The organism is Acinetobacter sp. TSRC1-2, from assembly GCF_049895885.1.
Classification (GTDB): domain Bacteria; phylum Pseudomonadota; class Gammaproteobacteria; order Pseudomonadales; family Moraxellaceae; genus Acinetobacter.
In genome coordinates this window covers 115,344-160,154 of record NZ_JAFCTF010000008.1, presented here as the reverse complement: position 1 = coordinate 160,154, position 44,811 = coordinate 115,344, and the positions used below count along the sequence as shown (strand labels likewise).

Here is a 44,811-nt window from a genome sequence, read left to right as displayed (position 1 = left end):
CCTCTTCAAGACTTCCAGATTCAAACCCTTTAGGCTAAACCCTTGTTTCTCAACAAGTTTTAATCAACATCACCGCCGATGGATACGCATTCTACAGGATTTCAGGATCGTTGCAACACTTCTAAAAAACATTTTTTATCGTATGTTTATTTTTCAAACCAATAAAAACACAAGTTATTGTTATTTAATATTAATTTATTTTAATTATTTTTTATTTTATTTATACTTTTATTCAAAATCCAGCCAAATAAATATTAAGATACTGTTTTATATACATATTAGTTTAAAATTTATTTTCAGCCTCAAGATGATCGTTTAATATTAATTCTATTCTTGTCTTTTTATTCGCCAAGGTGCTGTTCAAACATACAAAATACGTTGTAAAGCTCAATTTCTTACTATTCAAATTTTATAAAAGCCTTTCCTAAAGTATCTTTCCTTACTCCCAAATAGTAAAAAGCCATTGTTGTACAACAATGGCTTTTTTAACTTCATTTACGTTTATAAATGCGAAATGATTAGAACTTCATACTCACACGTGCCCAATAATTACGACCAATATTATTGAATTGCTCATCAGCTGCAAAACCAAAGCCTGCACTACCCGCTTTATTTAAGTGCTCGCTATAGGTTTTATCCAAAACGTTATCAATGCCTACAGAAAGATCCACTCCATCGCGAACATGGTAGGTGCCATTCAGTGACAAGGTTCCAAAACCACTGCTTTTAGCTAAATCATACCCCACAATATTGCCTTGATCTTTACTGATACGATTTTGACTATCCACCACACGCCATAATGCACCTAAAGTATATTGATCTTGCACATAACGCAGATTGACACGTCCTTCCAAAGGTGAGATTTGCGGTAAAGGTTTATCGTCTGTAGTGTTTTTACCCCAAGCATACATCGTGCTTATATCTGCTTGCAGATGATCGGTGAATTGATAGCCAATTCCTGCTTCTGCGCCAGCAATGGTCGCATCCACATTTTTAGCACCTGCCGTTTTGCCATGGCTCATCATGCCTGGCATTGCATGATCATGATAGCTCATTAAAATATAATCATTGATTAAACCTGCATAAGCAGAAACCCAAGAATTCAGGGCGCCATGCTCATGTTGATAACCTAAATCAAGCTGTAGGGTTTTCTCTGTATCTATTCCATTAAAGGCATTCAGCGTACCGGGATTGCCATGTGCAGTACTAAAAAGCTCCCAATAGTCTGGCATGCGCTCGACATAACCTACGCCGATATAGGTTTTGGCATCATGTTCCGGATGCTGATTTTCAAAACGAATAAATGCACTGGGTAGAGTTTTATCCAATTCGCGGTTATAGCCACTGATGAGAGATTCCGTACGTAGATCTTTTACATTGACTTGATCTAAACGAGCACCACCGACCCATTTATTTTGCTCACTCAACTGATAACTGAGTTCGCCAAAAGCGCCATAAGAGCGAAACTTCATATCTTTGCTACGCACTTGATCTTGATAGGGGGTCATTAAACTGCCGCTGCGCTTGGAATGTTCATTATTTTGACTATCCAAACCGCTAATAAATTGCAGCTTGTCCCATTCATGCGTCACAGCCAGACGCGCATTTAAGGTTTCTCGTGTGACGTTTGAAGCCATTGGCATACTCATCATCCCACTTGGTTTGAATTCACGTAAGCTAAAATTATCCATGACATGATTATTAAAGCTATAGTTCACTTGCGCTTCAATTTTCTTGATCACCTCAGTGACATTTTTCTTTTCTACACGAAGTCCTAAACTTTCACGGGCAAATTGAGAACCATCCATTTCACGACCTGCATAGACCGCTTCGCCATCTGCTTTCCCGCCAGTAAGTTCGACCCAAGTATTTTCATCCGGTGTCCAACCTAGTGCCACATCAGCATTCCAGCGTTCCCAATCCGAAGGGACGGTGTTGCCCTCCCCATCTTTATAACTATCTGAAACTGAGCGATTGGCATTCAGACGAATGTATTTTTGTTCATCTCCAACTGCCGCTTCAACATTATGATCAAGACGACCATATGAACCCATCAGCACACTGGCTTGGCCTCGGTAAGGCTTATCTTGACTCAGTTTTTCGGCTTCGCGCTCAAAGATGACGGTCGCAGCCGAACCGGTATTGGCATATTGAACCGTTTGCGGTCCTTTAATCACCGAAATACGGTCATAACTTTCAGGTGAAATATAAGAAGTCGGCGCATCCATACGGTTTGGGCAGGCACCCAGATTTTCTGTGCCATCGGCTAAAATCTTAATCCGCGAACCAAACATGCCACGGAAAGTCACATCGCCATTGGTGCCGCCATTTTTAATCGAGCTGAATCCCATAATACTCTGTAGATAATCAGCCCCATCACTGGCTGGAATTGGTTGAATCGGCTGTTTCGGATCGGCACGCACAATGAGCCCATTGGCATCATTTCCTGAATGAGCCGTGGCCACAATAGGTGCCAAAGTTTGAACGATGGTATTTTGTTGCTCGGCAAATACCGAAGCTGAATAACAAGCCACACAAATTGCAGCCGCAAGAGGCTGTAAGTAAAATTTAGGCTGAGCCATTTTTAAATCTCACTAATACATAAATACAACTGGGCTGGAGTCATCCAAGACCCAGACATTTCAAATGGTTGATTTATGCAAATAATGGTGGGGCACGCCCTTGCGGCAGCAGAAAGAGTCGTTGTAAAACAAACCAGACATGACTAAACGTCTTTTGGAATGCCAATAAACGAATTTGAATACGGTCTAAAACTTCTTTGACTTCTAATTCAGGGGGCAGAACCAAATTACCGTAGACGGTACAGTACTGACACTTATGACTGGCATCATGATCATGCCCTGCATGCTGCTCATGCCGTTGAGTGTCTTGATTTACTTGATGATGGGAATGTTCAGAAGTTGAAGTTTGATGAATAGGAGTAGAGCTGAGTAATAATGCACGCGTAATGGTTTCACAGACCGGAGCAATTTGATATTGCTTCGGCAGCAAGGGCTGTAAAAAAACAGCAATCTGTAAAAATACTGCTATACAGGATAACAGCAGACCACTACGTAAAAGCACAGGCAAACCCTAAAATTTGTCTAACTCAAGTATAACAAAGCCCAATTCCGATTGGGCTTTGTTATTTTTCATTTTATCTAAATATTTGTGCTTAACGTTTTACCGCAACCGTCTCTTTTTGGCGTTGACGAACAACTTTTTCGACTTTTTCACGTGCACGTTGACGCTTTAATGGCGATAAATAATCGACAAATAACTTGCCATTTAAGTGATCCATTTCATGTTGAATACAAACAGCGAGAAGTTCGTCTGCTTCTATCTCAAATGACTGACCTTCAAGGTTAATTGCCTCGATTTTTACACGTGACGGACGCTCAACTTTATCGTATATTTGAGGCACTGATAGACAGCCTTCTTCATAGGGCTGAGTTTCTTCAGTTAACGGGGTAACTTTGGGGTTAATAAATACCATGGGTTGGTCTTTATTTTCAGATAAATCCATGACAATTAGCTGAATATGATGATCGACCTGTGTTGCAGCCAAACCAATACCGGGCGCTTCATACATAGTTTCAAACATATTTGCTGCAAGCTGACGAATTTCATCAGTGACTTCTTCGACTGGTTTAGCAATGGTACGAAGACGGGGATCCGGGAAACTTAAAATAGGTAATAAGGCCATACGGTGTCCTCACTTATGCCATTGATCAAAAAACAAAATGAAGGAATGCTTCATCAAAAAAATGTGTGTAATATCGTTATTATAACGCAACTACATACATAATTTTAGGAATTATGATAATGAAAAAGGTTTTCAAGGGCGCACCAACTTTTAGTGCCTTGGGGTTTAAAAAACAATTATTGGTACTTGCCGTATGTGTAAGTGTTGGGGTTGGAGTCGTTAGTGTAGCTGAAGCGGCACCGGCTCGAAATATTAACCCACCTGCATTAAAAGCAGGTGCGCCACAAGTCTATGTGGTGAAAAAAGGTGATACTTTATGGGATATTTCCAAAAGATTTTTAAAAAATCCAGTGCGTTGGCCTGAAATCTGGGCAAGCAATAAACACGTGAAAAATCCACATTGGATTTTCCCGGGCGACCGTCTGCTCATGTGTACCTATAATGGCAAACCGATCATTGGTAAGGATGAGGGGGATGGCTGTGAAGGAATTATCCGTCGTTATACGGGTGGCACCGGCACAAAACTGCAACCTCAAGTTCGGGTTGAATCTTTAAATAATGCCATTCCCGTGATTCCACTGGAATACATTAAACAATGGTTGGAACGGAGCACCATTGTGGCACCTGAATCTATTACAGGCACCCCATATATTTTAGGTACTGCGGATCAACGTGTTCTTGCGGCTAAAGGTCAAACCGTTTATGCACGCGGAAATGGTCTGGAAGTCGGTCAACGCTATGCAGTTTACCGTGAAGGCGAACCGTATATGTTTAGCGATACCAAGGGTAAAAAATACAATGCTGGTCTTGAGTTAATTCAAGTTGCATCAGGTGTTGCTGTTCGTGGTGAAAATGACATTACCACCCTTGAACTGACAGATACTTATAATTCTGAAGTTCGTCGTGGTGATCGCGTTCTGCCTGAATATGATGCAATGCTTCCAACCTTGTTCTACCCGACCCATGCAGAAGATGTGGTTGCAGGGGGGCAAGTTGTTCGCGTGATGGGTTCCATCGGGACAGCGGCAAAACACAGCGTAGTGACCATTGACCGTGGTAGCTTGCAAGGTGTTCAAGTTGGACATGTGCTAACAGTGAACCAAAAAGGTGAAGTGGTTACCGATCCAAAAACTAAAGAACGTGTTCAATTACCTGGGCAACGTATCGCTAACATCATGGTATTCAAAAGCTTTGAAAACTTAAGTTATGCGTATGTGCTTGATAGCGAATTACCGATTAAAGTCGGTGCTGGCATTCAGCCACCGCTTATGGATGACTAATCCTTACATCTAGAAATGAGGCTGAGATTCGGCCTCATTTCTAGGGTCTGTTGACAATTCGTCTATGTTTGCAACTACGAGTATTTTTTAAAGGATACGAGGCGTGAACTACAAAATTTAGTCATTCTAAATGCGTAGTTCACAACGACGTAGCATCAAAAAATACTCTAGTCCCCAGCTGCGCCTTGCGCTACAAAACAAAGCAGTGCTTTGTTTCTGCTCAGGTTGTGGCTAAAATTATCACAGACTTCGTCATGAAATTTAAAAATGGAACCACCATTCTTTGCATTTCATTTCTTGTCTGCTTAATTTTAGCCTACAACGCAAACCATTTATGAACTGGCAACAGACCCTACTTTCAACAATAAAAAGAAGACATACTTAAAGGTCTCATTATGCTCAACTCATTAAGCTCCGTGCAGCTGGATTACATTCGGTTATGGTTTCTGGTGCAACACTCGCTGACCAGCTTTTATAAAATTAATGCACACTATACCCATCTGGCTGAGGCAACACTGCCTGATCAAATTGAAACGTGGCAAAAGCTTGGCATTCACAAAAACCATATCCAGCGCCTGCGAGATTTTCACCTTGCCGAAGCACAGTTGCAATTTCAGCATTGTGTTGCCCTGATTCAAAAAAGTAGCGATTTTATCCTCACGCTCGACCATCCGGACTATCCCACTCAACTGCTACCTTATGCAGATAAACCGCCTCTTCTGTTTGGTCAAGGTGATGCTCAAGCATTGTTGCAACCACAAGTTGCCATGGTCGGTAGTCGCAAACCCAGCAGTCATGGGCGCCAAGTGACTTATGATTTTGCTTTTTATCTCAGTGAAAAGGGCTTTTATATTGGGAGTGGTCTGGCTGAAGGAATTGATGAAGCCGCACATCAAGGGGCTTTACGTCATAGTCGAACTATTGCCGTAATGGGCACCGGCTTAGACCAAACCTATCCGACCCAGCATCAGCAGCTGCGACAAAAAATTATTGCTCATTCGGGTACGGTGGTGACTGAATTTTTACCGGGAACACCGCCTTTACAACATCATTTCCCACGGCGCAATCGAATTGTCAGCGCTTTAAGCTTGGGCGTGATTGTTGCTGAAGCCACCCTGAAGAGTGGTTCACTGATTACGGCCAAACTTGCTGCTGAACAAGACAAATTAGTATTTGCCATTCCAGGACATATTTATAGTGAGCATCATCAAGGCTGTCATCAACTGATTCGTGAAGGTGCTATTTTGGTCGAGCATCCTGAACAGGTGATTGAAGACTTGGCCCTTCCCACCCAATGGCATACTCAACAGCACAGCGAACAAACAAAAAATCCAAATGGTATGGAAATACAAACCGAATTACCCTCACACTTAACGCCACTGTATAACCAGCTGGATTGGGTGGGGCAAAACATAGATGACATTGTCGCTAAGCAGCAGTCGGATATCGGCACACTGACCAGCCAACTGATGGAATTAGAGTTATTGGGCTTGTGTATGCAACAGGCGGGTTTGTATCTACGTTGTCGTCCAAGCAAATAAGGTTCACAATAAGCCTTTGAATATATTTGAAGGAATAAAATCCAATGATTACCACCTCTGTTGCCGAAGCTGCTGAATGTTTAAAACAAGGACATGTTTTAGCATATCCTACAGAGGCAGTTTGGGGCTTAGGCTGTGATCCTTTTAACCAACAGGCTTTTTTGGAAATTTTACGTTTAAAACAGCGTCCGATGGAAAAAGGGGTGATTCTACTGGCGGCTCAGATCGCACAAGTTGAGCATCTATTAGAACTCCTCACCGCAGAAATGCGTCAAAAAGTGCTTGATTCATGGAGTCATCGTTCTCCCGGTGAACGAGCAACCACCTGGTTATTGCCTGCTGGCAACCATATTCCCAACTGGATTAAAGGTAATCATTCTAAAGTGGCCGTCCGTGTAACCACCCACCCTTTATGCGTAGCGCTATGCAATGCATTTGATGGTTTTATTGTATCGACCAGTGCCAACCCTGCAGGTGGCCAACCTGCCCGCTTACTGCAAGAAGCCAACCAATATTTCTCAACGCAAATCGATTACTTGAATGGTGATTTAGGGCTTAGCCAAGAACCGAGCCGCATCATTGATGCCGAAACAGGTGAAGTGATCCGCGATTAGGCGGGTCCTTTCATGATTTGACAATAAATGCTAATTTTTAGGCAAAAAAAAGCTCAGCCATATAGGGACGGCTGAGCATAAAAAGGATGTGCATAAATCACATCCAGAGGGTCTGTAAATCTGGTTGCAAAAGTCTAAATACTGTTAAGAATAACTTAAACATTCACGATATAAATATTATCCAATAAATTGTTTTTTTATACAAATAGCTTATTTATCTTATAAAACAGTTAAAAACTATGGAACATTCATCATATTTTCTTAATAATTTAAATTATCTCACTATTTTTTAATTATGTTTTTTTCAAATCATTGTTTTCTGTACGCTGAGAAACCATGATTCATAGCCAAATTCAATGAAGAATAAATAAAAAAATAAATTCGTTTGTCTATTTTTTAAACCATATTTTAACTTAAGCATTCGATTTTTCTGCTGCCTTGACTGGAATTGCTTTCTTTTGCGCCAATAAAATTCCCAGCAAAATGATTACTCCCCCAATACTGTGATAAACCGTCCATGCTTCTGCTAACCACACATAGGCAATAATTGCAGTGCAGACCGGCATTAAATTCATAAAAATACTGGTTCGGTTCGGCCCAATCATTTGTACTGCCAGCATCCAGACGAATGGTGCAATCAAGGATGGAAAAATCCCGGCATACAGCACACTGCCTAGATTGTGTTGATCAATTGCATCCAGTCCTAAATATAAAACAAAGGGTAAATGGTAAAGCAAGGCAAAAGCGATCTGCACATACAGACTAATCATCAATGGAATTTGTAATTGCCACTTTTTAAGAAACACCCCATAAAAAGCATAGAAAAATACCGCAAGCACCATCATGGCATCACCAAGATGTCCACCTGACTGAACCAGATTAAACAGATTTCCCTGTGCCATCACATAGAGCAAGCCCATAAAAGATAAAATACTGCCCACCACTGCAAAACGGTTGGGAATATCCTTAAGCATGAGCATGGAAACAAAGATGGTAAACACCGGAATAAAGGCATTGATAATGCCCATATTGGTTGCAGTGGTATAATGTGCCGCGGTATAGCCCAGGCCTTGATACAACACCATGCCAAAAGCACTTAATACTGCAAGCTGTTTCCAGTGTTGCATAACCAATTGACGTTCACGCCAGACTTTAACCAACATAAAAGGCGTTAAAACCGTAAAGGCCACTAGCCAGCGATAAAAACTGATACTGACAGGAGAAATATAATCCGCTACATAACGTGTCACCGTAATATTCATAGACCAGATTAAAACCGCCAGTAATGGTAAAGCCAGTGCCCACCAGACTGTTTTGTTTTGCTGTGTCATGCCTTTTCCCGTGCCTGAATATTCAGTATTCATTTTTACCGAAGTCTGAAATAATTAGAATATCGAATTTCAGACATCAGTATTGAGCTACAGACACTGATTGATCGAGTTGTGGCTACTCAAATCAGCTTCAGGATCTTTCCATCATCAACCGACAAATAAAAAATGAATACAAGGATCTTCATATGCTGAAGCATATTGAACACTATATAGAAGTGAATGATTTCTTTTATCAAAAAGATGAAATTGTGGCGCCCCACAGTTCTTTATGGGGTGATTTTAATTTTAGTCTGAACGGTATTTTAGAATATGAAATAGAAGGACAAAGGTATCTGTCGCCACCCAATTATGGTCTGTGGCTGCCACCACAAACCGCGCATGCCTCGATCGCACTGGATGAACAAATCACCCACTATGTCTGTATTCGAGTGCATCCTTACCTATGTGAGCATTTTGCTGCTTGCACCAAAACTTTAAGCATTCGCCCTTTTCTTCGGCATCTGGTGCATGAAATCCTGGAACAAAAACAGCAAGACATAAGCACGCTGCATTATCAGCATTTATTACAGGTGTTATTCGATCAACTGAAAACTGCACCTGCCTATGAGCATTATTTACCGCAAACCAATCATGTTGTGCTTCAGCCCCTATTACAGCAATTGGCCAGTCCAGCGCTATTTCACAAAAGCTTGCAGCAACTCCTCAGGGATTCATCCATCAGCGAACGACATTTACTGCGTTTAAGCCAGCAGGAATTGCAGTTGAGTTTATCTGAATGGCGCAATCGGGCCAAAATTTTATATGCGATCACGCAGATTCGCCAAGGCAAAACAGTGAAAAAACTGGCCTATGAATTGGGATATCAGCACAGTTCCAGCTTTATTGAGTTCTTTAAGCGTTATACGGAACAGACTCCTGCACAGCTGCGCGATATCTAACCCTTCATATTATTAAATAAATAACTCTTTTTGCAATTTGCAGCAGCTTACCAACAAAAACACCATAGTCAGCAATCAGTCAAATATGCGACTTTGATAGTTGGACTCCATCTAGTATGTGCCGTATTTTTTAAATTTGAATGAATAGAATCAGGTTTAGTGATGTAAACCTGTGAGGATGCATTATGAAAAAACGATTATTGGCTTCACTGTGTTTTGCCGCTTTGGCAGTAACAGCATGTGATAAAAAAACAAATGAAGCACCTGCATCGTCATCGACTAGCTCAGCGGTATCTACTCCTGCTAGCACTCAACCCGCAACCGCTGCCTTAAGCTCAAACAATGCTGCAGATATTAAAAACGATTTAAACCAGATTCAAACCCTCTCCAACAGCCGAACCAAAGAAGCTTCAGATTTGCAAAACAAAGCCAATGAAGCTGCACAAAAAGGCGACAAGGCTTCTTTAAATACAATTGTCGCAGAAATGAAAACCTATATCGGACGCTTTAACCAAGACCTTGATGCTTTAAACCTGAAAAGTTCAGAAGTGGATGCAGTACGCAAAAAAATTAAAGAATCCAATAATGTGGGTATAGAACTTTCTGAGGCAAGTATTGCCACTACTCCTGATACCAAAAAAATAACCGAGCTCCAAAACCGTGCCACTGCATTGCAAAAAGAATTGGTCTCAGAAACACAAGCTTTGCAAAATAAAGCCAAAACAGCACCCTAATTTGAGCTTAATATTTAGAAAACAGGTCTATTGGCCTGTTTTTATTTCTTTTATCTCGAATAAAATTGATGTACAAATCGAAATAAATGCTTGTCGATAGCCTGAATAACCGTTAAAACAAAACAGTGATTATCTCAAGTATTTAAGGACAATAAAATGAGCCATTCCGTTTATGACATTCCTGTCAAAACTATTCAAGGCAACGAAACCACACTGAACCAATATCAAGGTAAAGTTCTGCTCATTGTAAACACTGCCTCTAAATGTGGTTTAACGCCACAATATGAAGGTTTGGAAAAACTGTATAAGGAAAAGAAAGATCAAGGACTTGAGATTTTAGGTTTTCCGGCCAATAACTTCCTGGCACAAGAACCCGGTTCTGACGATGAAATTCAACAATTCTGTTCACTCAATTACCAAGTCAATTTTCCACTGTTTTCTAAAATTTCGGTTGCTGGTGAAGACAAGCACCCACTTTATCAAACTTTGACTCAAGCGATTCCAGAACGGTTGGGTGAAGGGCCTTGGTGGAAAGATCTGGTCGATTATGGTTTAACACCGAATCCAAAACCGGAAGTGCTGTGGAACTTTGAAAAATTCCTGGTGAATAAACAGGGTGAAGTGGTGGCGCGTTTCGCACCGGATATTACCGCAGATGATGCACGTATTGTCGATGCAGTGAATGCCGAACTTGCCAAGTAATTTGTAACAGTAATGTAAGCATTTATACTTGCTATAGGTGCTTATATTTTTTATTTAAAAACAAAAAATTAAGCACATAAAACGCCCTCTTTAAATTCTCCACAATTTTTTCATCATTTTAATTATTTAACAACACTGCATTCAATATCTATCAATGACTTAGGAATAGGATGACCTCATCAACCAACCGCCATATAGAAAAGTTGAAATATGAATACTCTCGTCAAAGCAATAGTTTTATCACTCTCTACTGCTTTAGTTGCTGCACCTGCAATAGCTGCTCTACAAGATCATCACGGTCAATCTCATCAAGTTCAAAATCACCATAAAACACCTGTTCAGCAACATCACCATGCTGTCCATAAAAAAGCGGTAAATCCCTCACATGACTGGAGAGTGGGTCAAAAAGTCCCAAGTCAATACTATGGTCAAAGCTATAAAGTCGATCACAAAAAATTTAAAAAATTGAGCAAACCCGGTAAAAACCAGCAATGGATTAAAGTGAATGGTGACTATGTTTTAACCAACGCTATGAGTCATAACATCATTAAAATTATTGGCGGTTAATTCCAGCAATCTCGGTGGAAAAAGAGTGCTTCGCTACTCTTTTTTATGCCTGAAAATAAATTTGTTATCGCTTTGCAACAATCAGTTTTTTCTCCACATTTCGCCCTTATATTAACAAGCACTGAAGTAAAGATATGAATTGATTATGAAAAAAATCATCCAAAATGTGGTTTCTCCTTTTGTGATGTTTAGTGCGGGTCTGTTATTGATTGGTTGTGAACAAGCAAATTCACCTGAGACCAATGAAACCCAAACTGCACAATCAAGCGAAGTATCTGAACAGATCTCTAAAGAGTCAAATACCGAACCAGCAGAAACGTCCAAGGCTGAGCTGAAAACGGGCAACATGTTTTATATCGTGCGTGACGTTGCGGATATGCAGCTTAAAGCGGGTGATTATGTTGAACAGCTGAAGCAAACTCAAAGTGAGTTGCAAACCGCAATCAATGACAAAGATCAGCAGCAGTTACAAGCGACTGCCAAAAATTTGCAACAACAACTGACTGGATTTAATCAGGCATTGACTGGCTTGAACCTGAAAAGTCAGGAAGTTGATTCGATTCGTCAAAATATTATGCAAGCCAATCAGCAAGTTCTGGCTACCCCATTGTTAAATGGTGATGTCGATTTGAGTCAGGTCGATTTTAAGAAAATTGAAAAGCAAATGGGCAGCATTCAAATGGAAATGATCAAACTGGCTGGAATGATGATTCCACAAGGTCAGGATGAACCAGAACAGAATGAACAAGACCCAAATGAACAAAACCAGGAAAGTTAATGCTTAAATCAATTTAGACCAATTCAGCTCAACTGAATTGGTTGGTTCAAATTGATCATTAATATTGCCTAGGGTTTCTACACCGATATCTGCTTTCAGCTTGCCACGAACAATTATCTCTGGTGCTTCTTTTAGGGTTAGACTCATTCCAGAAATTTCATCATCTTTATGCATTCTAACTACAACTAAAATAGATAATTTAAGTCCTGTCATTCACGGTAAATTTCGCCATATCACTCATTATATGATTTAATCTTGTCTCTCTTTCTAGTTCGCAGATTTTTCATGCAACTGATTATTTTTACTGGCGTTCAGGCTTCGGGTAAATCTTCTTTTTATTTACTGAATTTGCATCACAGCCATTTGCGAATTAATTTGGATATGCTAAAAACTCGGCATCGTGAAAATTTAATTTTTGAAGCGTGTTTAGCCAGTAAAGCCAAATGTGTCATTGATAATACCAACCCGACAAAAGCAGATCGCGCACGTTATATTGAGCGTGCTAAAGCTGCTGGCTTTGAAGTGATTTCCTATTTCTTTGAAACGGATTTAAACAGTACTTTGGAACGAAATAGACAGCGTATCGGCAAAGCCAATATCCCTGAAGTGGGTGTTCGAGCGACGTATAAGAAGTTAGAGCTGCCAAGTTTAGACGAAGGTTTTGATGAGATTTATAAGTTGAAAATTATAGGAAATGGAGAGTTTTCGGTTCAGTTAAATGAGACTTAAAACCAAATTATTTTTGACTGTCACGCCAAGCTTTAAAGGTCGCCTGCATCGCTTGCTGTGCTTCAGGTTTGGCTAAACGGCTTTCCATTATGGAAAAATCACCTTTATAGGCTGCAGCAACCATGAATTTTGCCAGTTCTTGAATAGTTATTCGACCCTGCTGTTTATAAGCTTGAGTTTCATTTGATGTTAAAACCAAGTCCCAGCAAGATACGACTGAACTCATATCTACAGCAATGCTGAGATAATAATGTTCAGAGTCTCGGTAGAGTTCCCAAAAGTGGGGTTCATGTTCGATGAGGTTCATTGAAGATAAATCTTGTTAATTGAATGAATTTAGCCTAGTACAGGATATGCATAAAATATATGCAACTTTAGGTGATCTATATAAAACTCAATATTCCTGAAGCTGGTATTCAAGTAACCTCCAAGAAATTAGAATTACCAAATTTAGATGAAGGTTTTTCTAAAAAGTTTGAAGTGAAGATCGTGGGAAATGGGGAGTTTTCGATTTTTCCCTCTCTCATTTTGAATGAATAAATCACTTTAATAGAATCTTATTAGACATCAGGTCAGAAATACTTTCATCATATTGCTTTACAATTATTGGTAGCTGCTCTTTTAAACTTTTAGCATCCTCAAAATGTTCAGAATGATAAACTTATCCCTCTCTTTCATGATACTCCTCTAAAATTGGATCTAATACTTTATCTAGTTCGACTTTAAATTCTTTAATTGTATGTTCATAAGTTTTATCTTTAAAAATAATCGCATAATAATCAAATCTACTCGCTATTTCCTTCAAATGAATTTTGACATTAGAAACTCCTTTAATTAGTCCACCATCCTCACAATCATCAATTTGCCTCTGATTTCTATAAATATCTTCAAGCCAAGAATCATGAATATTCTGAAGCACATAAATAGCATCTTTTAACTCTATATATTTATCAAAAGTTTTCTGGAAATAAGCACTTTTTAAGTTTTCTCTATGCTAAATTTTCCAATTATCAAGTAATAGATATGCAACTATTGCTGCATACAAAGTTGCACCAACACTTAAACAAGAAGCTAAGGTAGCCCCTTTATCATTTGATATCGGCAAAATAAATACAATTGTTATCAAGTGAGGTATAAGAAAAAGTAAGTAAGAACATAGAAAGCATTTTTCTATACAAATTTAGTTCTGAAAATTTCTTTAACGCTAACTCCTTTTTATTATTAATTGTATATATCATAAAAAAACCACCCTTTCGGGTGGTTTTTCAATCTCCAACTGCGTCTTATTGAGCGCGGTTTTTGATTTTGCGGATGGTTTCCAACTGAGCAGCAGTTTCTGCAAGAGCAGCCAAAGCAGCAGCAGAGTCCAAATCGCTCTTTTGATTTGCTAGCAAAGTTTCAGCATTTTTACGTGCTTCAAGAATTGCCGCTTCATCTAAGTTTTCAGCACGAACTGCAGTATCTGCAAGAACCGTGATGACATGCGGTTGAACTTCTAGAACACCACCAGATACATAGATCAACTCTTCTGTACCGTTTTCCAACAGAACGCGGATCGCGCCCGGTTGAAGCAAAGTTACCAACGGAGCATGACCAGGCATAATACCCAACTCACCGCCAGCACCTTTCGCAATTAGCATAGTTACAGTGCCAGAGTACAAAGACTCTTTTACACTTACAACATCACATTGCATAGTCGCCATGAGAATCTCCTAAATTAGAGCAGCTAATTAAAGTTTCTCGGCTTTAGCAATAACTTCGTCAATACCACCAACCATATAGAACGCTTGTTCTGGAATGTGATCGTATTCACCAGCTAGAAGACCTTTAAAGCCACGAATCGTTTCTTTAAGAGATACTAATTTACCAGGCGCGCCAGTAAATACTTCAGCTACGTGGAACGGTTGAGAGAAGAAACGTTGGATTTTACGCGCACGGTAAACAACCAATTTATCTTCTTCAGCAAGCTCGTCCATACCCAAGATCGCGATGATGTCTTTAAGCTCTTTATAACGTTGCAATACGTTCTGTACAGAACGTGCAATTTCATAATGCTCTTGACCAACAACTAACGGATCTAATTGGCGTGAAGTTGAGTCTAGTGGATCGATCGCTGGGTAAATACCAGATGATGCGATATCACGGCTCAATACAACAGTTGCGTCTAAGTGAGCAAACGTTGTAGCAGGCGATGGATCTGTTAAGTCATCGGCAGGTACGTATACCGCTTGGATTGACGTAATAGAACCAGACTTAGTAGATGTAATACGTTCTTGAAGAACACCCATCTCTTCTGCAAGAGTTGGTTGGTAACCTACTGCAGATGGCATACGACCTAGAAGTGCAGACACTTCGGTACCAGCCAATGTGTAACGGTAAATGTTGTCAACGAACAACAATACGTCACGGCCTTTACCGTTTTCGTCTTTCTCGTCACGGAAGTATTCAGCCATAGTCAAACCAGTCAACGCTACACGTAAACGGTTACCCGGTGGCTCATTCATCTGACCGTAGACCATTGCTACTTTGTCTAGAACGTTAGAATCTTTCATTTCGTGATAGAAGTCATTACCTTCACGAGTACGCTCACCAACACCAGCAAACACAGATAAACCTGAGTGAGCTTTCGCGATGTTGTTGATCAATTCCATCATGTTTACGGTTTTACCAACACCGGCACCACCGAACAGACCAACTTTACCACCTTTAGCGAACGGGCAAAGCAAGTCGATGACTTTAATACCAGTTTCTAAAAGGTCAGTAGAAGCCGCTTGTTCAGCATAAGAAGGTGCTTGACGGTGAATTGGCAAACGCGCTTCAGTAGCAACAGGACCAGCTTCATCGATCGGGCGACCCAAAACGTCCATGATACGGCCTAAACAAGCAGTACCTACAGGAACAGAAATCGGTGCACCAGTGTTAGTTACGTTCAGGCCACGTTTAAGACCTTCAGTAGAACCCATGGCAATAGTACGAACTACGCCATCACCAAGTTGTTGCTGAACTTCCAAAGTAGTTTCAGTACCATCAACATGGAGAGCGTCATAGATCTTAGGAACGCTGTTGCGCTCAAACTCGACGTCGATAACCGCGCCGATGATCTGAATGATACGACCGCTATTCATTGCTGTCTCCTCAATTCAAAATAATGTTAAACGGCAGCGGCACCACCAACGATCTCAGAAATTTCCTGAGTAATCGCGGCTTGACGCAGCTTGTTATAAATAAGTTGTAGGCTCTTAATGATGTCACCCGCATTGTCGGTAGCAGCTTTCATTGCCACCATACGTGCAGATTGCTCACATGCGATGTTTTCAATCACACCCTGATACACCACAGACTCGATATAGCGAACCAATAAACCATTTAATAGCTGTTCAGCTTCTGGTTCATAGAGGTAATCCCAACCGTATGAACGGTTCAGATTCTCGCCTTCTTCAGCAGCTGCTAAAGGAACGAGTTGCTCAATCTTTTGATTTTGAGTCATGGCATTGACAAAGCCGTTTGATACTAGATAAATACGATCTAACTCGCCTTTATCAAATGCATCTAACATCACCTGTACAGAACCAGATAACTGTTCAAGACTTGGAGCATCACCCACTTGGGTCGTTGCACCAAGAACTTTACCGCCGTAGTTTTTAAAAAACGAAACCGCTTTTTGACCAATTAAAGCAAATTGAACTTCAATTGACTGCTCTTGTTGTTGCTGTACGTGCTTAACAACTTTCTTGAACAAGTTAATGTTCAAGCCACCTGCCAAACCACGATCCGAAGAAACAATGATATAGCCAACGCGCTTAACAGGACGTTCAACCATATAACGGTGTTTGTATTCAGGATTCGCTTGTACCAAATGAGCAATTACACGGTGCATATTTTCGGCATACGGACGGCCTTGAGCCATGCGCTCTTGCGCACGACGCATTTTAGAAGCAGCTACCATCTGCATCGCACGCGTAATTTTCTGCGTCGACTTGATACTAGCTACTTTGGCGCGAATTTCTTTTAAATTTGCCATACGCTTAACCTAGTATTCGAAGGCTCTTTCAAGCCTCCGAAGGTTGATTCCGTGAACCAAACCCACTAGCTTTTAGCAATTGCTAAAATTAGTAAGTTTGAGTCGCTTTAAAGCTTTCAACACCTGCTTTGATTGCAGCTTCGATGTCTTTGTTGTAATCACCAGTTTCATCGATTTTTTGCATTAACGCAGCATGTTCTGAACGGAAGTAAGAAATTAACGCAGCATCAAAGTCTACGATTTTCTTCACTTCAACGTCAGCCATATAGCCTTCGTTAGATGCATAAATTGAAACAGCTTGGTCAGCAATTGAGTATGGAGCATATTGTTTTTGCTTCATTAACTCAGTTACACGTTGACCATGTTCAAGTTGCTTACGAGTTGCTTCATCAAGGTCAGAAGCGAACTGAGCAAATGCTGCCAATTCACGGTATTGAGCCAAAGCGGTACGGATACCACCAGACAATTTTTTGATGATCTTCGTTTGAGCCGAACCACCAACACGAGATACAGAGATACCCGCGTTCACAGCAGGACGAATACCTGCGTTGAATAATGATGTTTCTAAGAAGATCTGACCATCTGTAATCGAAATTACGTTGGTCGGTACGAATGCAGATACGTCACCCGCTTGAGTTTCAATAATCGGCAATGCAGTTAATGAACCAGTTTGGCCTTTAACTTCACCGTTAGTGAATTTCTCAACGTAGTCAACAGATACACGAGAAGCACGTTCAAGTAGACGTGAGTGTAGATAGAACACGTCACCTGGATACGCTTCACGACCTGGTGGACGGCGTAAAAGCAATGAAATTTGACGGTAAGCAACAGCTTGCTTAGACAAGTCATCATAAATGATAAGCGCGTCTTCACCGCGGTCACGGTAGTATTCGCCCATTGTACAGCCAGAGTACGGAGCCAAATACAGCATTGCTGCTGGATCAGATGCACCTGCTGCTACAACAGTCGTATACGCCATAGCGCCAGTTTCTTCTAGCTTGCGTACTACGTTAGCGATAGTCGATTGTTTTTGACCAATAGCTACGTATACACATTTAATGCCAGAGTTTTTCTGCGCGATGATTGCATCGATCGCCATTGCTGTTTTACCAGTTTGACGGTCACCAATGATCAACTCACGTTGACCACGGCCTACAGGGATCATTGTATCTACTGATTTATAACCAGTTTGTACAGGTTGATCCACTGATTGACGCCAAATTACACCTGGTGCTACTTTTTCAACAGCATCAGTTAATTTTGCATCGATAGGGCCTTTACCATCAATCGGGTTACCCAAAGCATCTACTACACGGCCTAAAAGTTCTGGACCAACCGGAACTTCTAATACACGACCTGTGCAACGCGCTTTTTGACCTTCTTGAAGGCTTAAGTAGTTACCTAAAACAACGACGCCCACTGAATCCTGTTCTAGGTTCAGTGCCATACCAAATAAGCCGCCGTCGAATTCGATCATTTCACCGTACATTGCATCAGCAAGGCCGTGAATACGCACAATACCGTCGGAAACCATAACAATGGTCCCTTCGTTCTTAGCGGTTGCGCTGGTGTCCAGATCGCCGATACGCTGTTTAATGAGCGCACTGATCTCGGATGGATTCAGTTGTTGCATTGCGCTATACCTCAATCTTTTTTAAGTTCAGTCTTCTTCTATGCAGTAATTTTTTACAAAAATTACGCAAGAAGACGAGTCCGCATTTTTTCAAGCTTGTTAAGTGCAGAGTCATCTATCACTTGGTCGCCTGCACGAATAACCACACCAGCAATAAGTGCTGGATTAACTTCTACAGTTACATTTACCGCAGCGTTAAATTTTTTCTCTAACGCTTGAGCCAGTAATTGTTCCTGTACAGAGGTCACCGGGAATGCTGATTCAATCACAACATCCACAGTATTGTTATTCTGTGATTTGAGCAGTTCGTATTCTGCTTCAATTTCAGGTAACAACGCTAAACGATCGTTGTCTGCAAGAAGAGTCAAAAAGTTTGACACTTCTTGAGTTTGATTCTCACCTAAAACTTTTGCAAAAACACTGACCTGCTCAGCAGGAGTAAGCTCAGGGCGATTCAAATAAGCGGAAAATGCTTCGTCTTGCACCGCAGCACTGAGCACTTGTAACACATTCGACCAATTGTCAGTTGCACCTTGCTCAGAAGCGAAAGCAAATGCTGCTTTTGCGTACGGGCGTGCCAACGTCAAGAGTTCAGCCATAATCGCCTCGCTTAAAGTTTAGCAGCCAGCTGAGTAAGCATGGCATTGTGAGCTTCCGCATCAACTTGCTGGTTCAGAATTTTTTCTGCGCCAGTAACTGCCAAGGCAGCAACTTGTTGACGTAATTCTTCGCGTGCAGCATTGATTTCAGTATCAACAGTTTCTTTCGCCTGTTGACGGATACGCTCACCTTCAGCAGATGCTTGGGTACGCGCTTCTTCGATCAATTGTGCACCACGACGGTTCGCTTGTTCGATCAATTGAGCCGCTTGTGCTTTTGCCGCATCTAATTCAGCTTTCACTTGAGCTTGCGCATCGGCAAGGTCAGCTTTTGCTTTTTCAGCAGCATTTAGCCCATCAGCGATACGACGCTGACGCTCACTAATCGCATTGATTAGTGGTGGCCATACAAACTTCATGCAGAATGCGACAAACATCGCAAATGCAATCGCTTGGCCAATCAATGTGAGGTTGATATTCATAGCTATTCCTCAATAGTTTAATTTAGGAATTAAGCTGATTAACCTACAAATGGATTAGCGAAGATGAAGAACAAGCCAATACCAACACCGATCATAGGCACAGCATCAAGAAGACCTGCGATTAAGAACATACGAGTTTGAAGTTGTGGAGCCAATTCTGGTTGACGTGCAACAGCTTCAAGGAAACGGCCGCCTAAAAGACCAAAACCAATCGCAGTACCTAAAGCACCAAAAGCGATCAAGATAGCAGATGCAATTGCAACTAGACCTAAAGTGAGTTCCATGAAAAATTCCTCAGAGGTTAGGTTTTACCCAATTAAATTAAAAATTGTACCTAACCATCTTATGATAGTTAGGCAATTACCATTAATGCTTTTCGCTTGCCATGCTCAAATATACGATAGTCAGCATCATGAAAATAAATGCTTGTAGCGTAATAATTAAGATATGGAAAATAGCCCATGGCACAGACAATGCCCATTGGATCCAGAACGGTAGTAACGCGATAAGGATGAAGATTAACTCACCCGCATACATGTTACCGAACAGTCGCAGAGCCAATGAAATTGGACGTGCAAGGAAAGTTACCAATTCCAAAAGCAAGTTAAATGGAATTAAAAGCGCTTTAGCGATTGGATTCTTTGGATTGAACGGATTCAGCGCCAACTCACCAACAAAACCACTCACACCTTTTTCACGAATACTATAGAAAATGATGAGAGCGAATACAGATAAAGACATCCCTAATGTGATGTTTGGATCTGTTGTTGGTACGATTTTGAAATACACACTATGCGGATCCATTCCAAATACATTGCTACCAATAAGCGTAGCTAAATGAGGAATGAAATCTACAGGCACCAAATCCATTAAGTTCATGAGGAAAATCCACACGAAAATGGTCAGTGCAAGCGGTGCAATCAAACGTGACTTTCCGTGGAAAGTATCACGAACACTTGAGTCAACAAACTCAATGATCATTTCAATTGCTGACTGGAACTTGGTAGGAACACCAGAGTTTGCAGCTTTCGCTACACACCAGAACAACAAACAGAAAATCACACCCAGCGTGATTGACCAACCCATTGAATCCAAGTGAATAGCAGTGAACCCCATCTGTTGAGCTTCTTCAGCAGTCTCAGCCAACTTCCACGAGCCATCCGGCATCTTGCCATAGGTCATATTGGTCAAGTGATGCTTGATATACTCGGTCGAAGTAAGGGCATGTTCTTCAGCAGCCATAAATCACACCTGGTCAATGTCAAATACTAATGGAGTGAACGAACGTCGCGTGCTGCTTGACGTCTCGTCCATCTCCTAAAAACTTTTCAATTTTTTGTTGTGCTTAAACCCGTTTTTGTAGACGTGACGCCAAAAAAGGAGCGACCCACGACATGGCTTGAACGAGAATAAAACCACAAAACAACGCTCCCGCTGACAACGGTTTTACATTGCTTAAAATTAAAATGAAACCAACAATCACGATTGCAAACTTACCCATCAGACCTCTATACATGTTCGAAAGAACTTGTTTTGAAGCACGGGCACCTGCCGCTCGAAACGATTGCCAAGAAAAATAACAACTTGCAAGCCAACACACCAACGCACCAAGTGCTGCGCTGTAAGCTGCAGTTGAGTCTTTCAGGACCCACGCTATCAAGGCTGAAACAGGGATCATGCATGCTTGTAAGATGACCAAAGCTTTCGCTAATCGTCGATCAATCATGTGATTAGTTCGGCTCATTATTTATTCACTCACAGCAATCATGCTTGACAAGTTTAGCTGATGATCGTTTTTAATCGCAGGCATTATAGAGTTACACCCCTGAACATGCAATCTTTTCCCGACCTAAGTCTGGTTTTTTTCAATGATTAAGTTGCTTTGTTACTAATCAATCACTGTTTATTTTTTGTATTACTTTCGTGCATTTAGCACACAGTTATGGGTTTGCTCGGCAAGTTTTTTCCAAGCTACGACAAAATCCCCTGCCCGAGTCATACTTTCATCTACTGCTTGGAAGGTAATCGGATTCAATTTTTGGTATTGGTTTTTACTGGCATGCCCTTCTGCCAACAAGCACATCTTATGACTTGGACGGCTATCATTTAAGTATTTAATTTGCGCCAGGGTTGGTGCGACATGTGGATCATCGGTCAATGCGCCTGCAAATTTCAAATTTAAGGCACGCTCTAAATATTGATAAGCATCGTGATATGCCCAGTAAGCCTTTGCAGATGAGTTGGTATTATATTGTTGTGCAGTCAATAACATCTCTTGTGCAAAGCGCTTGGCATTCGCCCAATAGAGGTCTTTATGTTCAGGTAATTGTTGTGAACGCAATGCAGCTATAAAGAAGCCAATCCGCACCGCATTATTTGGATCAAGCCAAACATGGGTATCCACAGTATTGTTTAAAGCGACCCCACGGGTATTACGCTGCGGCAACGTTTGCACGATACCTGACTCTAAAACAGAAATGGCTTTGGGATTATCCGACAACAGCTTATCAAGCGGTGCTTCATGTGCCTTGCCCAACCAGATCACCAGTGATGCATCTAGAATGGCTTTGCGATGTGCAGGCGTAAGCGTGACATCGTGTCCGGTTTGATCTGCTAATAATAGTACAGGCTTTTCAACCCCTTGCGTGATTTCTTCAGCAATAAGATAAATTGGATGCGTAGAGACCACTAAACTCTGTGACCAGCTTAAGGTACTGAATAAAGCAAGCGCACACAATGCAAAGAAACGGGACATGAAAGAAAATCACCAAATATTCAACAGGTGTTATAATATAACAAATTGACAAAAATACCTATGTCTAATCGAAACCGGTATCGCTTCATGTTAAGCTTTAATGTCCATTTGTTTTTATAAATTTCGCACTTGAGGTTGGCTATGAGCTCATGTTCTCACGAACATCACAATGCATTGCATGGCGTACATGACCATCATAATGTCGAAACACGACTTGCTGAAGCGGAAAGCCTCTGTGCAACCACAGGCGCACGTTTAACCCCGTTACGTAAAGAGGTATTAGGACTGATTTTAAATGCCACAGGTCCCATGGGCGCATATGATTTATTGGCTAAAATCAAGAGTGATTCAGACCGCCCTGCTGCCCCACCGACGGTTTATCGTACTTTAGACTTTTTATTAGAAAAAGGCTTAATTCACCGTTTAACGTCTATTAATGCCTACATTCCTTGTTGTCATCCGCGTGAAGGACATCAAGCTGCATTTTTAATTTGTACCGATTGCAAAAATGTGACAGAAGCTTCTGCACAAGGTTTATTAACACAATTAGATGCGCTTTCAGCATCTGATCAATTTACTGCACATCACAGTATTATTGAAATTTCTGGGATATGTCAGCAGTGTCGCAACAAACAGTAACAGCCCTTCCACTGATTGCATTAGACAAAATCAGTGTACGCATCGATGAGCGTGATATTTTAAAGAATGTCGATTTCGTCTTGCATGAGCGAGAAATTGTCACGCTAATTGGTCCGAATGGTGCGGGGAAATCTACCCTGATTAAAGTCCTTTTAGGGATTGTTAAAGCCAATGCAGGCAAAATTCATAGCAATAAAAAATTAAAATTTTCTTATGTGCCACAAAAGTTTAATCCGTCGCATAGCCTGCCTTTGCGTGTAAGAGACTTATTGGCTTTAGAAAAATGTGATGCCGATAGAAAAGCAGAAATTATTTACGATACCGGTATCACTAAATTACAAGATGCTAAAGTTCAGCAACTCTCAGGTGGTGAACGGCAACGTGTCTTGTTGGCACGTGCTTTACTGCGCCAACCCGATGTTCTGGTTCTTGATGAACCGATGCAAGGCTTAGATATTCAATCTGAAGCTGAACTATATGAATACGTAAGAAGCTTGCCGATCAAATATGGTTGCGCCGTATTAATGGTATCGCACGACTTGCAATGGGTCATGCAAGGAACCCATCGCGTGGTATGTTTAAATAAACATATCTGTTGCAGCGGCTTACCTGAAAACGTGCAGAAACATCCAGAGTATCAAGCCATTTTTGGCACCAACCGAGCGTTCTATCAGCATCACCATGATCATTGCGCGCATGGCGACAGTGCAACTCCGTGCCAGCATGATCCCCGTCCCCATATCCACCCAGAACCGGAAGCTTAAGCCATGATGGAATGGTTGCAACTATTGTTACCTGCATGGACTATGGGAACATTACTGGTGTTTCTAACTGCTCCGCTGGGTTGTTTAATGTTATGGCGACGGATGTCGTTTTTTGCGGATACCATGGCACATGGCACTTTACTGGGTGTGGCCATTGCCGGTGCCTTAAGCCTGCCGCTATGGTTAGGCGTGACCTTTTTGGCATTTTTATTGGTTGGTGTTTTATGGGTGCTGCATGACCCTCGCCTACCCAATGATGCTTTGCTGGCGCTCTGTTCAGCCACCTTGCTCTGCTCAGGTTTAATGTTTATTCAGCATATTCCAAGTTTGAGACCGGAACTGCTCAGCTATTTGTTTGGCGATCTGCTGCAAATTTCATGGTCAGATCTACCCATGTTTGCTTTTGTCATTATTGCGGCTTTAGCTGTGCTGTATAAAAACTGGCAAGCACAAATTCAAATTGCGATTGACCCCGATATGGCAGTCAGTGAAGGCGTGAATGCTAAATGGCAGCGTCTCGTTTTTATGTTGTTATTGGCATTATTTACAGTTTTAGCACTTAAAGCGGTCGGTTCATTATTAATGGGTGCTTTACTGGTGATTCCTGCATTAACCGCACGTTTACTGGCTAACTCACCTAAACAGATGGTGGTCTGGGCTTTTGTGATTGCTCAAATTGGGATCAGTGTCGGATTATGGTCAAGTGCAGGCTTAGATACATCGACAGGTTTAACGATTGTACTGACCATGGCAATTTTATTTGCGGTAATTTTTGCAGTGCAGAAAGTGAAAAAGATGGCTTAGTCTTTCCTTTATATATCCATTATTTTTTAAGATGCCTTTTATTTCCCAACAACCTGTCCCTACCCCTCTCCTTCCAGAAGAGGAAAAACAATCTTTACTGATTACTGATCAAACTCAGTAATCCAGCTGCACAGCTGAATAATATCGCAAAAGTTCGGTTCATATATTTCTGCTGTTTTGGAGATTTCAATAATCTTAAAACTTTGGCAGCCAGACCGGTATAGCCCGCCATCACGATCAAATCAATTGTGACCATGGTTGCTGCCATAATCAGATATTGAATCCATTGTGGTTTGGACAAATCCAAAAACTGCGGCAACACCGCAAGTAGAAATACAATGGCTTTGGGATTACTCATATTGATCAAAAAACCATGCAAGACCAATTTGGCAATTGATTTATCCGGTGGTTCCTGTTGAATTTCAATCGACTGAGTCGGTGCTTGCCATTGCAGATAAGCCAAATACAATAAATAGCTTACCCCGAACCATTTCACCACTAGAAAAGCCCAAGGCGTCGTTGCAAAAAGAACTCCTACTCCAGCAGCCACAATCCCGATTTGTAGTAATAATGCGAGCTGTAAACCTAAAGCATTCCAGTAGCCGCGTCGAAAACCATAATTTAAACCACTCGACATTGAGGCAATTGCACCTGCGCCAGGTGAAATGCTAATCACCCAACAAGCCAACATATACGCTAGCCAAACTTGGTAAGACATAAAATATAAGCAGATAAAAATTTGTGACTATTATATGACTTTTCATCTTTTAAATGCTTTAGAAATCAACCAACAAAAAATAAGTTTTAGACTATTCACCTCTGCAGTGATAAGGCACAATAAAGCCAGCCACGTATTTTGTAAAAATTGTTAGGAGCCATGTATGACTGCCCAATCTGTAATTTTACCATTACCTTCAGATCATGCCCGGTTTATTGTTTTGCGTTTAAAAGACTTAACAATTGATGAGTTAAAAGAAAAACTTGAAGATTTATTTACTACACGGGATCGTTTAATCACCCAGCATCCTAACGCGCAAATTAAAACGGGTGTCGCTTTTGGTCCTGAACTTTGGGCAAAACTATATAGCCAGACACCTGCAGGTTTTAAACAACTAGAGCCGATTCAAGGCTCCTTTGAAATGCCTGTTGCCGCTGCTGATATATTGATTCATGTTGCATCTCAACGCACTGACATTTGTTTTGCTTTAAGTCAGTCTTTCTTTGAAGGGATTCAAGATAAAGTTGAAGTACTGGATGAACGGGTATGTTTCCGTTATTTCGATGGACGTGACATTACCGGTTTTATTGATGGAACTGAAAATCCACAATTTCCCGATGACCGTGCCGAAGTCGCTTTACTGGGTGAAGATGCGGGAATTTTTGCCGATGGTTCATTTGTATTCGCCCAACGTTATGCACATAATCTGGAAAAATGGAAACAGTTAAAAGTTGATGCCCAAGAAAATGTAATGGGTCGAACCAAGTTGGAATCGATTGAAATGGATGATGAGGTTAAACCGAAGAATGCCCATATTGCCCGTGTAGTAATTGAGGATGAGAAAGGTGAAGAAATGGAAATTTTACGTCATTCTCTTCCATATGGAGAAGGTCGAGGTGACCAAGGTTTGTTCTTTATTGCCTATACCAAGAACTTAGAAATTATCGACCATATGTTAAAACATATGTTTGGTACAGCTGGTGACGGTATTCATGACCGTTTACTTCACTTCGTAACTCCAGTTGATGGTGCATATTACTTTGCACCGAGTGAGGAGTTGTTGGAAGAAGTTTTGGAAGGGTAAAAAAGAAAAGCCGGTGTAAGCCGGCTTTTTTATGAAATCTACAATATCTAAAAAAATTTAGAAAATTCCAATTTTTATTGATATAAGCTTTTTAACGATCCTTTATTTTAATGTAATTTTAGACTTATTATTATCCTTATAATAAATAACTTCATAATTATTATTAATTATTATATTCTTTGAGGCATTTAGAGTAATATTTTTTACTACTCCCAGACTATTTACTAAAGCTATATTAATAAAAATTTTCCCAGATTCTGAGGAAAATGGAGAAATTACTATCAATAATCCATCATTTGACTCAGGCAAGACAACAGAGGGCCCAAAACTATTATCTAAAAAATTATAAACTTTAGATAATTCTGAAATATCAATTAAATTAACTTTGCTACAACTATTTCTACCACCTTCTACTATACATTTTAAATGATCATCTGAATTATAAGGGAAAGATGTAATCAAAAATCCATCATCATTTTTTTTAAAATTATTTCTCTTATTAGAACCTCCAGAAATATCTTTTATTCTTATAATATATTCTCCCCTTAGACATTGTTCTTTAGCTAAGGCAGCTCCCTCACCCAGAGAATATCTGGTTTTACTTTCACAGGCATTTTTAATTTTATTCTTCCAGCCTATATAATCATTTTTTTTACTATTATTTAAAAAATCAAGCGTATTTAAAATTTTTTTATTGTCTTCTAAAACACATTGAAGACTTTTATCCACATTAACAAAATTACAATCCGACGATTTTTTTTCAGCACAGGCAATACTTGAAAAGCTTAAAATAAAAATCATTAAAAATATATTAAAATACTTACTTATCATTCTAAATTCCCTTAGTGTTTTCAGGCAAAATAATTTTAAATGGTTTTGGTATATATTTTCTTAATTCTTCGACTGTACCATGTGCATGAATTGCTTTACCATTACCAAAAATCAATCCCTCTTTTTCAGCCTGATCATGAAACTTGTTTACCTATTTTTTTCTATTATATTCATCAGAATAATATTTATTAGCATAATTTAAGTGTCCACCTATTATCGATTTCTTCCCCTTCGCTCTCTCTGTTAGATACTTATTTACAAAATTTTTAATTCCTGAACTAACTACAGACATTGGTATTTTTTCTACTGAACCATAAGGGTTTATGTTTTGTGGACCTGTAATCTTCGAAAATTGTCTATGGGCATTCACTACACTTCTTATTGATGTTCCCTACACACCAGACTTCACTCGATTTAAAATCGTATCTACCATCCCAGCTGCTTGTTCATAAAAATACTTTTCAGTCTTAAACTTAATTACTTCTGTTTCAGTAACCTTCATAATATCAATAATATTATGCTCTAAAAGAACAAGCTTATCAATTAATTCTTCTGAAGGTGATTTTTCTAAAAATTTTATTTGTTTATGATTTTCTTGTGCATAACAATCAATTAAGTAAATGGGTGCTTCTCTCCCCCCTTCTGCTTCTTTATATTCGGCTGTACATTTATTTTTTCGTTTTTTTAACCATACTCTTTGACTTATTAATAATTCTTTTGTCTTAATCCTATTCATTAATTTAATTTTGTCTTTATATTTTATATTTAAAAATTCATCTGACTCTAAATAATCCCTTGAGACACAATAAATTAAGTCCTCTTGCATAGGACTTCCTTCTTTACATTTCAGTTTTAGAGCATCTTTGTATAAAAAATCTTCAGGAATAACTGCGTGAGTATTTAAAGAAACCAATAAAATTAAGCAAAATAAAAATTTATTTATATTAATCATATTTTAACAACCTAATATTTATATAATAAATAAAATCATAAACAACCAAGTATAAATGCAAAAAATCATTATAATTTATACGATCATTAACTCTAAATAAAGAAAGAATAGATTTTCTCTAAATTTATTTATAATTTTTTTCGAGCCACTTTTTAATTGAAGCAATATCTTTATATTTATAATAAACTCGTCCTTCAGACTCTCCCTCAAAACCCTCTGAATTTTCACCCAATATATTTGTTATATTCTTTAATGAAATATGATTATTTGGGTTAATCTGATACAAATTTACTGTGTAAACATATCCCTCCATTTGAGGAGTACAACAATGATATGCAGCATTAAGTGTTATCAGCACAGGCGCTTTTTTTATCTTTGATTTATAAATACTGACAGCTAAAAGTTTAGGATTATCTTTAGCTGCAAAATCAGCATATTCATTCAAAAATATTGTCTTTTGTGCATTTCCTATATAGGTTTTCAGATACACTCCCTTATCCGAATAACACATATAATTATATAAATTATAATCATTTTTTTTAAAAATACTTAAGTTCGTTGTTTGATTTTTATTACATTGTTCTTTTGCAAATAAATTTTGAGAACACATTGGATATAAAATAATTAAAACAATAATAAATAAATATTTATTCATTTTATAAAACCATCTAGTTAAATGAAAATAGTATTTGCCTTAACAAAATGTGTTCGGCGTGCTGAATACGAATCTGTACCTTCATTAATTACTTTAGTAATATTATCTACTTGTGCCCCAGTAGCCCCCTTATCAGCTATATCATACAATTTATATTTTAACCAAAATCGTATAGCCGATCTTACAGCATATTTTGGTTGCTCAATTAATTCGGGGTTCTTTACAAAATCCACTTTTTCATCTGCCCATATGGTTGAATACATGTTGGGTAGATCTTGATAATTAGACTTTCCTGTTAATTGTTTTAATCCTCTTCCTAAATATTTCCAACCATCCCCAGGAGATGTATTACCTAATTTGTATTTTGCTCCTCGATAATTATCATCATACATATGATTTGCAATTACCTCTCCATTTGCTGGCCCCTTCCCTTTTTTATATCCATCAATATCAGCCTGTTTAGGATGTGGTTTATAATATCCAATTTGTTTCAGTCCTGCAGGCCCCATGTATTCAACTTTTTCTCTCAATGAAAATGGAGGCCCAACTTCTTGTCTACTTGAGCCATAAAATGGGCTTGTCTTAAACGAGTATCTAATTTATAACCCTCCAAATCTCTGTTAAGCTCATTTAGAATTGGTTGTATTTTTTTCAATTGTGGCATTCGGCCACATTTTGTGCATGTGATCCATCAGACCTCTTTCATAAATCATTTTTTGCTCAGTTCCACGTTGTAAATTCCGGCAATTAAATTAAATTTCAAACCGAGTCTTTTGCCTCTATTTCGGTAACGTTCCGCAAGTATTTTGAAGGTTTTCAGGCTGCCACATACATGTTCAATCCCTATTCTTCTTTTATTGATTTCCTGATTATAGCGTTTTAGTGCAGGATCCAATTTACAACATCTCTTGGCTTTTAAAGGCAATAGGCTATTGGAATACAAATTATAAATCTCTTGATAGCCTTTATCTGCAACAACAAAGGCTCCAAAAAGAATCAGCTTTATGTTTCTTTTAAATAACTCAAAATCATGCACTGCACCGCGACAGGTACATAAACTCAGTATTTGCTGAGTCTTATAGTGAATCATGGCCTATACTTTGAAAGTATGGGTCTTTTTCTTGCCACTCTAGCTTTTCTCCTGTTTTTTAGGCCTTTGGATTGGAATTTCTGTGGCATCTACGATCACCACATTCCAGTCTATGCCTTCACCTTCGGGTAAACTCTTCGGTAAATTAAACAGCTTGAGCCGATTCAAGGTTCATTTCAAATGCCTGTTGCCGCTGCTGATATATTGATTCATGTTGCATCTCAACGCACTGACATTTGTTTTGCATTAAGCCAATCTTTCTTTGAAGGTATTCAAGATAAAGTTGAAGTACTGGATGAACGGGTATGTTTCCGTTATTTCGATGGACGTGACATTACCGGTTTTATTGATGGAACTGAAAATCCACAATTTCCCGATGACCGTGCCGAAGTCGCTTTACTCGGTGAGAATGCGGGAATTTTTGCCGATGGTTCATTTGTATTCGCCCAACGTTATGCACATAATCTGGAAAAATGGAAACAGTTAAAAGTTGATGCCCAAGAAAATGTAATGGGTCGAACCAAGTTAGAATCGATTGAAATGGATGATGAGGTTAAACCGAAGAATGCTCATATTGCCCGTGTAGTGATTGAGGATGAGAAAGGCGAAGAAATGGAAATTTTACGTCACTCTCTTCCATATGGAGAAGGTCGAGGTGACCAAGGTTTGTTTTTTATTGCTTATACCAAGAACTTAGAAATTATCGACCATATGTTAAAACAAATGTTTAGTACAGCTGACGACGGTATTCATGACCGCCTGCTTCACTTCGTAACGCCAATGGATGGGGCGTATTACTTTGCGCCGAGTGAGGAGTTATTGGAAGAAGTTTTGGAAGGGTGAGAAAAAAAGGAGCAGCTAAAAATTTAGCTGCTCCTTTTGAATTAACTCATTAATATTAGTTAAAACATAAAAATATTTTTTAAATAAACTATAAATTATTTTAACTCAAAGTTTTATCCACATTGCGCTAATGTATTTTTATTCATTTTTTTCAAGTATTTTTCAAAGTCATCATGCAACTCATTTTTAGTTTCAGGGTCATCTAGCAGCTCATCATATTTAACTTTTTTAGACTTTTTTGTTGCTTTTTTATCTAGAAATATAGAGAAAAAAGTTCTTGTATATCCTGAATTCACTTGATTTCTTTTAAAATAAATAACATCTTCATAACCACCAAAATTAGATTCACTATTCAAAACAGCCACAATTACGCATTCATTCTTTTTTATTTTATATATGTTGGCATTTTTATCTGAAATTCTTCCATCTTCATATTCAAATGGTATGGTTATAGCTTGTAAATTTTTAAATTTATTATTTATTTCTTCTCCTGTATACGTGTATGTCATTAACTGATTGCTCATACATCCTACAAGAGAAAAGTATACTAAAATATATTTTATAAAATTTTTCATATTTTTACCTAAAAGGTCAATTTTCTATAATTTTCAATACCAAGCTTTATTAATTGAGGTTTTAACTCTCGCCAAGTTTTATTATTTGGATGTAATTCAAAATGTGGCCAATCCTTTTTCTTCCAAACTCCACCCCATACTAGCCCTATTTTTTGCCCTATAGAGCCTATTTTTTTACTATCTTCCATAGATTGCTTACCATCTGATAGATATGTTATTTCACCATTCCTAACTGAAACAATATCTATAGCTAATCCATATTGATGGTAACTTTGTAAAGCTTTAGCATTAGTATTTGCACTAGGCAGAGCATTCTGCTCTGTTGGGCTTCTATAACCATCAGTAATTACCCAAGTTATTTTTAATTCTTTATATGCAGTATTAATCAAATTAATAACATAGGGTTGATACACTGAATGTAGTTCAGCAATTCTAGCCAAAGTTCTTTTGTAGTGCTTTTCTCCACCACATGCTTGAGGTAGTAATCCGCCTACTTTCACCTGTACAGATGATTCCACTCTAGCAACTGGCTTATTTTCTTTATTTTGGGATGCTCCTTGCTTTACTTTTGGTGGGCTAACAGGTTTCTGTTTAGGCTTTTTTTCTGTTTTAGGTTGAGTTACAGCAACTTTTCGATCATAAACATTTAATTTTTGGTTTTGACTAAGGTTGTCACTAGCTAAGCTATTTAATTTCTTGATTTCATCTACAGAATTATCTGTTAATTTTGCAATTAAAGGTAAAGTATCTTTTTGCTGCACAACAATAATTTTGGTTTTTTCTTGATAGGTTGATTTCGCTTCTTGTGACTTTGGTTTGCTTTCAGGTGAGGGAGTTGGTGTTTCTACTTTTTTAACAGGGATTTTTAGAATTTGACCGGGCTGAATACCAGTATCACTTTCTAAATTATTAATTCTAATCAATTCTGCAGTTGTTGTATGATTATCATCAGCAATGCGAGATAAATAATCACCCTCAGCAACAATATATGTTGATCTTAAATAGCTTCCTGTAGCTACATCTTTGGCAGAAAGGTTAACTCCTTTTAATAAAATTTTAGGGCTACGAATAATAAACTTGGTTTTCTCCCCCACCAATTCTAGTTTTACTTTAGATTTATATTCGCCTGATGTACTACTTCTAACCCTTATCTCAATCGCTGTACCTATTGGGCGCTTAATCCAAATGGATTCACCACTTGGAGGAGTAACATATTCTGATATGAGAGTAGACCCTACCCATAATTGATGTGCTAACCCTTGAATGGGCTGATCTAAAGCATCTAAAAATCTAATATTTGCTAAACAATCCATGATTAACCCTCTTCTTCATCATTGTTATGATAAGAGTTGCAGGTATGTTCAATTCCTTGATCTTCACTTTCATCATCCATAGAAACTGTCCATTCACCATCTGTTCCAATGAGAATATCGTAATCTTCATTATTGTAAGTATTCATACGTTGGGTTCGACCATGTTGATCTAGCGTTCCTGAAACATAGGTATTATTTTGATTATTAATTAATTTGTATTTTACATCTGAAAAATTAGCTTCATAAAATAGATCATAAAAATCCCATTTATTAGTAAAAATTTTAATATCTTGAACTATAGGCAAAGTTGGTATTTCTGTTTTAACTCTAGCTCCTCCCACAAAACTATGCTGCCCTGCCTTACTTTCAAACTTGCCACCCGTTGTAGTAAAAACCCCTTCACTATTAATTTTTAATTGCGAACCGCCAGCAGTCAGTACAATCTCTTTAGGGCTAGTCATTTCAATCTTGTCTTCGGTCGAAATCAGTTTAATCACCTTGCGAGCAATAGCTTCAATAGCATCATCTTGTGCTTGAAACTCGACTTTACCTTTCGCAGCATATGCACTAAATCCCTTTTGAGCTGCAAACAAACTGATCTTGTCTTGAGCATGGGTAATAAATGATTTTTGCGTTGAGAAATTAATACCAGCTCCAGCACTTTGGCTGATCTGCCCATCTGCCGAAAGATGTAAATCTTCATTTGTTGCAAGAGCAATCGCATCAGGCGCAGCCAATAGCATTAAAGACTGTTTAAAGCTATCCACTTTTTCTTTTTCCCCACTTTCAATGTGCTCAAGAAAAGCCTTCAAATTTTCCAAAACATCTAACGGATCTGTCAGCTGATTTTTTGCGACTTGACTCAATGCTTCAGAATTATTCAGACTCGATTGCAGTTGAGTTCTTGCTTCATTTATACTGAGATGATGACTACTGGCTTGATCTTGAGGATGTGTCGAAATTAGTAGACCTTTACCCGCCCGTACAGCTCCCCATTGATCGGTCCTTAATTCAAATCCTTCACCACGACCATCACTGGTCTCGGCAGCTTTAGGGTGGCTCAAGTTACCCAAATTCAGCTGACTTGTGCCATGGCTGCTGTGCAATTGGGTACTGATCTGTCCTGTCGTATCATCAAAACGGAGTTGGTTGAAGCCGGCACCACCAACCTCTTGAGAGCGAATACCGCTGAGTTTTTTCGTATCAGGTAACTGTCCTTTAATATCAAACATGGTCTGATGACGTTCAGCCTCATGAATTCGCCCCACCACAAAAGGTCGATCCACATCACCTTCAAAGAAATCAATCACTACAATTTCACCAATTCGAGGATGAAATCGTGCGCCATAACCTTGGCCTGCCCAAGGGGTTAACACATCTACCCAAGCGGAGTCGGTGTCATTGTCATTGCTTCCGGCTCCGCCATCATGATCATGATCGTCCGCACGGGTAAACATGAAGCGGACTTTGATGCGTCCCCAAGCATCCACAAAAATGGTTTCACCTTCAGGTCCAACCACTTTGGCGCGTTGCGGATAGGCCGCAGGTCGATGCATTAAAGGACTATATTCAGGTACCACGGGGACATTACGACGTACCACATACAGCTCATTGGCTTGTCGTTCATCACCTTGATGTTGCCAACGGCTTAAACTTAATAAGGCATCTAGCTGACGAAGAATATCTTTAGGCAAATTATTCTGGTTATAAAAAGCTTTGCCCAAAATTAGAAATTCTTTATCTGAACCTGAATGCAGATCAATTTCAGGATGATCGATTAATTCAAACCAATACCCTACCTGTGCATCACGTACACTGCTATGGGCAGTGAAGTATTTTGACTGTAAGTCTTGGTACTGTGACAGCTGCTGATTGAGTTTGTCTAACTGCTGACTGCCTGAAGTCGTAGTCTGATCCGCATCGGTTAAATCTGCTGTCCATGCCGGGCTAATGGTCCAGGCTTGCTCCAAGCTTAAGGTTTCATTGTCTTGCACGTCACTATGTTGGTGATTACTGAGCAAACTATGGGCTTGATCTTGAGACAGACTACTGGCTTGCCAACGCTGTACCTGAATTGCGGTGGACTGCAAATAGCGTTCGGTGATAAAACTGGTGATGCTATCTAGGCACTCCGTGGCATGACTGCGATGAAATCGGATCGACCTTCTGTTTAACGCACTATATTGATGATTCTCATCAATTAAACGTAGCTTCTGCGGCTGAATTGCGGAGGAGGAAACTTTAACGTGGTGTTCAGATTCATCAATCAGCCAGTTAATACCTTCACTACGCCATAGTCGTGTGAGAAACTCATAATCGGTTTCATTGGATTGCATTGCAAAAGGACGGATATCATAATCTCGGGTTAAGCCTTGAGTATTGAGACTTAAGCTGGCTGCAAATAAGCTACTTTTACTTTGCCATTCTTTAAACAGTATTTCGCTGATATCTCGTACGCTTTTATTCATGAAAACACGACTATTTCGGCGCTTCTGCCAAAGTGCCGTCGCATCTTCAATCATAATTTTATAAACCGTTAATGCCCCATCACTCTGACCTTGGCTAGCACCTGTAACCACACCTGTGATTCGAGAGAGTTCACCTAGATCAGTGACTTGATCGACAGCAACTCGCCCGCCTATAAATTGCTTCAGGGGAATATAAGCATTAGTCGACAAGCAAATCAGTTCAGCCTTGAACCCATGATTAATGCGATGTTGTCCTTCAATTCTTTGAATAAAGACCTGAGGGTTGAGTAACTCATTGGAAAAATATAAATGCAGGGCACGCTTTTGCAAACTTAAGCCCATACCTTCAATCACAGCATGGATAGTGTTTAACATAATAATTTATTGTTTTAAGGATATTATTTTAATTAGTGGCTGCATTCTAGGAAATGTTGTTTTTTTAGTCTAGTGAATTTTTTGTTAATGCGATAAAAAACCATAAATTCAATCCAGCCTATTTAAATCTGTCAAAAAATACAGAGATTAAATTAGACTTTTATTTTTCGGTTCCTGTCTTACTGCTACACTGAAAAGCATAATAATACTCAAGAGTTCGGGTCATGATTGAAATCCATTCCAAACTACCTGCACAAGGGCTGACTATTTTCAGTGTAATGACCGCAATGGCACATCGTCTGAATGCCTTAAATCTCTCTCAAGGTTTTCCCGATTTTGCAGCCCCGCCCGCATTATTGAAAGCTTTAAGCCAAGCTACCTTAGATGGTTTTAATCAATATGCACCAAGTGATGGACTGATTTCACTACGCGAACAATTGGCACATCAATTTTTAAAACGCGATCAATTGGTGATAGATCCCGTCACTGAAATCACCATTACCCCCGGCGCAACCATTGGAATTTTTTGCACGATTCAGGCGCTCATTCATACGGGTGATGAAGTCATCATTTTCGATCCCTGCTATGACAGTTATGGACCCAGCGTGAAACTGGTCGGCGCTAAAGCAGTCCATATCCCTCTGACTGCACCACAGTTTTCCGTGGACTGGAATCAAGTCAAAGATGCCATCAATGACCAGACCCGCATGATCATTGTGAATACTCCTCACAATCCAACCGGAGCGATTTGGTCACATCAAGACTGGTTAAATTTAATTGAACTGATTCGTGACAAGAACATTGTAGTGCTGTCTGATGAAGTCTATGAACATCTGGTCTATGATGGTCAAAAGCATTATTCCGCACTGTCTTTTCCTGAATTACGTGACCGCAGTATTGTGGTCGGTTCTTTTGGTAAAACCTTCCATGTCACTGGTTGGAAAACAGGTTACTGCATTGCCTCACCTGAACTAATGAAACTATTTAGACAGGTGTATCAGTTTGTCAGTTTCTGCGGTGTCACGCCCATACAGATGGCACTGGCGACTTTTATGCAGCAACATCCTGAACATATTGATCAGCTTGCCGACTTCTATCAGGAAAAACGCGATCTTTTTAATTCAGGCATCCGCAACTCACGTTTTCATTTTACCCCGTCGCAAGGAACCTATTTCCAAAACTTAAATTACAGTGCCATTCGCCCCGACTTAAACGATGTCGAGATGTGTAAATTTCTCGCAGAACATCATGGCATCGTTGCAATTCCAGTTTCGGTTTTTTATCAGCAAGCCCCCGAAAATTTACGTTTAATCCGTTTTTGTTTTGCCAAAAAAGATGAAACCCTAGAACAGGCATCCGCCATTTTATCTGCTGTTTAAGTTCATGATTTGTTCATCATTTCGAGCCTTAGTTACTTAACCACTAAGGCTTTTTCAAGCGAACTCAGGTAGGGTGAACTTAAGTCTCAAAATGATAAAAATACCTTTACAGGACGTTCCATGCCTCATCATCAACCCTTGCTCAATCAACAAAAATTATGGAAAACCTTTTTAATTTTCCTGTTGCCGTTGATTGCGACCAATATTTTGCAAAACCTTTCGGGCACGATTAATACCGTTTTTGTTGGGCAAATGATGGGGGTGAATGCGATTGCCGCCGTGGCTGTATTTTTTCCGATTTTGTTCTGTCTGTTGGCTTTTGTGATTGGACTTTCAGCGGGTGCAACGGTATTGGTTGGGCAAGCCTGGGGCGCGCAAAATGTTGAAAAAGTCCGCTGTGTGGTTGGTTCGACCCTATTTATGACTTTAATTGGAGGCAGTATTATTGCCCTGTTGGGGGTGCTTTTTGCTGAACATATTTTGCTTGCCTTAGGGACAGATCCGGATGTTATGCATCTGTCATTGCCTTATGTACAGTGGATGCTTGCCGGTAGTCCCTTGCTGTTTATCTATATTATTTATACATCAATTTTACGCGGTGTCGGTGACAGCACCACACCGCTAATTGCTTCTGGCATGACCATTCTGATTGGCGTATTCATTACCCCGGTACTGATTGCCGGCTATTTCGGCTTTCCGAAAATGGGCATTGTTGCACCTGCCATTGCCACCATTGTCGGTTATCTGGCGGTACTGGTCTTTTTGGCCGTGTACTTAAATAAAAAAGATCATCCACTTAAACCTGACCGTCATCTGCTCGGCCATATTCGTCACCAACCTGAGCTCAGTAAAATTATTCTGCGTTTAGGCATTCCTACAGGTGTTCAAATGGTCACGACATCGGTTGCCGGTTTGGTGATTGTAGGCTTGGTCAATCGTTATGGTTCACATGCAACCGCCGCCTATGGTGCAGTCAATCAAGTGTTGAATTACATTCAGTTCCCTGCACTGTCTATTTCTATTGCTGCTTCCATTTTTGCCGCTCAAGCCATTGGTGCAGGCAAATCGGAACTCCTGAACAAAGTGACGCGTACTGCACTCGGCATGAATATCCTGATTACCGGTGGATTGGTGGCTTTAGCTTATCTATTTTCAAAATATTTGATGGCGTTGTTTATCACTGACCCGACGGTTGTTGTCCTTGGGCAGCAACTTTTATTTATTGTGTTGTGGTCAATTATCTTCTTTGGGGCAAGTGCCATTTTTGCTTCAATCATGCGTGCCAGCGGTACCGTGACTGTTCCCATGATTATTAATATTGCTGCCATTATTGGTATTGAAGTACCGTGTGCCTATTTGTTCAGTCAATGGTGGGGCTTACAGGGCATTTGGTATGCTTATGCCTTGGCTTTTGTCTGCTTGTGTATTCTACAAGGCCTGTATTATCAGTTTGTGTGGAAGAAAAAAACGGTTCAAGCCCTAATTTAAAAATCAATTTAGGCCAGTTATTGCCTTTTCCAACCACCTTACAGCACGCTGACGGGTGGAGTCATCCGCAGTCTCGTCCCCACAATAATTTAAGCATTAATTATGTTATTGAATTGGCGAAAACTGCAGTAAAAAATTGATTTGATGCCTGTTTTCTTGCCGATGGTTTATCGGTGAATAGCAGCCATGATGCTTCTAAAAACAAGCAAAGGATGGGTTATAGCGACAAAGTGGTGGGGTTCAAACCGGTAATATTATTCGTGGCCATTTCAGCAGTCACCAAACACATTGGTTTTATTGCCACGCCCTCAACCCCCTATTAAGAATCCTAGCGTTTGGTACCTAAATATGCCTCTTTAGACCATATCAGTAAAGGTCATGTGACACGAAATGTGGTGACTACCCTTTCGGCGGATACGGCACGCAGCTTTGGGTTTACTGCGCATCTGGACGCAAAAGTCCGTTGCGAACGTGCGGATGATTTTATTGAAGTGACACAAAAATTTGGAGATTGCGAGGAAGTGGATGCTTTCTTCTACACTATGCGGCTGGTTTGCTCTTTAGTCTTTTTCTTCATTTCCTGAAACAAACTTCGGATAATTCACATGATCAATAATCCAGATCATCCAACAGGGATTTTTTAAATCTATTTCTGTTAGCGATAGCATCTATAACCACAAATGGGCATACAAATCAGGAACTGAACTGAACTGAAATCATGTTGACCATGCTTAAGCGTTGCGGTATTGCTTTTAAATTATGTAAATTGCATCTAGGCAGTGGGCTATTTTTCATATTTTCGTCCTTGCTGTTTCGCAACACACATGTTCAATCTATAAGATTTTTTTGATCTAACTTATTTTTTCTATTATTAAAAAATTTGATTTTAACGTAATTTAAGTACTGATATTTAAACGCTTACTTATTTAGATTCAGTTAGTTTCTCCATTTTTATTTCTTATTTCTAGATATAAGTTCTTTTTGATTTCAATCCTGTTTTAGCCAGTTTTTGGGGGCATTTAGGCATAAAGAAACCCGCTATTTGCGGGTTTTAATATCTATGTTTTAAGCCGACTTCTTGTTCCTATTGCCTAATTTTGTGGCCAATGCAATAACACGCTGATAACCGGTCGGCAAAATACGCTGCATCAAATCAACAGCTTTAGCATCATTACCAATCAATAAACGGCGCTTGTCTTTTTGCACAGCCTCAATAATTTGACGGGCTGCTTCTTCAGGAGGGCAGCGCAATAATTTATTAAAAGATTTTGCCGATCTTTCAGGATGCATGCCTAAGCTTCGAATACTGTCATTCATTTTTGCCGCATTGGCAATATTAGTACGAATACCGCCGGGGTGAACACATAGCGCACTCACGCCACAGTTTTCCATATCCAGTTCCTGACGCAAGGATTCAGTAAAACCACGTACCGCAAACTTGGTGGCGTTATACGCAGACTGGGTCGGTTGAGCCGTTAGACCAAACAGACTGGAAATATTGATGACATGCCCTTCACCCGATTTCTTGATTAAAGGCAAAAACTCTTTGGTACCGTAGACTACGCCCCAAAAGTTAATATTTACAATCCATTCCAGTTCTTCATAACTTGCCCCTTCAACGGTCGAACCCAGTGCAACCCCGGCATTGTTAAAAATCATGTTGACTGAACCATGATCCTGCACGGTATCTTCAGCCCATTCTTTCATGGCATCACGGTCAGCCACGTCCAGCTTTTTGGTGGTTACACGCACATGACTTTGTTTTACCAATTCAGCAGTTTGCGCCAACCCTTGCTCATTCACATCACTTAAGGACAAATGACAACCTTGCTTCGCCAAAAGTACAGCCAATTGCTGACCAATACCTGACCCTGCACCGGTAATCGCAGCGACTTTATTTTTAAAAATTTTCATTACACATCCTTATCCAATTTTTCTGCGCCATCTACCTAAACATTTCGATTCTTTTTCTGTTGGGATGATGTGCAGTTCATCCCTCCAATATAATTTTGACAATCATCATTGTCAATATAATATATAATCAATAGCAAGATCAGACACCATCTGTCCATTTCTAGCATAGGTCTACGATTAAATTATTGTTAACATAGGGACAAAACCTGGATTTAATTCGGCACACGACATTTATGACTGAACAACACGAAAATCTTGAAGAAAAACAAAACAAACCCTCAACAACCAAAGAACGCCAATTTAAAGGCCTGTCTTTAACTGAGCGTAAACAGGTACGTCGTGAAAAGCTGATTGAAGCGGGTATTGAGGCTTATGGCACGCATGGTTTTTTTGCGGTGACAGTAAAAGATATTTGCAATGAAGCCAAACTAACTGAACGCTATTTCTATGAATCTTTTAAGAAAAGTGATGAACTTTTTCAAACCATCTTCTTAAAATTGATTGATCAATTGCAGCAAAATGTCATGCAAGCCATCATGCAGGCATCGACCGATCCACGAAAAATGATTGAATCTGGCTTAACCGCTTTACTCACCACCTTAAAAGATAATCCGCGTATGGCACGGATTATTTATATTGATGCCATGCTGGTTCAAGAGCTGCATAATCAAGCCACCATTCATGAAACCATGTTGCGTTTTGACCGCATGATTCATGCTTTTGTCATGTTGATGATGCCGCACATTAATCGGTCTGAACGTGAAATTTCTTTAGTCGCAACCGGGCTTAATGGATATGTCACACAAATTGCGATTCGCTGGGTAGTCAGTGGCTTTAAACAATCGATGGAAGATGTTTTATCGTCTTGCAGTCTTGTTTTTCTATCTTTGCTCGATACTTTTTCAGAAAAAGAAAAAATAGTGAAAAAACAAAGTTGATCTTAAAATCCAGGTTAAAATTGATACAATCCATTGAATTTGTTAAATTTAGATGACTGATTTATTTTAAATTGTTCATTTTTTCGCATAAAATTGTCACATTTCTTTGCGAAAATTGGCAGATATCTCTTTTTTGCAATGATACTGTCATAATTAGTCTTTGTAATAAGCCTGTCATAAATACAAAACGGTTCACCGTTAACATCAAATAGGATATTGCGTTGTGAAAGATGACTATATATTAATTGTCGATGACGAACTTCCCATTCGAGAGATGATTCATACATCTTTAGATATGGCAGGCTTTCAATGCTTACAGGCAGAAGATGCCAAACAAGCCCACCAAATGATCGTGGATCAACGCCCTGCGCTTATTTTATTAGATTGGATGTTACCGGGTGGTATCAGCGGCGTTGACCTCTGCCGTCGCTTAAAACGCGATGAAAGCTTAAATGAAATTCCAGTGATTATGTTGACTGCGCGCGGTGAAGAAGACCATAAAGTACAAGGTCTGGATGCGGGTGCAGACGACTATATGACCAAACCTTTCTCGACTCGGGAACTGGTTTCACGCATTAAAGCAGTGTTACGTCGTGCCAATGCATTAAGTGGCGAAAAAACCATTGATGCCAATGGCCTGATCCTTGATCCGGTCAGCCAGCGTGTCAGTTATGGAGATAGTATTCTAGAGATGGGACCTACGGAATACCGTCTATTGGCCTTCTTCATGACCCATCCAGAACGTGCCTATACCCGTGCTCAATTGCTTGACCAGGTTTGGGGTGGTAACGTATATATTGAAGACCGTACTATTGATGTGCATATTCGCCGTTTACGTAAAGTGCTGGAACCTTTTGGGGTAGACCGCTATATACAAACCGTTCGTGGCACAGGTTATCGTTTTTCTACCCGCACAGATGTCGCTTTAGGTTAGTCGTTTTTTAGGTAAATCACGTTTTATGTATGAACCCTACCCTGTCCCAGAACTTGCACGAGACCATAAACGATTCCGCTACAGCAGTTTATGGACTTTTGCCAAGCAAGACTTACGTTTACTCGCTTTTTTACTGCTGATAGCAGGTTTAATGGGTATCGGGATTGGGTATTTCTGGATTTTTATTTTTATCGCTTTCGCGATGTTTTTTGCTTTGCAGCTCCGTTCACTGTATTTGGTGAATGAATGGATTTCTAACCGCCCTTACGATGTCCCACCCAATTTAGGGGGGATTTGGGGTGCATTGCTGTTTAATGTTTATCGCGCACAGCGTCACGAACGTATTGTCCAGGCAGAAATGGTCGGCTTAATTGATCGCGCTCAATCTTCACTGGTTGCATTAGCCGAAGCTGTGGTTTTAATTGATGAATTACACCAGATTGAATGGTGGAATCCGGCAGCGGAAAAGTTGCTCGGTATACAACCTTTAGATCGTGGTCGTAATATTCTAACCTTGCTGCGTCAGCCAAATTTTATTGAATATTTCAACCATATTGACGAGGCACCCGATGGCTTGAAAATGAAATCTTCCGCTTTTGAAGATCATTATGTCCAAGTCAAAATGACCCGTTTTGGGGGCGAAAGTCGTCTATTGGTGGCTTATGATGTTACCCGCATGCATAACCTGGAACAAATGCGTAAAGACTTTGTCGACAATATTTCACATGAATTACGTACTCCCCTGACCGTACTCAGTGGCTATATTGAAACCTTTACCGACCAAGAAGATTTAAATCCGCGCTGGAAACGTGCCTTTGACCAGATGCAGGCACAAACCAAGCGCATGAATGCCTTGGTCAATGACTTGCTGTTGCTCTCACGTTTAGAAAGTAGCAAGCAAATTGCCAAAAACCAGATTATTGAAATGCCAAGTCTGATGAACCAACTGTTTGATGATGCTCAAGCCTACAACGTTGACTATCATCACACGCTGAATCTGGATATCGACAGTCATTGCGATCTGATTGGTTCAGATACCGAACTTGCCAGTGCCTTCAGCAACCTGATTACCAATGCCATTAAATACACGCCTAAAGGCGGAACTGTTACCATAGGCTGGCATGATGATGGTGAACACGGCATCTTTACGGTTGAAGATACCGGGATCGGGATTGACCCCAAACATCTGCCCCGTTTGACCGAACGTTTCTATCGTGTCGATAGTGCTCGTAGCCGTCAAACCGGCGGAACCGGTTTAGGACTGGCTATTGTCAAACATGTGCTCATGCAACATGGCGCATATTTAGAAATTGAATCGAAAGAAAATCAAGGCTCCACCTTTAAAGTAATATTCCCTAAAGAACGCATCTATCACATGAACTAAATGTACAACATCTGGTTCAATTTAAGCTAGATTCTGTTCTTTAAACTTTGCTCGCTGATAAGCCGGACGTTCCGCCAAACGTTTTACATAAGCCGCGATATAAGGATATGACCCTGATGTTCTTGACTGCAGGGCTTCAAGTGGAAAACCCATCTGAATATCGGCAAAAGAAAATTCGCCTGCCACATATTCATGCTTAGCCAAATAATCTTCCAAATAGTTAATATGATCTTTTAAACGCGGCTGAATAAATCCGGCTTTCACTCCTCCAGTGATTTTTTTTGCAATCGGTTTCACCAGCCACGGTACATGTTTTGGTACATTGCTCATCACCAGCTGCATCACCAATAAAGGCATGAGTGAACCTTCCGCATAATGCATCCAATAGCGATATTGCTGCTGATTTTTTTTATTTTGCAGTTTAAATTGCTGCTGCTGATCATAGGTTTCTTGCAGATATTGCAAAATCACCGCAGATTCGGCAATAGTTTGATCAGCATCGGTTAATACGGGTGCTTTGGCTAAAGGATGAACCAGTTTTAATTCAGGCGGCGCAGCAAAAGTGGGTAAGCGCTTATAAAACTTGACCTGATAATTCAGGGCCAGTTCTTCTAAAGCCCATAAAATTCGAAAAGAACGTGATTGATCTAAGTGGTGCAATGTAATCATTATTTTGCTCTCTATTTTTTCTGCTTTGACTATACGCATAGCCTTAAAAAAATGACATCTTGCTTTACACAAAATGTCATTTCGATCTGTTCATCAACTTAGACAAGTACCGTATGAATCTCTAGGCTACGTAACAATGTTTTGGTCACGGGTGTTTTACTGCTAATGTCTAAAAATTTTTGCTTTAGCTCATCCGATAAGGGCTGGGCAAAAGACAAACGGCGTTCAATCCACTCTTTGCCTTCTTTATTGACATTAAAATCGGCTTCAACAGAAAATTCACCCAGCTCTATGCCTTTATGACTGGCATACATTCGCAGCGTGATCATGGTACAAGAAACCAGGCCTGAACAAATAAAATCATACGGTGCTGGCCCTTTATCTTGCCCACCAAAAGATTCAGGTTTATCGGTCATCAATGAGTGCATACCCGTTGTGATCTCACCTGACCAAGGTTCAGCCAAGCGATGTACTTCTGCATTTGCAATAATGGCCATAAGGATAATGATTCCTAAATTTTATCTTTATTTTAAATTTTATCTTTATTTGGAGGCACGCATTTTATCTGGAAATGCAGGTGCTTC

Annotated in this window: 50 protein-coding genes and 1 pseudogene (1 of these 51 cut by a window edge); 20 read left to right on the top strand and 31 right to left on the bottom strand. The window is 39.8% G+C overall.

Annotated elements, in window-relative coordinates; translation table 11 throughout:
* Positions 1–518: 518 nt before the first annotated feature.
* The 3 genes from ACP69Y_RS10390 to def form a co-directional block, all read right to left on the bottom strand.
* The gene (locus ACP69Y_RS10390) at positions 519–2,582 is read right to left on the bottom strand and encodes a TonB-dependent copper receptor (protein ID WP_425918320.1); all 2,064 of its coding nucleotides are present in this window, start codon (positions 2,580–2,582) and stop codon (positions 519–521) included.
* A 73-nt stretch (positions 2,583–2,655) separates the two neighbouring features.
* Positions 2,656–3,084, bottom strand: coding sequence for a DUF2946 family protein (locus ACP69Y_RS10385; protein WP_425918319.1), 429 nt, complete (start codon positions 3,082–3,084; stop codon positions 2,656–2,658).
* 91 nt (positions 3,085–3,175) lie between these two features.
* Positions 3,176–3,706 carry a peptide deformylase gene (gene def / locus ACP69Y_RS10380; RefSeq protein ID WP_425918318.1) on the bottom strand — a complete coding sequence of 177 codons (531 nt, stop codon included), beginning with the start codon at positions 3,704–3,706 and terminating at the stop codon, positions 3,176–3,178.
* 119 nt (positions 3,707–3,825) lie between these two features.
* On the opposite strand from def, the gene ACP69Y_RS10375 reads away from it, so the two are divergent.
* The 3 genes from ACP69Y_RS10375 (at position 3,826) to ACP69Y_RS10365 (ending at position 7,141) form a co-directional block, all read left to right on the top strand.
* On the top strand, positions 3,826–4,986 hold the full coding sequence (locus ACP69Y_RS10375; protein WP_425918317.1) for a LysM peptidoglycan-binding domain-containing protein: 1,161 nt from the start codon (positions 3,826–3,828) through the stop codon (positions 4,984–4,986).
* A gap of 395 nt (positions 4,987–5,381) precedes the next feature.
* Positions 5,382–6,527 carry a DNA-processing protein DprA gene (dprA, locus tag ACP69Y_RS10370; RefSeq protein WP_425918316.1) on the top strand — a complete coding sequence of 382 codons (1,146 nt, stop codon included), beginning with the start codon at positions 5,382–5,384 and terminating at the stop codon, positions 6,525–6,527.
* Between the two features lie 44 nt (positions 6,528–6,571).
* A complete protein-coding gene (locus tag ACP69Y_RS10365; protein WP_425918315.1) occupies positions 6,572–7,141 on the top strand; it encodes an L-threonylcarbamoyladenylate synthase in 570 nt (189 codons plus the stop codon).
* A 413-nt stretch (positions 7,142–7,554) separates the two neighbouring features.
* Here ACP69Y_RS10365 and ACP69Y_RS10360 read toward each other — a convergent pair whose 3' ends face one another.
* Positions 7,555–8,472 carry a DMT family transporter gene (locus ACP69Y_RS10360; RefSeq protein ID WP_425918314.1) on the bottom strand — a complete coding sequence of 306 codons (918 nt, stop codon included), beginning with the start codon at positions 8,470–8,472 and terminating at the stop codon, positions 7,555–7,557.
* Between the two features lie 158 nt (positions 8,473–8,630).
* On the opposite strand from ACP69Y_RS10360, the gene ACP69Y_RS10355 reads away from it, so the two are divergent.
* The 5 genes from ACP69Y_RS10355 to ACP69Y_RS10335 all read left to right on the top strand — a co-directional run bounded on the left by ACP69Y_RS10355 (position 8,631) and on the right by ACP69Y_RS10335 (position 12,191).
* Positions 8,631–9,410, top strand: coding sequence for an AraC family transcriptional regulator (locus ACP69Y_RS10355; protein WP_425918326.1), 780 nt, complete (start codon positions 8,631–8,633; stop codon positions 9,408–9,410).
* A gap of 185 nt (positions 9,411–9,595) precedes the next feature.
* Positions 9,596–10,144, top strand: coding sequence for a hypothetical protein (locus ACP69Y_RS10350; RefSeq protein WP_425918313.1), 549 nt, complete (start codon positions 9,596–9,598; stop codon positions 10,142–10,144).
* Positions 10,145–10,300: 156 nt separating this feature from the next.
* Positions 10,301–10,846, top strand: coding sequence for a glutathione peroxidase (locus ACP69Y_RS10345; protein ID WP_425918312.1), 546 nt, complete (start codon positions 10,301–10,303; stop codon positions 10,844–10,846).
* Positions 10,847–11,056: 210 nt separating this feature from the next.
* Complete coding sequence (locus ACP69Y_RS10340; RefSeq protein ID WP_425918311.1) at positions 11,057–11,413, top strand: RcnB family protein; 357 nt, start codon at positions 11,057–11,059, stop codon at positions 11,411–11,413.
* Positions 11,414–11,558: 145 nt separating this feature from the next.
* Positions 11,559–12,191: a hypothetical protein gene (locus ACP69Y_RS10335; RefSeq protein ID WP_425918310.1), complete on the top strand. Its 633-nt coding sequence runs from the start codon at positions 11,559–11,561 to the stop codon at positions 12,189–12,191.
* A gap of 3 nt (positions 12,192–12,194) precedes the next feature.
* Here the strand turns inward: ACP69Y_RS10335 and ACP69Y_RS10330 are convergent, their stop codons facing one another.
* Complete coding sequence (locus ACP69Y_RS10330) at positions 12,195–12,365, bottom strand: hypothetical protein (protein WP_425918309.1); 171 nt, start codon at positions 12,363–12,365, stop codon at positions 12,195–12,197.
* A gap of 111 nt (positions 12,366–12,476) precedes the next feature.
* Between ACP69Y_RS10330 and ACP69Y_RS10325 the strand changes: the two genes are divergently transcribed.
* Positions 12,477–12,920 (top strand): AAA family ATPase, encoded by a 444-nt coding sequence (locus ACP69Y_RS10325; protein ID WP_425918308.1) that lies wholly within the window; start codon positions 12,477–12,479, stop codon positions 12,918–12,920.
* A 7-nt stretch (positions 12,921–12,927) separates the two neighbouring features.
* Here the strand turns inward: ACP69Y_RS10325 and ACP69Y_RS10320 are convergent, their stop codons facing one another.
* The 12 genes from ACP69Y_RS10320 to ACP69Y_RS10265 form a co-directional block, all read right to left on the bottom strand.
* On the bottom strand, positions 12,928–13,227 hold the full coding sequence (locus tag ACP69Y_RS10320; protein WP_425918307.1) for a hypothetical protein: 300 nt from the start codon (positions 13,225–13,227) through the stop codon (positions 12,928–12,930).
* 354 nt (positions 13,228–13,581) lie between these two features.
* Entirely contained in the window at positions 13,582–13,839 is a 258-nt protein-coding gene (locus ACP69Y_RS10315; RefSeq protein ID WP_425918306.1) for a hypothetical protein, read from the bottom strand.
* 364 nt (positions 13,840–14,203) lie between these two features.
* The gene (locus tag ACP69Y_RS10310; protein WP_086204403.1) at positions 14,204–14,623 is read right to left on the bottom strand and encodes a F0F1 ATP synthase subunit epsilon; all 420 of its coding nucleotides are present in this window, start codon (positions 14,621–14,623) and stop codon (positions 14,204–14,206) included.
* A gap of 27 nt (positions 14,624–14,650) precedes the next feature.
* The gene (atpD, locus tag ACP69Y_RS10305) at positions 14,651–16,045 is read right to left on the bottom strand and encodes a F0F1 ATP synthase subunit beta (protein WP_067725903.1); all 1,395 of its coding nucleotides are present in this window, start codon (positions 16,043–16,045) and stop codon (positions 14,651–14,653) included.
* A 26-nt stretch (positions 16,046–16,071) separates the two neighbouring features.
* Positions 16,072–16,941, bottom strand: a complete 870-nt coding sequence (atpG, locus tag ACP69Y_RS10300; RefSeq protein WP_425918305.1) for a F0F1 ATP synthase subunit gamma — start codon at positions 16,939–16,941, stop codon at positions 16,072–16,074.
* Positions 16,942–17,029: 88 nt separating this feature from the next.
* Positions 17,030–18,574, bottom strand: a complete 1,545-nt coding sequence (atpA, locus tag ACP69Y_RS10295; protein WP_425918304.1) for a F0F1 ATP synthase subunit alpha — start codon at positions 18,572–18,574, stop codon at positions 17,030–17,032.
* Positions 18,575–18,636: 62 nt separating this feature from the next.
* Complete coding sequence (locus tag ACP69Y_RS10290) at positions 18,637–19,173, bottom strand: F0F1 ATP synthase subunit delta (protein ID WP_086193904.1); 537 nt, start codon at positions 19,171–19,173, stop codon at positions 18,637–18,639.
* Positions 19,174–19,184: 11 nt separating this feature from the next.
* A complete protein-coding gene (locus ACP69Y_RS10285; RefSeq protein WP_067725895.1) occupies positions 19,185–19,655 on the bottom strand; it encodes a F0F1 ATP synthase subunit B in 471 nt (156 codons plus the stop codon).
* Between the two features lie 38 nt (positions 19,656–19,693).
* Entirely contained in the window at positions 19,694–19,939 is a 246-nt protein-coding gene (gene atpE, locus ACP69Y_RS10280; protein ID WP_000424060.1) for a F0F1 ATP synthase subunit C, read from the bottom strand.
* Between the two features lie 82 nt (positions 19,940–20,021).
* Positions 20,022–20,897, bottom strand: a complete 876-nt coding sequence (gene atpB / locus ACP69Y_RS10275; protein ID WP_425918303.1) for a F0F1 ATP synthase subunit A — start codon at positions 20,895–20,897, stop codon at positions 20,022–20,024.
* A 103-nt stretch (positions 20,898–21,000) separates the two neighbouring features.
* Positions 21,001–21,399: an ATP synthase subunit I gene (locus ACP69Y_RS10270; RefSeq protein ID WP_425918302.1), complete on the bottom strand. Its 399-nt coding sequence runs from the start codon at positions 21,397–21,399 to the stop codon at positions 21,001–21,003.
* Between the two features lie 171 nt (positions 21,400–21,570).
* Positions 21,571–22,410, bottom strand: a complete 840-nt coding sequence (locus ACP69Y_RS10265) for a metal ABC transporter solute-binding protein, Zn/Mn family (RefSeq protein ID WP_425918301.1) — start codon at positions 22,408–22,410, stop codon at positions 21,571–21,573.
* Positions 22,411–22,551: 141 nt separating this feature from the next.
* Here ACP69Y_RS10265 and ACP69Y_RS10260 point away from each other — a divergent pair, with 141 nt between their 5' ends.
* The 3 genes from ACP69Y_RS10260 to znuB are packed head-to-tail and all read left to right on the top strand — an operon-like array spanning position 22,552 to position 24,617.
* Positions 22,552–23,049: a transcriptional repressor gene (locus ACP69Y_RS10260; RefSeq protein WP_425918300.1), complete on the top strand. Its 498-nt coding sequence runs from the start codon at positions 22,552–22,554 to the stop codon at positions 23,047–23,049.
* Positions 23,022–23,813: a zinc ABC transporter ATP-binding protein ZnuC gene (gene znuC / locus ACP69Y_RS10255; RefSeq protein ID WP_425918299.1), complete on the top strand. Its 792-nt coding sequence runs from the start codon at positions 23,022–23,024 to the stop codon at positions 23,811–23,813. Before ACP69Y_RS10260 ends, znuC begins: the two co-directional genes overlap by 28 nt.
* A 3-nt stretch (positions 23,814–23,816) precedes the next feature.
* Positions 23,817–24,617, top strand: a complete 801-nt coding sequence (gene znuB / locus ACP69Y_RS10250; protein WP_425918298.1) for a zinc ABC transporter permease subunit ZnuB — start codon at positions 23,817–23,819, stop codon at positions 24,615–24,617.
* 94 nt (positions 24,618–24,711) lie between these two features.
* Here the strand turns inward: znuB and ACP69Y_RS10245 are convergent, their stop codons facing one another.
* A complete protein-coding gene (locus tag ACP69Y_RS10245; RefSeq protein ID WP_425918297.1) occupies positions 24,712–25,335 on the bottom strand; it encodes a LysE family transporter in 624 nt (207 codons plus the stop codon).
* Between the two features lie 163 nt (positions 25,336–25,498).
* Between ACP69Y_RS10245 and ACP69Y_RS10240 the strand changes: the two genes are divergently transcribed.
* Complete coding sequence (locus ACP69Y_RS10240; RefSeq protein WP_425918296.1) at positions 25,499–26,419, top strand: Dyp-type peroxidase; 921 nt, start codon at positions 25,499–25,501, stop codon at positions 26,417–26,419.
* A 102-nt stretch (positions 26,420–26,521) separates the two neighbouring features.
* Here the strand turns inward: ACP69Y_RS10240 and ACP69Y_RS10235 are convergent, their stop codons facing one another.
* From ACP69Y_RS10235 to ACP69Y_RS10210, 6 genes are all read right to left on the bottom strand, one after another.
* Complete coding sequence (locus ACP69Y_RS10235) at positions 26,522–27,250, bottom strand: hypothetical protein (RefSeq protein ID WP_425918295.1); 729 nt, start codon at positions 27,248–27,250, stop codon at positions 26,522–26,524.
* Positions 27,251–27,641: 391 nt separating this feature from the next.
* Positions 27,642–28,202 (bottom strand): lysozyme inhibitor LprI family protein, encoded by a 561-nt coding sequence (locus ACP69Y_RS10230; protein ID WP_425918294.1) that lies wholly within the window; start codon positions 28,200–28,202, stop codon positions 27,642–27,644.
* 124 nt (positions 28,203–28,326) lie between these two features.
* Positions 28,327–28,857: a hypothetical protein gene (locus ACP69Y_RS10225; RefSeq protein WP_425918293.1), complete on the bottom strand. Its 531-nt coding sequence runs from the start codon at positions 28,855–28,857 to the stop codon at positions 28,327–28,329.
* Positions 28,858–28,874: 17 nt separating this feature from the next.
* Positions 28,875–29,366, bottom strand: coding sequence for a glycoside hydrolase family 19 protein (locus ACP69Y_RS10220; protein ID WP_425918292.1), 492 nt, complete (start codon positions 29,364–29,366; stop codon positions 28,875–28,877).
* Between the two features lie 200 nt (positions 29,367–29,566).
* Positions 29,567–29,947: a transposase family protein gene (locus ACP69Y_RS10215; RefSeq protein ID WP_425918291.1), complete on the bottom strand. Its 381-nt coding sequence runs from the start codon at positions 29,945–29,947 to the stop codon at positions 29,567–29,569.
* 39 nt (positions 29,948–29,986) lie between these two features.
* On the bottom strand, positions 29,987–30,115 hold the full coding sequence (locus ACP69Y_RS10210; protein WP_425918290.1) for a hypothetical protein: 129 nt from the start codon (positions 30,113–30,115) through the stop codon (positions 29,987–29,989).
* Here ACP69Y_RS10210 and ACP69Y_RS10205 point away from each other — a divergent pair.
* Positions 30,095–30,790, top strand: a pseudogene (locus ACP69Y_RS10205) (Dyp-type peroxidase); the annotation flags it as partial. The gene ACP69Y_RS10210 and the pseudogene ACP69Y_RS10205 sit on opposite strands and share 21 nt — an antisense overlap.
* 113 nt (positions 30,791–30,903) lie before the next feature.
* On the opposite strand, the gene ACP69Y_RS10200 reads toward ACP69Y_RS10205, so the two are convergent.
* The 3 genes from ACP69Y_RS10200 to ACP69Y_RS10190 are packed head-to-tail and all read right to left on the bottom strand — an operon-like array spanning position 30,904 to position 35,521.
* Positions 30,904–31,314, bottom strand: a complete 411-nt coding sequence (locus ACP69Y_RS10200; protein ID WP_425918289.1) for a hypothetical protein — start codon at positions 31,312–31,314, stop codon at positions 30,904–30,906.
* A 59-nt stretch (positions 31,315–31,373) separates the two neighbouring features.
* Positions 31,374–32,678, bottom strand: a complete 1,305-nt coding sequence (locus tag ACP69Y_RS10195) for a LysM peptidoglycan-binding domain-containing protein (RefSeq protein ID WP_425918288.1) — start codon at positions 32,676–32,678, stop codon at positions 31,374–31,376.
* 2 nt (positions 32,679–32,680) lie between these two features.
* Positions 32,681–35,521: a type VI secretion system Vgr family protein gene (locus ACP69Y_RS10190; protein WP_425918287.1), complete on the bottom strand. Its 2,841-nt coding sequence runs from the start codon at positions 35,519–35,521 to the stop codon at positions 32,681–32,683.
* Positions 35,522–35,745: 224 nt separating this feature from the next.
* Here ACP69Y_RS10190 and ACP69Y_RS10185 point away from each other — a divergent pair, with 224 nt between their 5' ends.
* From ACP69Y_RS10185 to ACP69Y_RS10175, 3 genes are all read left to right on the top strand, one after another.
* Positions 35,746–36,900, top strand: coding sequence for a methionine aminotransferase (locus ACP69Y_RS10185; RefSeq protein ID WP_425918286.1), 1,155 nt, complete (start codon positions 35,746–35,748; stop codon positions 36,898–36,900).
* Between the two features lie 120 nt (positions 36,901–37,020).
* Positions 37,021–38,388: an MATE family efflux transporter gene (locus ACP69Y_RS10180; RefSeq protein WP_425918285.1), complete on the top strand. Its 1,368-nt coding sequence runs from the start codon at positions 37,021–37,023 to the stop codon at positions 38,386–38,388.
* Between the two features lie 173 nt (positions 38,389–38,561).
* Positions 38,562–38,711, top strand: coding sequence for a hypothetical protein (locus tag ACP69Y_RS10175; RefSeq protein WP_425918284.1), 150 nt, complete (start codon positions 38,562–38,564; stop codon positions 38,709–38,711).
* Positions 38,712–39,453: 742 nt separating this feature from the next.
* Here the strand turns inward: ACP69Y_RS10175 and ACP69Y_RS10170 are convergent.
* Positions 39,454–40,302, bottom strand: a complete 849-nt coding sequence (locus tag ACP69Y_RS10170) for an SDR family NAD(P)-dependent oxidoreductase (RefSeq protein ID WP_425918283.1) — start codon at positions 40,300–40,302, stop codon at positions 39,454–39,456.
* A gap of 233 nt (positions 40,303–40,535) precedes the next feature.
* On the opposite strand from ACP69Y_RS10170, the gene ACP69Y_RS10165 reads away from it, so the two are divergent.
* The 3 genes from ACP69Y_RS10165 (at position 40,536) to phoR (ending at position 43,558) form a co-directional block, all read left to right on the top strand.
* Positions 40,536–41,240, top strand: coding sequence for a TetR/AcrR family transcriptional regulator (locus tag ACP69Y_RS10165; RefSeq protein WP_425918282.1), 705 nt, complete (start codon positions 40,536–40,538; stop codon positions 41,238–41,240).
* Positions 41,241–41,463: 223 nt separating this feature from the next.
* The gene (gene phoB, locus ACP69Y_RS10160; protein WP_131217735.1) at positions 41,464–42,174 is read left to right on the top strand and encodes a phosphate regulon transcriptional regulator PhoB; all 711 of its coding nucleotides are present in this window, start codon (positions 41,464–41,466) and stop codon (positions 42,172–42,174) included.
* A 25-nt stretch (positions 42,175–42,199) separates the two neighbouring features.
* Positions 42,200–43,558: a phosphate regulon sensor histidine kinase PhoR gene (phoR, locus tag ACP69Y_RS10155; protein WP_425918281.1), complete on the top strand. Its 1,359-nt coding sequence runs from the start codon at positions 42,200–42,202 to the stop codon at positions 43,556–43,558.
* Between the two features lie 21 nt (positions 43,559–43,579).
* On the opposite strand, the gene ACP69Y_RS10150 is transcribed toward phoR, so the two are convergent.
* From ACP69Y_RS10150 to ACP69Y_RS10140, 3 genes are all read right to left on the bottom strand, one after another.
* Positions 43,580–44,227: a glutathione S-transferase gene (locus ACP69Y_RS10150; RefSeq protein ID WP_425918280.1), complete on the bottom strand. Its 648-nt coding sequence runs from the start codon at positions 44,225–44,227 to the stop codon at positions 43,580–43,582.
* A 98-nt stretch (positions 44,228–44,325) separates the two neighbouring features.
* The gene (locus ACP69Y_RS10145; protein ID WP_425918279.1) at positions 44,326–44,724 is read right to left on the bottom strand and encodes an OsmC family protein; all 399 of its coding nucleotides are present in this window, start codon (positions 44,722–44,724) and stop codon (positions 44,326–44,328) included.
* 45 nt (positions 44,725–44,769) lie between these two features.
* On the bottom strand, positions 44,770–44,811 hold the final stretch of the coding sequence (locus ACP69Y_RS10140; RefSeq protein ID WP_425918278.1) for a pirin family protein. The gene runs 906 nt beyond the window's last position; 42 of the gene's 948 nt are visible here — the last part of the coding sequence; the start codon falls outside the window, past its right edge — the gene reads right to left on this strand; its stop codon occupies positions 44,770–44,772.

Bases quoted from the DNA above. Each gene is read 5' to 3' on its own strand.
- ACP69Y_RS10390 (WP_425918320.1), bottom strand. From the start codon at position 2,582: ATGGCTCAGCCTAAATTTTACTTACAGCCTCTTGCGGCTGCAATTTGT.
- def (WP_425918318.1), bottom strand. From the start codon at position 3,706: ATGGCCTTATTACCTATTTTAAGTTTCCCGGATCCCCGTCTTCGTACC.
- ACP69Y_RS10375 (WP_425918317.1), top strand. From the start codon at position 3,826: ATGAAAAAGGTTTTCAAGGGCGCACCAACTTTTAGTGCCTTGGGGTTT.
- dprA (WP_425918316.1), top strand. From the start codon at position 5,382: ATGCTCAACTCATTAAGCTCCGTGCAGCTGGATTACATTCGGTTATGG.
- ACP69Y_RS10365 (WP_425918315.1), top strand. From the start codon at position 6,572: ATGATTACCACCTCTGTTGCCGAAGCTGCTGAATGTTTAAAACAAGGA.
- ACP69Y_RS10360 (WP_425918314.1), bottom strand. From the start codon at position 8,472: ATGACACAGCAAAACAAAACAGTCTGGTGGGCACTGGCTTTACCATTA.
- ACP69Y_RS10350 (WP_425918313.1), top strand. From the start codon at position 9,596: ATGAAAAAACGATTATTGGCTTCACTGTGTTTTGCCGCTTTGGCAGTA.
- ACP69Y_RS10345 (WP_425918312.1), top strand. From the start codon at position 10,301: ATGAGCCATTCCGTTTATGACATTCCTGTCAAAACTATTCAAGGCAAC.
- ACP69Y_RS10340 (WP_425918311.1), top strand. From the start codon at position 11,057: ATGAATACTCTCGTCAAAGCAATAGTTTTATCACTCTCTACTGCTTTA.
- ACP69Y_RS10335 (WP_425918310.1), top strand. From the start codon at position 11,559: ATGAAAAAAATCATCCAAAATGTGGTTTCTCCTTTTGTGATGTTTAGT.
- ACP69Y_RS10330 (WP_425918309.1), bottom strand. From the start codon at position 12,365: ATGCATAAAGATGATGAAATTTCTGGAATGAGTCTAACCCTAAAAGAA.
- ACP69Y_RS10325 (WP_425918308.1), top strand. From the start codon at position 12,477: ATGCAACTGATTATTTTTACTGGCGTTCAGGCTTCGGGTAAATCTTCT.
- ACP69Y_RS10320 (WP_425918307.1), bottom strand. From the start codon at position 13,227: ATGAACCTCATCGAACATGAACCCCACTTTTGGGAACTCTACCGAGAC.
- ACP69Y_RS10310 (WP_086204403.1), bottom strand. From the start codon at position 14,623: ATGGCGACTATGCAATGTGATGTTGTAAGTGTAAAAGAGTCTTTGTAC.
- atpD (WP_067725903.1), bottom strand. From the start codon at position 16,045: ATGAATAGCGGTCGTATCATTCAGATCATCGGCGCGGTTATCGACGTC.
- atpG (WP_425918305.1), bottom strand. From the start codon at position 16,941: ATGGCAAATTTAAAAGAAATTCGCGCCAAAGTAGCTAGTATCAAGTCG.
- atpA (WP_425918304.1), bottom strand. From the start codon at position 18,574: ATGCAACAACTGAATCCATCCGAGATCAGTGCGCTCATTAAACAGCGT.
- ACP69Y_RS10290 (WP_086193904.1), bottom strand. From the start codon at position 19,173: ATGGCTGAACTCTTGACGTTGGCACGCCCGTACGCAAAAGCAGCATTT.
- ACP69Y_RS10285 (WP_067725895.1), bottom strand. From the start codon at position 19,655: ATGAATATCAACCTCACATTGATTGGCCAAGCGATTGCATTTGCGATG.
- atpE (WP_000424060.1), bottom strand. From the start codon at position 19,939: ATGGAACTCACTTTAGGTCTAGTTGCAATTGCATCTGCTATCTTGATC.
- atpB (WP_425918303.1), bottom strand. From the start codon at position 20,897: ATGGCTGCTGAAGAACATGCCCTTACTTCGACCGAGTATATCAAGCAT.
- ACP69Y_RS10270 (WP_425918302.1), bottom strand. From the start codon at position 21,399: ATGAGCCGAACTAATCACATGATTGATCGACGATTAGCGAAAGCTTTG.
- ACP69Y_RS10265 (WP_425918301.1), bottom strand. From the start codon at position 22,410: ATGTCCCGTTTCTTTGCATTGTGTGCGCTTGCTTTATTCAGTACCTTA.
- ACP69Y_RS10260 (WP_425918300.1), top strand. From the start codon at position 22,552: ATGAGCTCATGTTCTCACGAACATCACAATGCATTGCATGGCGTACAT.
- znuC (WP_425918299.1), top strand. From the start codon at position 23,022: ATGTCAGCAGTGTCGCAACAAACAGTAACAGCCCTTCCACTGATTGCA.
- znuB (WP_425918298.1), top strand. From the start codon at position 23,817: ATGATGGAATGGTTGCAACTATTGTTACCTGCATGGACTATGGGAACA.
- ACP69Y_RS10245 (WP_425918297.1), bottom strand. From the start codon at position 25,335: ATGTCTTACCAAGTTTGGCTAGCGTATATGTTGGCTTGTTGGGTGATT.
- ACP69Y_RS10240 (WP_425918296.1), top strand. From the start codon at position 25,499: ATGACTGCCCAATCTGTAATTTTACCATTACCTTCAGATCATGCCCGG.
- ACP69Y_RS10235 (WP_425918295.1), bottom strand. From the start codon at position 27,250: ATGATAAGTAAGTATTTTAATATATTTTTAATGATTTTTATTTTAAGC.
- ACP69Y_RS10230 (WP_425918294.1), bottom strand. From the start codon at position 28,202: ATGATTAATATAAATAAATTTTTATTTTGCTTAATTTTATTGGTTTCT.
- ACP69Y_RS10225 (WP_425918293.1), bottom strand. From the start codon at position 28,857: ATGAATAAATATTTATTTATTATTGTTTTAATTATTTTATATCCAATG.
- ACP69Y_RS10220 (WP_425918292.1), bottom strand. From the start codon at position 29,366: ATGGGGCCTGCAGGACTGAAACAAATTGGATATTATAAACCACATCCT.
- ACP69Y_RS10215 (WP_425918291.1), bottom strand. From the start codon at position 29,947: ATGATTCACTATAAGACTCAGCAAATACTGAGTTTATGTACCTGTCGC.
- ACP69Y_RS10200 (WP_425918289.1), bottom strand. From the start codon at position 31,314: ATGAGCAATCAGTTAATGACATACACGTATACAGGAGAAGAAATAAAT.
- ACP69Y_RS10195 (WP_425918288.1), bottom strand. From the start codon at position 32,678: ATGGATTGTTTAGCAAATATTAGATTTTTAGATGCTTTAGATCAGCCC.
- ACP69Y_RS10190 (WP_425918287.1), bottom strand. From the start codon at position 35,521: ATGTTAAACACTATCCATGCTGTGATTGAAGGTATGGGCTTAAGTTTG.
- ACP69Y_RS10185 (WP_425918286.1), top strand. From the start codon at position 35,746: ATGATTGAAATCCATTCCAAACTACCTGCACAAGGGCTGACTATTTTC.
- ACP69Y_RS10180 (WP_425918285.1), top strand. From the start codon at position 37,021: ATGCCTCATCATCAACCCTTGCTCAATCAACAAAAATTATGGAAAACC.
- ACP69Y_RS10170 (WP_425918283.1), bottom strand. From the start codon at position 40,302: ATGAAAATTTTTAAAAATAAAGTCGCTGCGATTACCGGTGCAGGGTCA.
- ACP69Y_RS10165 (WP_425918282.1), top strand. From the start codon at position 40,536: ATGACTGAACAACACGAAAATCTTGAAGAAAAACAAAACAAACCCTCA.
- phoR (WP_425918281.1), top strand. From the start codon at position 42,200: ATGTATGAACCCTACCCTGTCCCAGAACTTGCACGAGACCATAAACGA.
- ACP69Y_RS10150 (WP_425918280.1), bottom strand. From the start codon at position 44,227: ATGATTACATTGCACCACTTAGATCAATCACGTTCTTTTCGAATTTTA.
- ACP69Y_RS10145 (WP_425918279.1), bottom strand. From the start codon at position 44,724: ATGGCCATTATTGCAAATGCAGAAGTACATCGCTTGGCTGAACCTTGG.